42 protein-coding genes, 4 pseudogenes, 1 CRISPR repeat array and 1 riboswitch are annotated in these 48,818 nt (G+C 73.6%); of the genes and pseudogenes, 21 read left to right on the top strand and 25 right to left on the bottom strand.

All coding sequences use genetic code 11. The annotated features are described in order from the left end of the window. The coding region (locus tag ABD317_RS05680; RefSeq protein ID WP_344288451.1) for a beta-N-acetylhexosaminidase at positions 1-1,402 on the top strand (1,402 nt) is incomplete at its 5' end. A 132-nt stretch (positions 1,403-1,534) separates the two neighbouring features. On the opposite strand, the gene ABD317_RS05675 is transcribed toward ABD317_RS05680, so the two are convergent. Continuing rightward, positions 1,535-4,234 carry an N-acetylmuramoyl-L-alanine amidase gene (locus tag ABD317_RS05675; RefSeq protein WP_344288449.1) on the bottom strand — a complete coding sequence of 900 codons (2,700 nt, stop codon included), beginning with the start codon at positions 4,232-4,234 and terminating at the stop codon, positions 1,535-1,537. A 523-nt stretch (positions 4,235-4,757) separates the two neighbouring features. On the opposite strand from ABD317_RS05675, the gene ABD317_RS05670 reads away from it, so the two are divergent. The 3 genes from ABD317_RS05670 to ABD317_RS05660 all read left to right on the top strand — a co-directional run bounded on the left by ABD317_RS05670 (position 4,758) and on the right by ABD317_RS05660 (position 7,586). Continuing rightward, entirely contained in the window at positions 4,758-5,414 is a 657-nt protein-coding gene (locus tag ABD317_RS05670) for a sigma-70 family RNA polymerase sigma factor (protein ID WP_027756206.1), read from the top strand. After that, positions 5,414-6,565, top strand: coding sequence for a hypothetical protein (locus ABD317_RS05665; protein ID WP_344288446.1), 1,152 nt, complete (start codon positions 5,414-5,416; stop codon positions 6,563-6,565). Before ABD317_RS05670 ends, ABD317_RS05665 begins: the two co-directional genes overlap by 1 nt. A 277-nt stretch (positions 6,566-6,842) precedes the next feature. Beyond that, entirely contained in the window at positions 6,843-7,586 is a 744-nt protein-coding gene (locus ABD317_RS05660; RefSeq protein ID WP_425582280.1) for an RNA polymerase sigma factor, read from the top strand. Positions 7,587-7,891: 305 nt separating this feature from the next. Here the strand turns inward: ABD317_RS05660 and ABD317_RS05655 are convergent, their stop codons facing one another. Continuing rightward, positions 7,892-8,773, bottom strand: coding sequence for a L,D-transpeptidase family protein (locus ABD317_RS05655; RefSeq protein WP_344288442.1), 882 nt, complete (start codon positions 8,771-8,773; stop codon positions 7,892-7,894). A 248-nt stretch (positions 8,774-9,021) separates the two neighbouring features. Between ABD317_RS05655 and ABD317_RS05650 the strand changes: the two genes are divergently transcribed. Both ABD317_RS05650 and ABD317_RS05645 read left to right on the top strand, forming a co-directional pair. Next, a complete protein-coding gene (locus tag ABD317_RS05650) occupies positions 9,022-9,972 on the top strand; it encodes a sulfotransferase family protein (protein ID WP_344288457.1) in 951 nt (316 codons plus the stop codon). A gap of 90 nt (positions 9,973-10,062) precedes the next feature. Beyond that, complete coding sequence (locus tag ABD317_RS05645; RefSeq protein ID WP_344288440.1) at positions 10,063-11,643, top strand: acyl-CoA mutase large subunit family protein; 1,581 nt, start codon at positions 10,063-10,065, stop codon at positions 11,641-11,643. Positions 11,644-11,704: 61 nt separating this feature from the next. On the opposite strand, the gene ABD317_RS05640 is transcribed toward ABD317_RS05645, so the two are convergent. From ABD317_RS05640 to ABD317_RS05630, 3 genes are all read right to left on the bottom strand, one after another. Continuing rightward, the gene (locus ABD317_RS05640; RefSeq protein WP_344288438.1) at positions 11,705-12,166 is read right to left on the bottom strand and encodes a MarR family transcriptional regulator; all 462 of its coding nucleotides are present in this window, start codon (positions 12,164-12,166) and stop codon (positions 11,705-11,707) included. After that, a complete protein-coding gene (locus tag ABD317_RS05635; RefSeq protein WP_344288436.1) occupies positions 12,163-12,636 on the bottom strand; it encodes a MarR family winged helix-turn-helix transcriptional regulator in 474 nt (157 codons plus the stop codon). The genes ABD317_RS05640 and ABD317_RS05635 overlap by 4 nt, the downstream gene beginning before the upstream one ends. A 116-nt stretch (positions 12,637-12,752) precedes the next feature. Then, positions 12,753-13,406: a CatB-related O-acetyltransferase gene (locus ABD317_RS05630; protein WP_344288434.1), complete on the bottom strand. Its 654-nt coding sequence runs from the start codon at positions 13,404-13,406 to the stop codon at positions 12,753-12,755. Positions 13,407-13,660: 254 nt separating this feature from the next. Here ABD317_RS05630 and ABD317_RS05625 point away from each other — a divergent pair, with 254 nt between their 5' ends. Next, positions 13,661-14,206, top strand: coding sequence for a TetR/AcrR family transcriptional regulator (locus ABD317_RS05625; protein ID WP_344288455.1), 546 nt, complete (start codon positions 13,661-13,663; stop codon positions 14,204-14,206). Positions 14,207-14,371: 165 nt separating this feature from the next. Here ABD317_RS05625 and ABD317_RS05620 read toward each other — a convergent pair whose 3' ends face one another. Further along, positions 14,372-14,770, bottom strand: a complete 399-nt coding sequence (locus tag ABD317_RS05620; protein ID WP_425582279.1) for an ArsR/SmtB family transcription factor — start codon at positions 14,768-14,770, stop codon at positions 14,372-14,374. A 56-nt stretch (positions 14,771-14,826) separates the two neighbouring features. Here ABD317_RS05620 and ABD317_RS05615 point away from each other — a divergent pair, with 56 nt between their 5' ends. Continuing rightward, positions 14,827-15,591 (top strand): SDR family NAD(P)-dependent oxidoreductase, encoded by a 765-nt coding sequence (locus ABD317_RS05615; RefSeq protein ID WP_344288430.1) that lies wholly within the window; start codon positions 14,827-14,829, stop codon positions 15,589-15,591. Position 15,592: 1 nt separating this feature from the next. Further along, a CRISPR array of direct repeats spans positions 15,593-15,987; the repeat unit is 29 nt; unit sequence GGGTCCATCCCCGCGTGCGCGGGGAGCAG. A gap of 351 nt (positions 15,988-16,338) precedes the next feature. Here ABD317_RS05615 and ABD317_RS05610 read toward each other — a convergent pair. Further along, complete coding sequence (locus ABD317_RS05610) at positions 16,339-16,716, bottom strand: nuclear transport factor 2 family protein (RefSeq protein ID WP_344288428.1); 378 nt, start codon at positions 16,714-16,716, stop codon at positions 16,339-16,341. 272 nt (positions 16,717-16,988) lie between these two features. On the opposite strand from ABD317_RS05610, the gene ABD317_RS05605 reads away from it, so the two are divergent. The 8 genes and pseudogenes from ABD317_RS05605 to ABD317_RS05575 all read left to right on the top strand — a co-directional run bounded on the left by ABD317_RS05605 (position 16,989) and on the right by ABD317_RS05575 (position 23,478). Then, positions 16,989-17,507 (top strand): helix-turn-helix transcriptional regulator, encoded by a 519-nt coding sequence (locus ABD317_RS05605; RefSeq protein ID WP_344288426.1) that lies wholly within the window; start codon positions 16,989-16,991, stop codon positions 17,505-17,507. After that, a pseudogene (locus tag ABD317_RS05600) lies at positions 17,504-18,016 on the top strand (ABC transporter ATP-binding protein); the annotation flags it as partial. The gene ABD317_RS05605 and the pseudogene ABD317_RS05600, both read left to right, overlap by 4 nt. Before the next feature lie 72 nt (positions 18,017-18,088). Then, positions 18,089-18,286, top strand: a pseudogene (locus ABD317_RS37750) (ABC transporter permease); the annotation flags it as partial. 202 nt (positions 18,287-18,488) lie between these two features. Beyond that, complete coding sequence (locus ABD317_RS05595) at positions 18,489-18,983, top strand: ABC transporter permease (RefSeq protein ID WP_344288424.1); 495 nt, start codon at positions 18,489-18,491, stop codon at positions 18,981-18,983. 183 nt (positions 18,984-19,166) lie between these two features. Continuing rightward, positions 19,167-20,090 carry a sulfite exporter TauE/SafE family protein gene (locus tag ABD317_RS05590; protein ID WP_344288423.1) on the top strand — a complete coding sequence of 308 codons (924 nt, stop codon included), beginning with the start codon at positions 19,167-19,169 and terminating at the stop codon, positions 20,088-20,090. 134 nt (positions 20,091-20,224) lie between these two features. Continuing rightward, positions 20,225-20,419, top strand: coding sequence for a hypothetical protein (locus tag ABD317_RS05585; RefSeq protein ID WP_344288422.1), 195 nt, complete (start codon positions 20,225-20,227; stop codon positions 20,417-20,419). Further along, positions 20,416-21,621 (top strand): ATP-grasp peptide maturase system methyltransferase, encoded by a 1,206-nt coding sequence (gene tgmC / locus ABD317_RS05580; RefSeq protein WP_344288420.1) that lies wholly within the window; start codon positions 20,416-20,418, stop codon positions 21,619-21,621. The genes ABD317_RS05585 and tgmC overlap by 4 nt, the downstream gene beginning before the upstream one ends. A 216-nt stretch (positions 21,622-21,837) precedes the next feature. Further along, on the top strand, positions 21,838-23,478 hold the full coding sequence (locus ABD317_RS05575) for a serine/threonine-protein kinase (protein WP_344288418.1): 1,641 nt from the start codon (positions 21,838-21,840) through the stop codon (positions 23,476-23,478). Positions 23,479-23,522: 44 nt separating this feature from the next. Here ABD317_RS05575 and ABD317_RS05570 read toward each other — a convergent pair whose 3' ends face one another. From ABD317_RS05570 to ABD317_RS05540, 7 genes and pseudogenes are all read right to left on the bottom strand, one after another. After that, on the bottom strand, positions 23,523-23,771 hold the full coding sequence (locus ABD317_RS05570) for a DUF397 domain-containing protein (RefSeq protein WP_344288416.1): 249 nt from the start codon (positions 23,769-23,771) through the stop codon (positions 23,523-23,525). Between the two features lie 37 nt (positions 23,772-23,808). Then, a pseudogene (locus tag ABD317_RS05565) lies at positions 23,809-24,555 on the bottom strand (helix-turn-helix domain-containing protein); the annotation flags it as partial. A gap of 162 nt (positions 24,556-24,717) precedes the next feature. Next, complete coding sequence (locus ABD317_RS05560) at positions 24,718-25,953, bottom strand: amidohydrolase (protein WP_344288453.1); 1,236 nt, start codon at positions 25,951-25,953, stop codon at positions 24,718-24,720. A 115-nt stretch (positions 25,954-26,068) separates the two neighbouring features. Further along, positions 26,069-27,280: a hypothetical protein gene (locus ABD317_RS05555; protein ID WP_344288414.1), complete on the bottom strand. Its 1,212-nt coding sequence runs from the start codon at positions 27,278-27,280 to the stop codon at positions 26,069-26,071. Further along, positions 27,277-28,227 carry an N-acetylneuraminate synthase family protein gene (locus ABD317_RS05550; RefSeq protein ID WP_344288412.1) on the bottom strand — a complete coding sequence of 317 codons (951 nt, stop codon included), beginning with the start codon at positions 28,225-28,227 and terminating at the stop codon, positions 27,277-27,279. Before ABD317_RS05550 ends, ABD317_RS05555 begins: the two co-directional genes overlap by 4 nt. Positions 28,228-28,260: 33 nt before the next feature. Continuing rightward, positions 28,261-29,556 carry a cytidylyltransferase domain-containing protein gene (locus tag ABD317_RS05545; protein WP_344288410.1) on the bottom strand — a complete coding sequence of 432 codons (1,296 nt, stop codon included), beginning with the start codon at positions 29,554-29,556 and terminating at the stop codon, positions 28,261-28,263. A 179-nt stretch (positions 29,557-29,735) separates the two neighbouring features. After that, positions 29,736-31,088 carry a DUF6716 putative glycosyltransferase gene (locus ABD317_RS05540; RefSeq protein ID WP_344288408.1) on the bottom strand — a complete coding sequence of 451 codons (1,353 nt, stop codon included), beginning with the start codon at positions 31,086-31,088 and terminating at the stop codon, positions 29,736-29,738. Positions 31,089-31,275: 187 nt separating this feature from the next. On the opposite strand from ABD317_RS05540, the gene ABD317_RS05535 reads away from it, so the two are divergent. Both ABD317_RS05535 and ABD317_RS05530 read left to right on the top strand, forming a co-directional pair. Then, positions 31,276-32,256, top strand: coding sequence for a glycosyltransferase family 2 protein (locus tag ABD317_RS05535; protein ID WP_344288406.1), 981 nt, complete (start codon positions 31,276-31,278; stop codon positions 32,254-32,256). After that, positions 32,253-33,704, top strand: a complete 1,452-nt coding sequence (locus ABD317_RS05530; RefSeq protein WP_344288404.1) for a polysialyltransferase family glycosyltransferase — start codon at positions 32,253-32,255, stop codon at positions 33,702-33,704. The genes ABD317_RS05535 and ABD317_RS05530 overlap by 4 nt, the downstream gene beginning before the upstream one ends. A 176-nt stretch (positions 33,705-33,880) precedes the next feature. On the opposite strand, the gene ABD317_RS05525 is transcribed toward ABD317_RS05530, so the two are convergent. Continuing rightward, the gene (locus tag ABD317_RS05525) at positions 33,881-34,876 is read right to left on the bottom strand and encodes a helix-turn-helix transcriptional regulator (RefSeq protein WP_344288402.1); all 996 of its coding nucleotides are present in this window, start codon (positions 34,874-34,876) and stop codon (positions 33,881-33,883) included. A 62-nt stretch (positions 34,877-34,938) separates the two neighbouring features. On the opposite strand from ABD317_RS05525, the gene ABD317_RS05520 reads away from it, so the two are divergent. Both ABD317_RS05520 and ABD317_RS05515 read left to right on the top strand, forming a co-directional pair. After that, complete coding sequence (locus ABD317_RS05520) at positions 34,939-36,468, top strand: MFS transporter (RefSeq protein ID WP_344288400.1); 1,530 nt, start codon at positions 34,939-34,941, stop codon at positions 36,466-36,468. A 129-nt stretch (positions 36,469-36,597) separates the two neighbouring features. After that, positions 36,598-37,446, top strand: coding sequence for a methionyl-tRNA formyltransferase (locus ABD317_RS05515; RefSeq protein WP_344288398.1), 849 nt, complete (start codon positions 36,598-36,600; stop codon positions 37,444-37,446). Between the two features lie 21 nt (positions 37,447-37,467). Here ABD317_RS05515 and ABD317_RS05510 read toward each other — a convergent pair whose 3' ends face one another. The 8 genes from ABD317_RS05510 to rocD all read right to left on the bottom strand — a co-directional run bounded on the left by ABD317_RS05510 (position 37,468) and on the right by rocD (position 45,694). After that, complete coding sequence (locus tag ABD317_RS05510; RefSeq protein ID WP_344288396.1) at positions 37,468-39,882, bottom strand: ATP-binding protein; 2,415 nt, start codon at positions 39,880-39,882, stop codon at positions 37,468-37,470. A 2-nt stretch (positions 39,883-39,884) separates the two neighbouring features. Beyond that, positions 39,885-40,499 (bottom strand): DUF6879 family protein, encoded by a 615-nt coding sequence (locus tag ABD317_RS05505; RefSeq protein ID WP_344288394.1) that lies wholly within the window; start codon positions 40,497-40,499, stop codon positions 39,885-39,887. Beyond that, positions 40,492-40,761: a hypothetical protein gene (locus ABD317_RS05500; protein WP_344288392.1), complete on the bottom strand. Its 270-nt coding sequence runs from the start codon at positions 40,759-40,761 to the stop codon at positions 40,492-40,494. The genes ABD317_RS05505 and ABD317_RS05500 overlap by 8 nt, the downstream gene beginning before the upstream one ends. 209 nt (positions 40,762-40,970) lie before the next feature. After that, a complete protein-coding gene (locus tag ABD317_RS05495) occupies positions 40,971-42,431 on the bottom strand; it encodes a sensor histidine kinase (protein ID WP_344288389.1) in 1,461 nt (486 codons plus the stop codon). Further along, the gene (locus ABD317_RS05490) at positions 42,428-43,222 is read right to left on the bottom strand and encodes a response regulator transcription factor (RefSeq protein WP_344288387.1); all 795 of its coding nucleotides are present in this window, start codon (positions 43,220-43,222) and stop codon (positions 42,428-42,430) included. The genes ABD317_RS05495 and ABD317_RS05490 overlap by 4 nt, the downstream gene beginning before the upstream one ends. Positions 43,223-43,765: 543 nt before the next feature. Next, positions 43,766-43,891 carry a hypothetical protein gene (locus ABD317_RS05485; RefSeq protein WP_344288385.1) on the bottom strand — a complete coding sequence of 42 codons (126 nt, stop codon included), beginning with the start codon at positions 43,889-43,891 and terminating at the stop codon, positions 43,766-43,768. A gap of 19 nt (positions 43,892-43,910) precedes the next feature. Next, positions 43,911-44,042, bottom strand: a complete 132-nt coding sequence (locus ABD317_RS05480) for a hypothetical protein (RefSeq protein WP_344288384.1) — start codon at positions 44,040-44,042, stop codon at positions 43,911-43,913. A 446-nt stretch (positions 44,043-44,488) separates the two neighbouring features. Continuing rightward, a complete protein-coding gene (gene rocD, locus ABD317_RS05475) occupies positions 44,489-45,694 on the bottom strand; it encodes an ornithine--oxo-acid transaminase (protein WP_344288382.1) in 1,206 nt (401 codons plus the stop codon). A gap of 126 nt (positions 45,695-45,820) precedes the next feature. Beyond that, a riboswitch (ZMP/ZTP riboswitch) is annotated at positions 45,821-45,911 on the top strand. Between the two features lie 33 nt (positions 45,912-45,944). Between rocD and ABD317_RS05470 the strand changes: the two genes are divergently transcribed. After that, positions 45,945-47,219 (top strand): serine hydroxymethyltransferase, encoded by a 1,275-nt coding sequence (locus tag ABD317_RS05470; protein ID WP_344288380.1) that lies wholly within the window; start codon positions 45,945-45,947, stop codon positions 47,217-47,219. A gap of 304 nt (positions 47,220-47,523) precedes the next feature. Here ABD317_RS05470 and ABD317_RS05465 read toward each other — a convergent pair whose 3' ends face one another. Then, a complete protein-coding gene (locus ABD317_RS05465; protein WP_344288378.1) occupies positions 47,524-48,300 on the bottom strand; it encodes a hypothetical protein in 777 nt (258 codons plus the stop codon). Between the two features lie 146 nt (positions 48,301-48,446). Continuing rightward, positions 48,447-48,818, bottom strand: a pseudogene (locus ABD317_RS05460) (hypothetical protein); the annotation flags it as partial.

Genomic DNA, 48,818 nt, shown 5'->3' with positions numbered 1-48,818 from the left:
GCGCCTCGCCGGGGAACTGGGCATGCGCTACGCGGACGACGACAGCGGCGGCACCGGGGACGCAGGCGATGACGGCGACGGAAACAGCGGTGAGCACGACGGCGACGACGGCGACGACGGCGACCGCGCCACCGCCCTCGGCCACCGCGCCGGCGACGTCCGCCTCCGCCTGGCGCCCCACCGCGCCGGCGGCCCCGAGGCGTACCGCATCGACGTCGCCGACGGCCGCGCCACCGTCACCGCCGCCACCGACACCGGCGTCTTCTACGGCACCCGCACCCTCCTGCAGGCCGTACGCACCGGCGGCGGCGTTCCGCCCGGCCGCATCGACGACCGGCCCGACCGCCCGCAGCGCGGCTTCATGGTCGACATCGCCCGCAAGCACTTCAGCGCCGCCTGGCTGGCCGACCGCGTCCGGGAGATGGCCGACCTCAAGCTCAACCAGCTCCACCTCCACCTCTCCGACGACCAGGCGTTCCGCGTCGAGAGCGCCACCCACCCCGAGGTGGTCTCCGACCCGCACCTGACCAAGGCCGAGGTGACGGACATCGTCGAACTCGCCGCCGGCCTGCACATCACCGTCATCCCCGAGATCGACTCCCCCGGCCACCTCGGCGCCGTCCTCGACGCCCACCCGGGACTGCAGCTGAAGACCCCGGAGGGCCGCCCGGTCGAGGGCGCGATCGACATCTCCAAGCCCCGCGCCGCCCGGCTCGTGGACGACCTGCTGAAGGAGTACGCACCGCTCTTCCCCGGCCCGTACTGGCACCTCGGCGGCGACGAGTACGTCGCGCTGATGTCGAGCGACCCCGAGGCCCGCTACCCGCACCTGGCCGCCGCCGCCCGCGAGCGCCACGGCGCCGGCGCGGCCGTGGCCGACCTCACCGCCTCCTGGCTCAACGAGCGGGCGGACACGGTCAAGGAGTTCGGCAAGAGGGTCAAGGCGTGGAACGACGGCTTCGTCCCGGGCGCGAAGGTCGCTCCGGACCGGGACCGGGAGGTGGAGTACTGGACGGGCAAGGAGGCGTACGCCCGCGACCCGCAGGCGTTCCTGGAGGACGGCCGCCGGCTGGTCAACCTCAACGACGAGTATCTGTACTACGTCCTCGGCGAGCCCAACGACTTCACGTACCCGACCGGCGAGCGGATCTACGAGGAGTGGACTCCCGCGGTGCTGCGCGGCACCCGGCCGGTGCCGCGGCGGCTGGCGGGGCCGGAGAAGGTGCTCGGCGCCCGGCTCGCGCTGTGGTGCGACCTGGCCGGGGCGCAGACGCCGCGGCAGGTGGCGGAGGGCGTCAGGCTGCCGCTGGCGGCGCTGGCGCAGAAGGTGTGGGACCCGCGGAAGCCGGCGCTCGCGTGGCGGGAGTTCGCGGAGCTGGCGGGGACGGTGCGCGGCGGGTGAAGCGCAAGGCGAAACGGACGGCGAAGTGGAGGGCGAAGTGGAGGGCGAGAAGGTGACGTGAAGGGCGAAGGGGCCGCCCCGCCGGCTGCGGGACGGCCCCTCGCGGGAGATGCCGCGGGAGGCGTCAGTGCCTCACGGCGCCAGCTCTCCCCCCAGCCGGCCTTCGTACGGCGTGCCCAGCGCGGCCCTGTTGTAGTACACGGACCCCGACGGCGACACGCCCTGGCTGCCGGCGTCCAGCTGCAGCAGCGTGCCGTCGAAGGAGTTCTCGCCGAGCGCGCCGATGACCAGGTCCGTCCGCCCGTACCCGGACAGGTCCGCCAGCACCACCGACGAGCCGAGCCGGTCGCCGTTCTCGCTGACCCCGCCGATCCCGGGGGTGTCCTGGTGGTACATCCTCGGCGAGCCGGACGCGGTCGACAGGCCCGAGGAGGTGCCGTACAGCAGGATGGACGTGCCGGAGTCGCGGATGGTGGCGCCGTCGCGGACGCTGTCCTCGCGGTAGACGCCGACGAGGACGTCGGCGCGGCCGTTCAGGTCCACGTCGCCGACCGCGACGGAGTAGCCCATCGCGTCGCCGGCCTCGGACGCGCCCGGCACCGAGCCGCTGCTCTGGTGGACGATCTGCTTGCCGGTCGTCGTCAGCCCGTTCGTGCTGCCCTTGAGCAGGGTGATCTGGCCGCCGTTGTGCGCCGACGACTCGCCCACCCAGGGCTGGCCGACGACGAGGTCGGGGTAGCCGTCGCCGGTCACGTCCCCGGTGGCCACCGACCGGCCGCCCGGCACGCCGAGGCCCCCGGTGACATCCAGGCCGGCCGACGTGCCGCGGAGCACGTCGAGGTGCGCCTTGCCGTCCGGGTCGCGGTAGGTGAGCGCCGCGTCGTCGTAGCCGTCGAGGTTGAAGTCGCCGACCGCGGCGTCCGGGTAGTCCACCGTCTCGGACGCGAAGGAGCCCCCGCGGCGGTTGCCGTCGAGGTCGAGGACGGACCACTCCCGGGCGCCGACGCCGAGCACCTCGTCGCGGCCGTCGCCGTTGAAGTCGCCGGCGGCGACCGCCGAGCCGAACTTGGCGCCCGCCAGCGGGGAGTCGGCGCCGAGGGCGACGTTGGTGCCGGAGTCCAGCCCCGGCCCGTACAGGACGGTGACCACGCCGCTGTCGGCGTTGCCGGCGGCGTCGTCCTTGTTCGGGGCGCCGACGACGAGGTCGGCGATGCCGTCGTTGTTGAAGTCGCCCCACTCGGTGTCCGTGCCCCAGGCGTCGCCGGGCTGGGCCGTGCCGGGCACGCCGGCCCGGTTCTGGGTGAGGACGCGGGTGCCGCCGGCGACGGGGCCCTCCTCGCCGCCGGGGACGACGAACACCGCGCCGGAGCCGGTCTGCCCGCCGCCGTTGGCCCGCGGGATGCCGGCGACGAGGTCGCCGCGGCCGTCGGCGTTGTAGTCCCGGGTGGGCAGCGCGTGCGAGGCGCCGGGGGCGGCGGCCATCTTGCGGATCCGGCCCAGCCTGGAGTACAGCCGGTCGCCGGGGCAGGCGGTGACGTTGACGTCCGAGCCCGCGCCGTACGGGCGGAAGCGGCCGTCCTTGTGACCGGAGATGTTCCTGATCGTCTTGGGGTCGCCCGCGGCGACGAGTTCGTCGTTCTCGTCGTACTTCAACGGCGTCAGCGTCGTGCTGCCGGCGGGGTTCACCCCGTACTGGCCGAGCTTCCAGCCGGCGATGCGCGCGACGGCCTCCAGCGCGGCCGGGGAGGGGTAGCTGTGGGTGTGGTAGTCGCCGAGGATGGCGATGCCGGTGGAGTGGCTGTTGAAGTTGAGGGTGTGCGCGCCCATCACCGGCTGGTCGATGCCGCCGGCGCGGCCTTCGAAGATGCGGCCGCACTTGTCGACGACGAAGTTGTAGCCCATGTCGTTCCAGCCGTTGTCCTGCACGTGGTACAGGAAGTCGGCGCGCACCATGGCGGCGGACTGGGCGCACGTGTAGTTGACGGCCTCGGCGGTGTGGTGCACGAAGGCCGCCTTGATGCCGTCGGGGTTGTACGTCGGCGGGTCCTCGACCAGCGACTCGTCGGCGCCCCAGGCGGCGCGGGAGATCACCGGCGGCGCGGTGACGGGGGAGTCGGGCGCCGGGCCGGGGTCGGCCTGGGTGACCGCCGCGACGGGGACCATGCCGGCGTCCTCCGCGGACGCGGCGTACTCGGCGGACGCGCCGGACGCGCCGGACGCCGGGCCCGCCGCGTGCGCGGCCGGCTCCGTCTCCGTACCGGGCTCCGCACCGACCCCGGCGGCCTCCGCCTCCTCGGCCTCCTCCGGCGTGACGCCCGGGTCGACGAGCGCCACCTTCATGCCCCCGGGCAGCGGGGTGCTCGTGCCGTCCGCGCGTACGACGCGCGCCTCCACGCCGTCCGACGGCCCCACCCACAGCGGCTCGGTGCCGCCCCGCATGTCCGCCGTGAGGTCGTCGCTGGCGGCGTTGTCCTCGGTGTCCAGCGTGTGCCAGCCGCTCCACTCGCCGGTCTCGACCGAGCGCGTGCGCACCTGGGCCTCGCCGCCGAGGCCGCGCCGTTCGTTGCTCCAGGAGATGCCGACCGTCGAGAACTGCTCGGTCGAGGTCCGGTCCACCTTCTGCCGGGCTCCGTTGCCGGCCAGGTCCACCTTGTGGAGGGCCGGTTCCCGCGGCTCCAGGTCGGCCGCGGCCGGGCCGCCCGCGCCGGTGCCGGAGTCGGCCACGGCGACGGTGACGGCGCCCGTGCCGCCGAGCACGACGGCGCCCAGGGTCAGCCAGGCACGTCTGCGCAGACTCAGCGGCCGGTACGCATGCGATCTTCGCGGACTCAATTCCCGCCCCTTCGTTCACTCACGTATGACGTTCGTTCTCGCTTGACACATGTACAGCGCCGTCGGGGTCGAAAACGTGACAGGAGGGTCCTGAGCCGCACAAAGAAGACGGCCGGAGCCGCTACCCCCCACAGGAGCTGCTCCGGCCGTCGGCCTTGAGTGCGGGTGCCCGTTCGGGCCCGCTGTAATACTCAGCGCCAGCGGGCCCGGAAATGTCACAGCCCCCCTGCCGCGGGTGCCGGCGCACGGTGTTCCGGCCGCCGTCCGGCCCTCCGTCCGGCTGTCGTGCAGCCCCTCGTCCGGCCGGCGTCCGGCCCTCGCCGGGGCCTCCCCCGCTGGCGCGGACCCGTACCGGGTGTGTTGCGAAGGACACGCAGCCGCCGTAGCGTGCACCTCGCGCCGGACCTCGGCGCACAGGCATTCGTTTCGACTACTCGCTCGACGGTCCGCCCAGATCCGGGGGTGCTCCGCAGATGTGTCCGCGTGTACCGCGTCTCCTGGCGCCACGGACCGACTGACCACCGTGCAGGGGGAATACGCGGAAGACACCGCGCTGTCCGGCGCGGTGCACGCTGCCCAGCGTGGTGACGAGGCAGCCTTCCGCATCGTCTTCCGGACGGTGCACCCTCGGCTGCTCGGATACGTACGCAGCCTCGTGGGCGACGGCGACGCCGAGGACGTGACCTCCGAGGCGTGGCTGCAGATCGCCCGCGACCTGGGCTCGTTCAGCGGCGACGCGGACCGCTTCCGCGGCTGGGCGGCGCGGATAGCGCGCAACCGCGCGCTCGACCACGTGCGGATGCGCTCCCGGCGGCCCGTCTCCGGCGGTGACGAGACCCAGCTCGCCGACCGGCCGGCGGACTCGGACACCGCCGAGGAGGCGATCGAGGCGCTCGGCACGGGCCGCACGATGGCCTTCATCGCCCGGCTGCCCCGCGACTACGCCGAGGTCGTGGTGCTGCGCGTGATCATGGGACTGGACGCCAAGCGCACCGCCGAGGTCCTGGGCAGGAGCCCGGGCGCGGTGCGTACGGCGGCGCACCGCGGCCTCAAGCAGTTGACCGCGCTTATCGAGCGGCCGCAGGAAGAGCGGGAAGAAGAGGGGGACGTTCCGCCCGGGGAAGGGCAGCAGCCTGGCGGTGTGACGCAATCAGCCGCACGGACGCTTAAGGAAATGTGATGGTGGACGACCGGTACGGCTGGCTCGACGAGGACGTCGCGGAGCGGCTGCTTCGCGGCGAGCCGCTCGACTTCGCGGACGGCTCCGGCCGCCGTGGCCGCAAGCGCTGGTCGCCGGAGGACCGGGCGGCGGCCGAGCGGCTGGCGGCCGTGCTGGCCCGGGTGGCCGAGTCGGGCCGGCCGGGCGAGAACGGCCGGGTGCCCGGGGAGCAGGCCGCGCTGGCGGCGTTCCGGGCCGCGCGGGAGAGCGCCGGGCGGACGTCGGCCGCCGAGTTCGCCGCCGAGTCGCCGTTCGGCAGCCGCCGGGAGCGGCAGCGGCGCCGTTCGGGCGTCGTGCGACGGCTGCGGTCGCTGCGGCTGAGCGTGGTGGGCGCGGTGGCGGCCTGCGCGGTCGGCGGGGTCGCGGTGGCCTCCACCACGGGGGTGCTGCCCTCGCCGTCGTTCATCCAGGACACCGGCGGCAAGCGCTCACCGAGCGTCGGCGCCACGTCCTCGGCGCAGACCCCCGGCGGCGGCAAGGACGAGGACGGCGCCGCGAAGGGCGGCAAGAAGTCGGGCCGGCCCGGCGCGGGCGAGGGCGGCGGCGAGAACGGCAAGGACCCCAAGGGCGCGGGCGGCAGCATCGGCACGAACCCCGACCTGCCCGGCCGCGGGGTCGTCGGCGACATCAACGGCGTGCAGCCGCCGAACGGCGCGGACGCGGAGGCCGTGCTCGACGGGCTGTGCCGCGACTTCCTGGCCGCCCGGGCCGGTACGGGCCCGATGCCGGGCCAGGGCCGCATGCAGGTGCTGGAGCAGGCGGCCGGCGGCGCGGAGGCGGTACCGGGGTTCTGCTCGAACCGGCTGGGCACGAACGCCGGCACCCCCGGCGGCACGACCGGAGGCGGTACGGGCGGCAGCACGGGCGGCAGCACGGGCGGCAGCACCGGCGGCGACCAGGGGGAGACGACCGGCCCGAGCCCGACGACCCCGACGTCCCCCGGCACGGACGGGGGCGGTTCGAGCGGCCCGGGCGGGGACAGCGGCGGGAACACCGGCGGCGGCGAGGACTCGGAGGGCGGCGACCCCTCGCAGAGCCCCACCGTCGGCATCTCGGAGTCCCCGAGCGTCCCGTCCCCGACGAAGACCACGGGCGCCCCGTCCCCCACGTAGCCGGGGCCGCCGCGGGCCCGGCACCGATCTACGCCCGTAACCACCCGCCTTTGCGGGGCTTTTGACCTGTCGTGCCCGTTTTGGACGGCAAGTTGTCCGGCCGTCGCATGGCTGTATCGGACAAATGTGGGGGTGCCCACGTCAAACGTCCCTGTTGTCTGGCATTGTTGCACTGTTCTGTTCGATTCCGGGTGTGGCTGGGGCAGCGGCCTTACGGAGAGCGCGCGGGGGCGCGGGCACGGCGCGCAGTGCCGCAGCCGATCACGAGGCACACAAGGTGGGGGAAAACGAAGGACCGGCGGACGCGTGGGCGGCGCCGGGCGACAAAGGTGCGGACGAGGACTTGCAGCCGCTCGTCCACAGCGCACAGGCAGGGGACGAGGCGGCGTTCACCGTGCTGTACCGGCGGCTGCAACCGGTGCTGCTGGCGTATCTGCGCGGCGTCGTCGGCGACGACGCCGAGGACGTGGCGGCCGACGCCTGGCTGGTGATCGCCCGCGACCTGGGCCGGTTCCGCGGCGACGGCCCGTCGTTCCGCGGCTGGACGGTCACGGTCGCCCGGCGCCGCGCGCTCGACCTGCTGCGCCGGGAACGGCGCCGCCCGCAGGGCGTCCTGCTCGACGAGCGCGTTCACGACCTGCCCGCGGAGCGCGCGGCCGAGGACCACGCGCTGGAGTCCCTGGGCACCCGGCAGGCGCTGCAGCTCATCTCCGCGCTGCCCCGCGACCAGGCGGAGGCGGTGCTGCTGCGCACCGTGGCGGGGATGCGCGCCACCGACGCCGGGGAGGTGCTGGGCAAGCGGCCGGGCGCGGTGCGTACCGCCGCGCACCGCGGGCTGCGGCAGCTCGCCGAGCTGGTGTCGTCCGCGGCCTGGCGGGAGCGGAGCCTGGAGCGCGCGGCCGTCACGGCGACGGGCGCGGGCCGGCCGGCGGGGAACGAGGCGGACGACGTGGAGGGAGCGGAGAGAGCGGAGGGGGCGGCCGGTTCGGAGGAGCGGCTGAAGGTCCGCCTGGGCGCCTGAGAGGTACGGTACGCACGCTGCCGTACACGTGTCGGCGTACCGGAATCGGCACGGACGGCACGCACCGGAGGGCTGCCGAAGAGGGAGGGAGTGGCGCGGGCGGTGCTGGGGGAACGCAACCCGCCCGCGCCATATGCGCTGACCGCAGGTACGGGGGGAACCCCGGCCTAGCGCTGGGCCGATGACCAGTCGGCACATCACTTACAGCGTCGGCGGCGGAGAAAGTGTCACAACCACAGCTCAGCGCTGCGTATGCCGTACAAGGCACCGCGGCCCCGGCGCTTACGCCGTACCGCGGTGCCCGCTCAGCTGTAGACGACCACCTTGTCGCCGACCCGGACGTCCCCGAAGAGGTCGGCGATCTTCGCCTCGTCGCGTACGTTCACGCAGCCGTGCGAGGCGCCGGCGTAGCCGTTCGCGGCGAAGTCGGCGGAGTAGTGCACGGCCTGGCCGCCGCTGAAGAACATCGCGTACGGCATGGGGGTGTCGTAGAGCGTCGAGACGTGGTGCCGGCTCTTAAGGAAGACCTCGAACACGCCCTCGCGGGTCGGCGTGTACTGCGACCCGAAGCGCACGTCCATCGCCGCGAGCACCTCGCCGTCCTTCATCCAGCGCAGGGTGTCGCTGCGCTTGCTCACGCACAGCACCCGCCCCTCGGTACAGCGCGGGTCGGGCTCCTCCATGGTCTGCGAGGTCGGCGGATACAGCTCGTTCCGCGTAGGTTCGTCCGTACGGGCCAGCAGCCGTTCCCACGTGACGACGTCGGTCTCGCCGGTGCGCGGCAGGCCGCGGTCCTTCTGGAACGCGGAGACGGCGGCCGCGGTGACCGGGCCGTAGTACGCGGTGGGGCCGCGGTCGAAGACGCCCTCCGCGCGCAGCCGGGCCTGCAACTCCCGCACCTGCTCGCTCTCGTCGCCCTCGGCCATCAGCACCTCGGGCCCCTCCGGCGTCGGCTCCGCGGTCGCGGTCGCGGCCCCGGCCGGGGACGACTCGGACTCCGGCTTCTCCGCCGGCTTCTTCCGGGACGGCGAGGCGGACGTCTCGGCGGGCTTCGCGGACTCCGCGGGCGACGACGACGGCGCCGACGGCGACGCCGACCCGCTCCCCGCCGCGTCCGCCGAGGCCGAACACCCCGCCGCCGCCGCGAGGGCGGCCCCCGCCGCCGCGAGCGCGACGGCCCCGCGCATCGAACGCACTCTCCGGTGAATGCTCACATGTGCTGGACGCAATTCGTCCACCCCCCCGGTTCCCTGCAACAAGACGTCGAACAATACTCTCCCCCGTCACGCCCCTTCCGGAACCCAGTAGCGTTCTGTTGCCTGCCGGACACTTTGTGTTTGCCGCGATCCCCTGAAATGGCCCGCCGGCCCGGCGGGCGCCGTTCCGGACGCCGCCGGGCCGCCCGTGGTCGCCGCTAGGAGGGTTGGGTGTGCGTATGAGCGCCGTCGGCAAGGGACTCAGGCGGCGCGGCAGGCTGATGGCGCAGGCGCTCGGCCCGCCGCAGCGCGCCGCCCGGACCTTCGCCGCGCCTCCGCGTGTTGCCGCGCGCGGGGGCACGGGAGCGCGGGTGGGGGCGGGGACCGACGCGGAAGCGGGGGCGCACGCCGGTGGGGCGCGGGAGCCGTACGTCGCGCCCCGCGCCACACGGCTCGTCACGTCGCCGGTCTTCGTGCTGTCCTCCGTACGCTCCGGCTCCACCCTGCTGCGCGTCCTCCTCAACAGCCACCCCGAGATCCGCGCCCCGCACGAGATGCACCTGCGCACGCTGCACGTCCGGCTCACCCGCCCGTACAGCGCCAAGGCCATGGAGGGCCTGGAACTCGACCGGCGCGAGCTGGAACACCTGCTGTGGGACCGGGTGCTGTACGTGGAGCTGGAGCGCAGCGGCAAGCGGGTCATCGTCGACAAGACGCCCGCCAACGCCCTCATCCGCGACCGGCTCGCCGACTGCTGGCCCGAGGCCCGCTTCCTCGTCCTGCTGCGCCACCCCGGGGCCGTCGTCTCCTCCCTCGTCAACCGCCGCAGGGACCCGGACCTCGACGCCATCCACACCGAGGTCCTCGACTACGCCGAGGCCCTGGAGACCGCCCGCACGCAACTGGGCCCGGCGGGGCACGTGCTGCGCTACGAGGACCTGACCGCCGAGCCGGCCGGGACGACGCGCGGCATCTGCGAGTTCCTCGGCGTCGAGTGGACGCCGGAGATGCTCGACTACGGCGAGCACGACCACGGCACCTTCCGCCCGCACCTGGGCGACTGGAGCAACAACATCAAGTCCGGCCGCATCCAGCCCGCCCGCGCGGGCGACCACGGCGCGGGGCTCCCGGACCGGCTCGCGGAGATCGCCGGGCTGTGGGGGTACGGGCGCGCGGCGCGGTCCGGGTGAGCAGGTCCCGGCCCGTTGTCACCTCCGGACCGTAGGCTGGTCGCTACAGTCCGTGCAGGAGCGGAGAGGACGGCGGAAAGGCTGGGAGCAATGGCACGCCGATCGGAGTCCGGTCTGCCCATCGAGCCGGTGTACGGCCCCGAGGCCCTGGCGGGGTGGGATCCCGTGGTACGCCTCGGCGCGCCCGGGGCGTACCCGTACACCCGCGGCGTCTACCCGACGATGTACACCGGCCGGCCCTGGACGATGCGCCAGTACGCGGGCTTCGGCACCGCCGCCGAGTCCAACGCCCGCTACCGCGACCTCATCGCCCACGGCACCACCGGCCTGTCCGTCGCCTTCGACCTGCCGACGCAGATGGGCCACGACTCCGACGCGGCCCTCGCGCACGGCGAGGTCGGCAAGGTCGGCGTCGCCGTCGACTCGGTCGACGACATGCGGGTGCTCCTCGCCGGCATCCCGCTGGACCAGGTGTCCACGTCGATGACGATCAACGCCCCGGCGGCGCTGCTGCTCCTGCTCTACCAACTCGTCGCCGAGGAGCAGGGCGTGCCGGCGGACAGGCTCACCGGCACCATCCAGAACGACGTGCTGAAGGAGTACATCGCCCGCGGCACGTACATCTTCCCGCCGAAGCCGTCGCTGCGGCTGGTCGCCGACGTCTTCCGGTACTGCCGCGCGGAGATCCCGAGGTGGAACACCATCTCGATCTCCGGCTACCACATGGCGGAGGCGGGCGCCTCGCCCGCGCAGGAGGTCGCGTTCACGCTGGCCGACGGCATCGCGTACGTGCGCACCGCCGTCGCCGCCGGCATGGACGTGGACGACTTCGCGCCCCGGCTGTCGTTCTTCTTCGTCTCACGGACCACGCTCCTGGAGGAGGTCGCCAAGTTCCGCGCCGCGCGGCGCGTCTGGGCGCGGTTGATGCGCGAGGAGTTCGGCGCCCGCAACCCCAGGTCGCTGATGCTGCGCTTCCACACCCAGACCGCCGGCGTGCAGCTCACCGCGCAGCAGCCCGAGGTGAACCTCGCCCGCGTCACGGTCCAGGCCCTGGCCGCCGCCCTCGGCGGCACGCAGTCGCTGCACACCAACGCGTTCGACGAGGCCATCGCGCTGCCGACGGACAGGTCGGCGCGGCTCGCGCTGCGCACGCAGCAGGTGCTGGCGTACGAGACGGACGTGACCGCGACCGTCGACCCCTTCGCCGGGTCGTACGTGGTCGAGTCGATGACGGACGAGTTGGAGGCGGCGGCGGTCGAGCTGATGCGGCGGGTGGAGGACCAGGGCGGCGCGGTCAGCGCGATCGAGAACGGCTTCCAGAAGGCCGAGATCGAGCGCAACGCGTACCGGATCACGCAGGAGACGGAGGCGGGCGAACGGGTGGTGGTGGGCGTCAACCGCTACCGGCTGGACGAGGAGGAGCCGTACGAACCGCTGCGCGTCGACCCGGCGATCGAGGCGCGGCAGGTGGAGCGGCTGGCCCGGCTGCGCGCGGAACGCGACGGGGGCGCGGTGGACGCGGCGCTGGCGGAGCTGCGGACGGCGGCGGAGGGGACGGAGAACGTGCTGTACCCGATGAAGCGCGCGCTCGCGGCGCGGGCGACGGTCGGTGAGGTGTGCGATGCGCTGCGGGGGGTGTGGGGGGCGTATGTGCCGGTGGAGGCGTGGTGAGGGGGCGAGCGTGCTGGTCGGGGGCGACCAGCACGCTCCGGTCGGCCGGTACGGCCGGGGGTCAGCCGGTCAGCGCCGCGAGTTCCGCGTCGGCGCGCTCGTTGACCTGGGCGAGGACGCGGCCGGCGGCGGCCAGGTCCTCGGCGGGTATCCCGCTCCAGATGCGCGCGGAGACGGGGGCGACCTCCGCCGCCACCGCCGCGAGCAGCTCGCGCCCCGCGTCCGTGGGGTGCAGGTGGGCGCCGTCCGTGCCGAGCAGCTGCCTGGCCAGCAGCTCGTCGAGGGTGGCGCGGACGTCGGCCGGATCGGCCTTGAGGTAGCCCTCGATCCGGGCGGCGAGCGCGTCCGGGGTCTGCGGGGAGTCGGCGGTGGCGGCGGTGGCGGCGGTGGCGGCGGTGCGCAGGGCGACCTGCTGCTGGAACGTGATGCCGTGGCGGTCGAGGATGCGCTCCAGGACCCCGCGGGCGGCGTAGTGCGCCAGGGCGAGGGTGCGGGCGTCGGCGGCGGGTGCGGTGGTGGTCACGGGGATGCCTCCCGGGTCGTGGCAAGCGGTACATCGAGCAGAGTCAGCAGCTCGTCGGTGAACGCACGCGTCCGCGGGCTGTCGAGGCCGCCGAGCGGCTCCAGGAGCTGCTGCAGCAGTTCCTGGACCACGACGATGGCCTCCCGCGCGACGGCCTCCCCCCGCTCGGTGAGGGCGAGCCGCATGGCGCGCGGGTCGCGGGGGTCCCGGGTGCGTTCGACCAGCCCGTCCGACTCCAGGGCGCGGGCCAGCTTCGAGACGTACAGCGCCTCCATGCCGGTGTGGTCGGCGAGTTGCCGCTGGCTGGGCTGCTCGCCGGCGCGCCGCATGCCGTACAGCGAGGCGACGAGCGCGTACTTCGCGTGGGTGAGGTCCAGCGGGGCCAGCGCGCGGTCGACGGCGACGCGCCACTTGTTGGCGAGCCGCCACACGTAGAAGCCGGGCGTGGGACCGGGGGAACTCTCACTCATGACGAATACTGTACATGACTACTATGTCCATGGCTATTATCCGGGGAGCGGACGGACCCCGCACGGCGGTGGCGGGCGGGGCGCGCCGGGCCGCTTCCGGCGTGGGAGGGCGGGCGTCAGGGCCGCCCGGGCGGCGGGGCGGCCGCTTCCAGTTCGGCGACGGTCCCCGACATGATCGTCCGCACGTGCTCGGTGAGGTGCTGGACGGGCCAGTCCCACCACGCCGCGGCGAGGAGCCGGGCGACGTCCTCCGCGTCGTAGCGCGTACGGATGAGGCGCGCCGGGTTGCCGCCGACGATGCCGTAGTCGGGTACGTCCCCGGTGACCACCGCACCGGCGGCGACGACCGCGCCGTGGCCGATCCGCACGCCGGGCATCACGGTGGCGCCGTGCCCGAACCAGACGTCGTTGCCGACGACGGTGTCACCCCGGCCGGGCAGGCCGGTGATCAGGTCGAAGTGCTCGGCCCAGGAGCCGCCCATGGTGGGGAAGGGGAACGTGGACGGGCCGTCCATGCGGTGGTTGGCGCCGTTCATGAGGAACCGCGTGCCCGTGCCCAGCGCGCAGAACTTGCCGATGACGAGCCGCTCGGGCCCGTAGTGGTACAGCACGTTGCGCGTCTCGAACGCGGTCGGGTCGTCGGGGTCGTCGTAGTAGGAGTAGTCGCCGACCTCGATCAGGGGCGAGGTGAGCAGGGGTTTGAGGAGGACGACGCGGGGGTGTTCGGGCATCGGGTGGAGCACGGTGGGGTCGGCGGGTACGAGCGGCATGGGCGAGGGGCGTCCTCTCGGGCCGGCGGGGCACTAGTGCGACGAGTGTAGCGTTAAGCTGCGGGGGCGCCCGGACACGTCGACAACCGGATAGTGGAACCGAGATGACAGACCCCGAAGGCACGCCAGCCCCCGCAGACATGTCAGCCGCCAGTGCGCCGGACGCCTCCGGCGTCACGGACCCGGCGACCGCGAAGCCGGACCGCCGCCCGGGGGGCCGCACCGCCCGTATCCGCGCCCAGGTCCTCGCCGCGGTGCGCGCCGAACTCGCCGAGAACGGCCACGAGGGACTCACCATGGAGGGCGTCGCGACGCGCGCGGGCGTGCACCGCGCCACGGTTTACCGCCGCTGGCGCGACGTGGGCGGCCTCCTCGTCGACGTGATCGACGCCGCCGGCGAGATCGACTGGCAACCGCCGGACACCGGCTCCCTGCACGGCGACCTGACGGCGCTCAACGAGGAGATCCAGGAGTCCCTGACCGTAGAGCCGTCCTTCGCCGTCGCCCTGATGGCCGCCTCGTTCCACTCCGAACGGGCCGCGCGGGCCCAGACGCGGCTGTGGGAGGACCGGTACGCCCAGTGCGCGATCCTCGTCGAGCGCGCGGCCGAACGCGGCGAACTCCCGCCGGGGCAGACGGACGCACGCCGCCTGCTACTGGCCGCCACCGCCCCGGTCTACCACCACCTGGTACTCCTCCGCGCCGCCCCCGACCCCCGGCTCCCAGAGCAGGCCGCGACGGCGGCGGTGCTGGCGTCGGCGGGGGGCGCGTTCACGGCGCGAGGGGAGGGGAGTCCGTGAAGGGCGGGGCGGCGTAGCGGTCGGTGGCCCTTGGCGCCTCTCCGGGAGGCCATGGTCCCGTAGTGGCGGTCGTGCGTTGTGTGGGTCGGATGCCGGGGCGCCTGGGCACGCCCGGGATCGGTGCCGGCGGCCGTTGGGATCTCCCACGTACGGCCATCGCCCCCGTCACCGTCCGTCGATGTGCTGCGTGCTCGGGTGGCATGCTTCAGGTCCGGCCGCGGGCGCGTCGTCGGCAAGGCCGACGTGGGCGCCGGTGTCGTCGCTGCCTGCCGCGGCGAGGACGGCATCCAGCAGGCCGGGGAAGCGGGCATCGAGGTCGTCGCGGCGCAGTTCGACGAAGCAGCGGGTGCCCTCCTGCCGGGTGCGGGTGACGCCCGCGTCGCGCAGCACGCGCAGGTGGTGGCTGAGGGTGGACTTGGCTACCGGGGCGCGCAGTTCACCCCATCCGCGTTCCCGGCCGTCGGCCAGGACGCGCACCAGTCCGATGCGGATCGGATCGCAGAACGCCCCCACCACCGCGATGAAGGTGATCTCGTCGCGTTCAGGATGCCGCGCCTGCTTCATGGCGGCCATGCTACGTTAACGTTCGTTGTTCTACGAACATCGAACATGGAGGGTTCATGACCGCCCCGCGTTCCGCAGACCAGACCGGCAAGGTCGTCGTCGTCACCGGCGCCGGCTCCGGCATCGGCCGCGCCACCGCACGCGCCTTCGCCGACGCCGGAGCCCATGTGCTGGGCGTCGGGCGCCGCGGCGACGCCCTGGAGGAGACCGCCGCCGGGTATCCCGGCATCGCCGCTCATCCGGCCGACCTGCGCGCACCGGACACCGCCCATCGGGTGATCGGTGCCGCGGTCGAACGGTGGGGCCGGCTGGACGTGCTCGTCAACAACGCCGGCGCCACGAAGATGATGCCGCTGGCCGAGACCACCGCCGCGGGCATCACCGCACTGTTCGACCTCAACGTCACCGCACCGAGTCTGCTGGCCCAAGCAGCCCTGCCGCACCTGCGCCGCAGCCGCGGTTCGATCGTGAACATCTCCAGCACCTACGGCCACCGGCCCCTGCCCGGCGCCGCCCACTACGCAGCCTCCAAGGCCGCCCTTGAACAGCTCACCCGTACATGGGCCGTGGAACTCGCCGCCGACGGCATCCGCGTCAACGCCGTGGCCCCCGGGCCGACCGAGAGCCAGGCCCTGGCCGCCGCCGGGCTGCCCGAGGCGACCATCGAACACATCAAGCAGCAGGAGACCAGCCGCATCCCCCTCGGCCGCCGCGGCGAGCCACACGAGGTCGCCACCTGGATCCTGCGCCTGGCCGACCCGGCCACCACCTGGCTCACCGGCCAGGTCCTCACCCTCGACGGCGGCCTGGAACTCACGTAGCCGGTCCATCCCCGCGTGCGCGGGGAGCAGAACAGCGAGTGGACGCAGTACGTCACGACCCGGGGTCCATCCCCGCGTGCGCGGGGAGCAGCAGCCGCCAGGCTGGTCGTGCGCAGTCCGCCGGGGTCCATCCCCGCGTGCGCGGGGAGCAGTTCATGCCCGCGCCCGGGGCGCCGGTGTGCGGGGGTCCATCCCCGCGTGCGCGGGGAGCAGAGCTTCACCTTCATCCTGCACGTCCCGGTGCAGGGTCCATCCCCGCGTGCGCGGGGAGCAGAAGGTGCCGAAGGGCGGGGCGCGGGCCGCGGCGGGTCCATCCCCGCGTGCGCGGGGAGCAGCGGGCCCCTGGAGACCTTGGCCGCCCCCTTGGGGGTCCATCCCCGCGTGCGCGGGGAGCAGGGCTCGCTGACCTGGGTGTTTATCGAAGGAAGACACCGTCCCGAGCAACAAATGAAGATTCGGACATTTCCACCAACGAGCTAGGGGCCTGTGTACACCCCGGTGTACGAGGTCCAACTCTCCACGCCATGCTACGAGTTCAGCTTCAACCGAGTGGGCCGGACCACACACCGAACTCAAGCTGCCAGGGCGGCGACCACCAGGCCGCACGACGGTACAGGGCGCCCACCGTCCGTACGACCGCGCCCGCGGCGCTGATCGCGTACACGGCGCGGTGGTCCCGACGGCGACCTGCGGACTCGTCCTGTTCCTCGTGGCACACCCGTCGCGGCGGAAGACGGGCGCCGGGGATCACGAGACCGGCAGAACGTAGCTGCGGACCTCGGCGATCTTCGCCGTCTTCGCCGTTCCCGGGAAGCGGATCACATGGCAGAAGGCATACCGCGTACCGTCAGCCGCCTCGATCGTGCCGTCAACGCCCGCCTCCCGGCCGTGAGTGAGCAGGGAACCGAAAGCGACCTCCTTGGCTTCCGGCAGGTCGGCCACCCAGGCGCGCACGGCTTCACGCCCACGGAGGACGGCCTCGCCCACCAGGCTCCACGCCACGTCCTCACCGACCAGCGCGGCCACGGTCGCGCCGTCTCCCTCGGCAAGGGCGACCACGAGGTCACGCAGCACCTCTTTACGCGGCGCGTTACCGCAGTCCGCCGCAGACCGGATCGTCACCATGCGGCGAGTCTACGACCGACCGGTGACACAGACCGCGCCCGCGAACCCCCACGACCGGGCCGGTCAGGGCCGTGGTCCACGCGGACACGCGCATGTGCCCCGGGGAACCGGGTCGGGTACGACCTCGGGCTGTCACGGAGTCGACCGGACGCCCTCCCCCGGCGGAGGACCAGCGGGGGCGTGTCCGCAAGGGGCGGCCGCGCGGCCGGCTCTCGTCGCCCGCGAGCGGCTCGGCTCGACTTCGCTTCTGCCTAACCGCTATCCATTCCCCCATGCAGGACGTGGTGCTGGCGCTGCTGGCCAAGGAGCCGTCGCACGGGTACGACCTGCGCGCGCGGCTGCTCGCCGCGCTCGGGCCGCTGGGCGAGACGCTGAACGCGGGACAGATCTACGTGACCCTCACCCGGCTCGAAAAGGCGGGCCTGGTCGTCCAGGAGCGTGAGGACGCGCCGGTACGCGGCCCGCGGCGCGAGGTGTACGCGCTGACCGCGGCCGGCCGGGAGCAGGTTGCCGCGTGGCTGGCCGAGGGCCTCGGGCCGCGGGCGGACGTGACGGAGTTCCACCTGCAGCTGGTGGCCGCCGCGGAGTCGGGCATGGCCTCGCCGCTCGCGCTCGTCGAGGCCCGGCGCCGCGAGCTGAGGCGCAGCCTCGCCGAGGCCCAGGGGGCCGTCCTCACCCACGACAGAGACTCGGAGGCCGGGCGGCTGCACGCGGATCTGCGCTGGCTGGAGGCGTGCGAGCGTACCTGGTCCACCTCCACGCCGCACACGGAAGGCGGAGGGAACGGATGACGACACGAGGCGGCCGGAGGCGCGGTGCGCGGCTGCGGCGCAGCGAACCCGAGGGCCGACCCGCAGGCCCGGTGCTGCGCGCCGTGGGCCTGTCGCGGTGCTACGGGCAGGGCGCGAGCACGGTCGTCGCCGTCGACCGGGTCGACCTTGACGTACCCGCCGGGCAGACGCTCGCCGTGACCGGTCCCAGCGGCTGCGGCAAGTCGACGCTGCTGCACCTGCTCGGCGGCCTCGACCGGGCCCGCCACATGCCGTCCGAGCTGTCCGGCGGGCATCGGCAGCGAGTCGCCGTCGCCCGCGCCCTGGACAACGAGCCGCTCGTGGTCCTCGCCGACGAGCCCACCGGGAACCTCGACACCGCCGCGACCCACGACGTCCTCCGCCTCTTCGCCGACCTGCACGCCGGCGGCCAGACCTTCGTGCTCGTCACCCACGACGGACGGGGCGCCGCCACCGCGGACCGGATCGCCTCCCTCCGGGACGGGGCGTCCGCCGACGACACCCCGCTCGCCGCGGCGGCGCTCGTTCCCCTCGCCTCGCTCGCTGCCGTACGCGCCCCGCGGGACCAGCGGCGTGCGGGTCTGTTCAAGGCGGTCGGCGCCACGCCCGGCACGGTGGCCGCACTGCTGCTCACGCAGCACCTGCTCCTCACCGCGGCGGCCACCGCCACCGGCGTTACCGTGGAATGCCTGACAGCACCCGCGCTCGCCGACCCCAGTGCCGGGCTGCTCAACACCGCCGGCCCGCCGACCACCGGCATCGTCGCGGCCGCCGCCCTGCTCTCGGTCGTGGTGGCCCTGGCCGGCACGTTCGGCCCCGTCGTGCGTGCGGTACGCTCCAGCACGGTCGGCGCCCTGGCCGATCCGGCCCACCTGACGGAGTACCGCCCCCGGCTGCCCGCCGTGACCGCCTACCTGCCCACGCCGCTGCTGATCGGGGTACGGCTGATCGGCCGCCGCCCCGGCCGCGCGGCTGAGCGCGGTGGGGACGGCGGCGACGACGGTCATGGTGACCGCGGCCCTCACGTGGCGGGTGTCGCTCGACGCGGAGGCCGCCCGCGGCACGTCCACATTCGAGGACATCCGGAACGACGTGACGGCCCACGTGATGCTCGGTGTCACAGTCGCTCTGCTGGCGCTGTCCGTGCTCAACACCGTCTTCGTCAGCTGGAGCACGGCGGTACAGGCCCGGCGCGCCCTCGCCGTCACCCGCACCCTCGGGGCCACCCCGGGCGAGGTCGTCGCCGCGCTCTGCACCGCGCAATTGCTACCCGCCGTGGGCGCGATCGCGGTGGGGATTCCGATCGGTTTCGGCCTGTTCTCGTTGTTCAGCGACGTCGTCGTGATCCCCCCGGGCGCCTGGCTGGCGGTCGCGGCCCCGGCCGTGCTCCTGACGGTCACGGCGCTGGCCGCCCTGCCCGCCTGGCTCCACACCCGCAAGGCGGCGGGGTGTGCTCTGAACGCCGAGCCCGTCTGACGGAACTGATCGCGTGGCGGCAGCCGCGGGATCGGCGCCGGGCTCCGGGCGCACGGCATCCAAACAGCAGCGTCAACCGGGATCAGGAATCCAGCATGTGAACACCCCTGGTGACAGGCACGTCCCCATGGCAGGATTCCCTATTATTCCACTAGGAATACTAGGGAAATATGTGAGGTGGCCGTGAGAACGCTGATCCTGCTCGCCCTCGCCGGGCTCGGTGCTCAACTGGTGGACGGCAGCCTGGGCATGGCCTACGGCGTGACCTCCACCACCCTGCTGCTGGCCATCGGCACCAGCCCCGCGGCGGCATCGGCCACCATCCATCTCGCGGAGATCGGCACCACCCTGGCATCGGGCGCCGCCCACTGGCGCTTCGGCAACGTCGACTGGCGCGTCGTGGCGAAGATCGGCATACCCGGCGCCCTGGGCGCATTCGCGGGCGCCACCTTCCTCTCCCACCTCTCCGTCGACCTCGCCAAACCGGTCATGGCGCTGATCCTGCTGAGCCTCGGCACCTACGTGCTGGCCCGGTTCACCTTCCTCGACCTGCCCAAGGGAAACCTCGGCAAGCCGCTGCGCAAGCGGTTCCTGTCCCCGCTCGGCGTCGTGGCCGGGTTCCTCGACGCCACCGGCGGGGGCGGCTGGGGCCCGGTCGGCACCCCGGCCATCCTCGCCAGCGGCCGCCTGGAACCGCGCAAGGTGATCGGCTCCATCGACACCAGCGAGTTCCTCGTCGCCGTCGCCGCCAGCCTCGGCTTCCTCGTCGGCCTGGGCTCCGAAGGCGTCAACCTCGCCTGGGCCGGCGCCCTGCTGGCCGGGGGCCTGATCGCCGCACCCATCGCCGCATGGCTGGTCCGCCACATGCCCCCGCGCATCCTCGGCTCGGCAGTGGGCGGCCTGATCATCCTCACCAACACCCGCACCCTGCTGCGCAGTGAATGGGTCACGGTCGGCGACGCCGTGCAGTGGGCCGTTTACGCCGTCCTCTACGCCCTCTGGGGCGCCGCCGTCACCTACTCCCTCAAGGAGCACCGCCGCCAGTCGGCAGCAGCATCACACCCGGCCGCCGACAGCCGCACCACGGAGTCCGCGACCACGAGCTGAGCCCCACCGGGCCTGCCCTCCCCCATCGGACCCGGCTTCACCGCACCATCCACGCGGACTCCGCGCGGGGCCTGGTCGACTGGCGGGCAGACTACGACGCACTATCTTATGAGGAGATAGAACTGCCCGCGGCGGTGAACAGGAGCCTGGTCAACCTCCACGCCCGCCTCGGCCTCATCTACGGAGCCTGCGACCTGATCGTCACCCCTACGGGAGAGGTCGTGTTCCTGGAGGTCAACCAAGCTGGCGAGTGGGGATGGCTGGCCGCCGAATGCGACCTGCCCATCGCCGCCGCGCTCGCCGACGTCCTGCAAGCGGGTTATGTATGAGCGTGCACGATGAGGACGTTCCCTGGCGGCAGCGCGCAGCCGCGCTCGCGCAGGCACTCGCAGACGCCGGTGACCTCAACGATCCCTCGTGGCGGGAGGTCATCTCACGGGTGCCGCGCCATGTCTTCGTCCCACACTTCGCCCGCACCCGGGCCACGCGCAAAGGCACCCGCTACGACCTCGTCACCGGTGCTGATCCCGCGCAGCGCGAGGAGTGGCTGAACGGCGTGTACTCGGACACCACGCTGCTCACCCAGGTGGACGGGCAAGCTGTGGAAGAGCTCTTCGCCACCGGCTCAGGTTACGGACGGCATTCCAGTTCCTCGACGGCACCGCGCCTGATGGTCTGGATGCTGGAATCCCTCGGCCTGACCGACGGGGACGACGTACTGGAAATCGGTACAGGCACCGGCTACAACGCCGCCCTCCTGGCCGAACGGCTGGGCGAGGAGCACGTCACGACGGTGGACATCGACGGCCATCTCGTCCAGTCCGCCCAGCGTCGTCTCGCCCAAGGCGGGTACCACCCCACCCTGGTGACGGGAGACGGGCGCCTTGGACACCACGAACACGCCCCCTACGACCACGTGATCTCCACCTGCGGTCTGCCCTACGTGCCCCCGGCCTGGATTGCGCAGACCCGGCCGGGAGGTCGCATCCTCACGAACGTAACCGGCCTGATCGGCGGCGCTGTGCTGCTCGCCGACGTACACGAAGACGGCCGGGCGACCGGGCGGTTCCTGCCCCGGTGGGCCGGCTTCATGCCCTCGCGTCACGCCGACTCCCCGCTCGCCCCGTACGCCCGCGAGTACACCACCGGGCAAACAGCCCTGGATCCCGCCGTCCTGGACGACCACGCCTTCGCCTTCCTCACCCAACTGCACCTGCCCGGCGCCCGCCGCTACGCGGCCACCCGTGACGACGGCCGGGAGTTGTTCGGGCTACGGACCGCTGACGGTTCGTGGGCCGAGGTGTACGCGCCCGACGACGCGGGCCACCGCTACCTGGAACAGGGCGGCCCCCACCGGCTCTGGGACGCCGTCGAAGAAGCCAACCGGGTGTGGCTCGCACACCGCCAGCCCGACTGGACGCGCTTCACCTTCGCGGCAGAGCCAGGAAGCCAGGTCGTGGCCCTGCGCGAGGGTAACGGGTCGGAGGCAGGCGCCTGGGAGCTGCCCGTGGAGGCGCTGCCGGACGGGTAGGGCGTGACGGTCAGGGGGTGGGGAACTCCGCGTGCTTGACGGCGGTGACGAACGCCGTCCAGACGGCGGGGTGAAGGTGAGCTGCGGCGCCCGGCGCTCCGTGGGCTACGCCACCACAAGGGCACGGTCGGCAGGTGCCTGGCAACCCCGGTCTTTTCCGCCGACAATGGTCCGGCGGTCGCGCACAGCGCACCGCGCCGCGTGGGAGGGGGCGACATGCGGGGGGCGTTACTGGGCGACCGCTACCAGCTGCGGGAGCCGCTCGGCGCGGGCGGCATGGGAACAGTGTGGAAGGCCACCGACCGCCTGCGCCAGCGCAGCGTCGCCGTGAAGACGCTGACGGGTTTCGACGGAGCGGACTCCTCCGAGCTGGCCCGCAGGTTCCAGCGGGAGATCCGGGCGGCCTCGCTGCTGCGCGACCCGCACATCGTGGAGGTCCACGACTCCGGGGAGTGCGAGGTCGACGGACGTCCCGTGCTGTACCTGGTGATGGAGGAGGTAGCCGGTGAGCCGTTGAACCGGCTGCTCGGTGACCGCGACCGTCCCCGGACGCTCACGGAGATCTCCCGCTGGGGCGACGGAATCTGCGCGGCGTTAGAGGTCATGCACCGGGCCGGGATCGTGCACCGTGACCTGAAACCCGCGAACGTGATGATCGGCCCCGACGGGCACGCCACGGTCCTGGACTTCGGAATCGCCCGCCTGGACAGCGAGGGGGTCGACCTGTCCACCCTGACCCACACCGGCCATGTGGTGGGCACGTTCGCGTACATGTCTCCCGAGCAGGCCCAGGGCACGACGGCACTCGACGGCCGTAGCGATCTCTACTCCCTGGGCTGCCTGCTGTACGCGGCCCTGACCGGTAGACCGCCTTTCACGGGGAGTTGGCAGGAGGTTCTGAGCCAGCTCAGCAGCGACGAACTGCCCTCGCCTCCCAGCACGCGCAGGGACGGAATCCCGGCCGCATGGGACGACCTGGTGCGGGACCTCCTCGCCAAGGAGCCGGCGGACCGGCCTCCAGACGCGACCACGGTACGGGAGCGGATCGCGGCGCTTCCCGTAGCTCAGATCGCGCCGCCCCCGCCGGGGACGCCCCCTACCGGTACAGTGATCGACCCGGACGCGATCACCGCGGACGCCGCGGACGTCCGTACGGATCCGAACGGCCCGGCTGCCCCCGGCCAGAGCGGGACGACGACGCCCGCACACCCCAGCGACGGGGCGGACCCGCCCACGGAGCCGCCCGTCGCCCCCACCAGACCTCTCCCCGCATCCCCCTTCCCCCCACCGCGGTTCCCGCCCGGCGACGAAGTGGTCGCGCGGAGCCTGACCGGATCCTGGCTTCTGACCTTCGCTACGTTGGCGCTGATGACGCTCACCGGGCTGACGGCGGTCGTCCTGGTCGTCTCGGGAAACGAGGCCGACTCATCGCTGATGATGTCCGCACTCGGCATCGGAGTGGTGCTGTTCGGGGGGCTCGCGATCACCCTCGGCAGTTCCCTCAGTTCGGGGTCGGCCGCGACCAGAAACCGGCGCACTGCCCGCGAGAACGCCCGTTCCCGACAGGACCACGGACCGGACGAGACGTACGCGGCGGACGAGCAACGGGAAGCCGCACGCGGCGCCGGGAGTCCCGCCCAGCGCGACGCCCTCGCGGCCGTCACCCGGGCCATGCGGCACCACCAAGCGCTGTGGTTGGCCTACGAGTTCGAGGGCGCCATCTGGTGGATCCGCCTCTACCCGCTTCGCTTCGAGCACGGCATCCTCGTCGGGCTCACCGTCCAGTCGCGGGAGACATACCGCATCGCCGACTACCGGCTACGCGGGACGTCCGCCATCCGGCCGCCCGGCGTGTAGCCATCGGGGCGGCTGCGGGCGGCGCGGGCTGGGTCGGTGCGCGGTCAGGCGGCGAGTTCGCCAACCTTGACGGCGGTGACGAACGCCGTCCAGGCGGCGGGGGTGAAGGCGAGCTGCGGACCCTCGGGGTCCTTGGAGTCACGCACCGGGATCGCGGTCGGGGTCCTCTTCACCTCGACGCAGTCGCCGCCGTTGGATTCGCTGTAGCTGCTCTTGCGCCATTCCGCGGCCACTTCGATGCAGTTGCCGCCGTTGGACTCGCTGTAACTGCTCTTCCGCCAGGTGATGGCCATGCTGCCGGTATCCCTTCATGAACTCGCCGATCAGCTCGGCGGATTCGTATGCTGACAGAGCGTCGGCCCTGAGCACATCATAGGTCTGCGCCTGGCGTGCGAAGACCGCTGGAGCGTCGGTCAGATGTCCACGGTCCAGCGACTCCCAATAGATCCAGTCATACCCCTCGGGCATGGTGATGAGAGACAGGGGGATCGTAGGGCGGAAGATGCCCGGTCTCGCTGCCTGGACGATCTGGATGCGGATGTTGTCCCGCTCGCCCGCCGCGAGCAGGTGCGCGCATTGCTCACGCATGACCTCGGCCCCGCCGATCACCGTCCGCAGGCAGCTCTCCTCCAGCAGTCCTACGTACAAAGGCGGTTGGCTGGGTGAGAAGAAGCGTTGCTGGCGGCTGAGCCTGGCGCGCACGCGGTCTTCGATCTCGTCCTTGTCCGGCTCGGTGGCGAACAGGGCGCGGGCGTAATTCTCCGTCTGCAGGAGGCCGGGAATCACGTGCCGCTGATACTCCCTCAGCGCCACGCACTCCGCGTCCATCTGCGCCCGGTGCTCGAACCAGTTCGGATGCCCCACATCCGGGTACCAGTCCACCTTTCCCCACAGCTCCAGCAGCAGCCCACCCGTGTCCAGCACCTCGTCACACTTCGACACGAACGCATCCGATGGAACCCCCAACCCCGTCTCGACCCTCGCCACCTGCGATCTGTCGCACGGAACCTGCCGCGCCAACTCCGCCTGCCTCAGCCCCGTCCGCTCGCGGAAGTGCTTCAGCACACCCCCGAACATCATGGCGGTCGTGACCGCGCCGCCTTCCGGTGCGTTGCGTCGGCTCACCGCTACCCCCTACGGTCCGAACTCGATCCACTACACACAGTAGCCGATCGGTCTGACAATAGCGACGCGAGTTCTCAACCGACCACCTGTGAGACCCGCGTGCGGCGTGTGACGCTACTCGGCCGCCCCCGCGTCCAGCAGCACCGCTGCTGTGAAAAGTTCAACTCCCACACGGATCGCACCCTCGTCCACGTCGAAGTCCCCCTGGTGCAGGTCCCGCGGCAGGCCGGTGTCCCCCACCGCCCGCACGCCCAGCCGGGCCAGCGCGCCCGGGATCTGCTCCAGGTACCAGGAGAAGTCCTCCCCGCCGAGGCTCTGTTCCGTCGTCTGCACGGACGACGCGCCCCGCCGCGACACCATCGCGTCCGTCAGCAGCTCCGTCGTCACCGGCTCGTTGACCACCGGAGGGACGCCGCGGACGTACGTGATGGCGGACTTCGCGCGGTGCATGGCGGCGACCTCGTCGACGGCCGCGTGCACCAGGTCGGGGGCGCGGCGCCAGGTGTCCAGGTCCAGGCAGCGGACGGTGCCGGAGAGTTCCGCGTGCTGGGGGACGACGTTGCAGGCGTGGCCGGCGTGGAGGCGGCCGAAGGTGACGGCGAGGCCGGCGCGGGTGTCGACGCGGCGGGCGAGGAGGGCCGGGACGTCGGTGGCGACGCGGGCGGCGGCGGTGACCAGGTCGGTGGTGAGGTGGGGGCGGGCGGTGTGGCCGCCGGGGCCGTCGAGGGAGATTTCGAGGCGGTCGCAGGCGGACGTGATGGCGCCCTGGCGCAGGCCGATGCGGCCGACGTCCACGCGCGGGTCGCAGTGCACGCCGATGATCCGGCCCACGCCGTCGAGGACGCCGGCCTCGATCGCGTCGGTGGCACCGCCGGGCAGCACTTCCTCCGCCGGCTGGAAGATCAGCCGTACGGGCCGCGGCAGCAGGCCCTCGCGGGCCAGCCCGGCGAGGACGACGCCGGCTCCGAGGACGACGGCCGTGTGCACGTCGTGGCCGCAGGCGTGGGCGCGGTCGGGCACGGTGGACCGGTAGGGCACGGTCTTGGTGTCCGGGATCGGCAGGGCGTCGATGTCGGCGCGCAGCGCGAGCATCGGGCCGGGCGGCGGCCCGTCCGGGTCCACGCCGATGTCGCAGATCAGCCCGGTGCCCGCCGGCAGTACACGCGGCGCGAGGCCCTCCCGCTCCAGCCGCTCCTTGAGCGCGGCGGTGGTACGGAACTCCTGGTTGCCCAACTCCGGGTGCATGTGCAGGTCCCGCCGGAACGCGATGAGTTCGGCTTCGAGCGCGGCCGGGAGCGTCCCGGGCAGCGGCGCGTCGGGGCCGGACTCGGGCTCGGCGTTGCGGGACATCAGTTGGTTCACACTGTGCAGGGTACGGGGATCACCGGGGCTACCGAGAAGGGATCAACAAAATTTCAGTCCTGCGGGTGCATGACCAACGTGCGCGGTGGGTAAACTCCGCGCCTCACACGGACGCCGCCGGCGCCCCCGCCCCCGACCACCCCGTCGTCGTCGCCGGCCCCACGGGCAGCCCGTCGACCCCGCGCCGCTCGCGGGCCGCGCCCGCCACCGACGACAGGAAGCCCTGCGCCCGCGGCGACGCCGTGTCCGTCAGCCAGCCCGGGTCGATCTCGCAGACGGCCACCTTCACGCCCGTGCCCGCCAGGGCCAGCGGCAGGGTGTGCACGACCGTCGACGGGAAGCTGACGATCGTGCGGCCGATGGGGCCGCGGCGGGCGATGATCTCCAGCGGGAGGTCGGGCCGTACGATCTCCAGGCCGGTGTGCAGGTGGAGCTGGTGGAGCTTGTCCGACCGTTCCCTGCGGTGCGCGAAGTAGCGGGTGGCGCCGTACGTCCTGGTGAGCGACGCCACCGCCTCCAGGTACCGCTCGTGGTCCACGACGCCGGTCTCCACCAGCGACGTACCGACGAGGTCCGTGGCCGTGCCGACGGTCGGCGGGCCGAAGCGGGAGCGGGTCCAGGCGAACTCGTTGGCCGTCACCTGCAGCCCGGGCGGCGGGTCCTCCACCGGCATCGAGGTGAAGACCTCCACCTGCCTGCCCGGCACGCCCGCACCGCCCGGCACGCCCTCCGTGCCCGGCGCACCGTCCGAACCGTCCGAGCCGTCCCCACCGGACGCACCCTCGCCGCCCGGCGCACCCGCCGCCGGATCCGGCGTCAGCCGCCGCCGCGCCGCGCTCGCGACCGGCGCGAACAGCATCCCCCGCGCCCCGCCGCCGCGCCCGCTGCGGTGCCAGCGGACGAACCGCTCCCCCCGCGCCAGCTGCGCCGTGAACTCCATCGTCGCCGTGCCGTCGTCGACGACGACGACCTCCCGCGCCCTGACGACGGTCAGCAGCGTCTGCACGTACCGCGAGAACGGGTCGCCCAGCACCACCCGGCGGGCCCGCCGCAGCGGGCGGGCCAGGCTCGCCAGCGTGCGCAGCGGGCCGGCGCCGCCGCGCGCCTCCTGCCAGCGGACCTCCAGGCCGTCGTCCCTCGCCAGCTCCGCCATCCGGCGCAGCTGGCCGCGGGACAGCGGCTCGGTGGGGGGCAGCACGACCACCGTCAACGGGATGACGGTGCCGCCCTGGTACGCCCACTCCAGCACGTTGAGCAGCTGGACCGGGCTCTCCACCAGGGCGACGCTCGCGCCGCCGGCGCCGTCTTCGGTCATACCCCGACCGGCTCCTTCTCCGCCCCTGCACCGTCCGCGGCATCCGCGGCCTCGGCGACGACCCCCTTGACCCGGCGCAGCTTCTTCATCGGCGCCAGCTCGCTGTCGTAGACCTTCTTCACGCCGTCGCCGAGGGAGTCCTCGACCACGCGGATGTCGCGCACCAGCCGGGCCAGGCCCTGCGGCTCGACCGAGGCGGCCTGGTCCGAGCCCCACATCGCGCGGTCCAGCGTGATGTGCCGCTCGACGAAGACGGCGCCGAGGGCGACCGCGGCGAGCGAGGTCTGCAGGCCGGTCTCGTGGCCGGAGTAGCCGATGGGCACGTTCGGGAACTCGGCCTGCAGCGTGTGGATCATGCGCAGGTTCAGCTCCTCGGCCTTCGCCGGGTACGTGCTGGTGGCGTGGCAGAGCAGGATGTTGTCACTGCCCAGCACCTCCACCGCGTGCCGGATCTGCTTCGGCGTCGACATGCCGGTGGACAGCACGACGGTGCGGCCGGTGGCGCGCATGGCGCGCAGCAGTTCGTCGTCGGTCAGCGAGGCGGAGGCGACCTTGTGGGCCGGGACGTCGAACTTCTCCAGGAAGGCGACGGCCTCGGTGTCCCACGGGGAGGCGAACCAGTGGATGCCGCGCTCCTTGCAGTGCGCGTCGATCGACCGGTACTCCTCCTCGCCGAACTCGACGCGGTGCCGGTAGTCGATGTACGTCATCCGGCCCCAGGGCGTGTCGCGCTCGACGTCCCACTGGTCACGCGGGGTGCAGATCTCGGGCGTGCGCTTCTGGAACTTCACCGCGTCGCAGCCCGCCTCGACGGCGGCGTCGATCAGCGCGATCGCGTTGTCGAGTTCGCCGTTGTGGTTGATGCCGATCTCACCCGTGACGTACACCGGCCGGCCGGGGCCGACGACGCGGTCGCCAAAGGTGCGGAAACGCTGGGTGGAGCTCATGCAGATCTGTTCCTTACTCTCCAGGGAGATTCACTACAGGGAGGGACCGAGGATCCAGGAGGCGATCTCGCGGATCGCCCCGTCGCCTCCGGGTGTGGACGTCACCGCACGCGCCGCGTCCCGCACGATCGCGTGTGCGCCGGCCACCGCCACGGGCCAGCCGACGAGGCCGAAGCACGGCAGGTCGTTCACGTCGTTGCCGACGTAGAGCACGCGCTCGGGCGCGATGCCCTCCTCCTCGCACCACTGCTTCAGTGCGATGTCCTTACGGTCGACCCCGTGCAGAACAGGAAGGTGAAGTTTGCGTGCCCGGGCGGCGACGACCGGGTTCTGTTCGGTGGACAGGATGAGCAGCTTCAGCTCGGCGCGGCGCAGGGCGGCGATGCCGAGGCCGTCGCCGCGGTGGACGGCGACCAGTTCGCGGCCGTCGGCGTCGATGTAGACGCGGTCGTCGGTCTGGGTGCCGTCGAAGTCGAGGACGATCGCGTCGACGTCGCCGCGGGTGGGCAGGGAGCCGGGGCCGGGCACGTCGAGGAGGGGGGCGAGGGCGCGGGCGCGGGTCAGGTCGTCCGGCTCGTCGACCTCCAGGATGCGGGCCGCGTCGGTGCGTACGGGCGCGGTGCGGCCGAAGAAGCGGTGGCGGTGCTCGCGGAAACCGGGGGTGCGCATGGCGTACGCGGCGCCGGTCTCCAGCAGGTCCTGCGGGCGGTCCTGACGGCGCGGGCGGTACGACTTGTCGTGGTTGACGCCGTACCCCTGGGCGGGGGCGGCCTCCACGGCGGGGGCCACCTTCGTCGGCGCGGCACCCGCGGCGGCCGCCTCGGCGACGGCGGCTTCCCCGGCGACGGCGCTGGTCTCCGCCTCGTCCGCTTCGTCCCGCCAGAGGAACCCGTGGAAGGGGGCCACGGTCAGCGCGCTGTCCGCGCCCTCGGCGAGCACCGCCGCCGTGACGCCGTCGATGTCGGCGCCGGTCAGGAACGGGCTCGTGCACTGCACCAGCAGCACCGCGGCCATGGGCTGGCCGCACCGCTCCTCGTGGGTGTCCAGCGCGTGCAGCACCGCCGCCTCGCTGGAGGCGGTGTCGCCGGCGATCTCGGCGGGGCGGCGGACGACCTCGGCGCCGGCCTCGCGGGCGACGGCGGCGATGGTGTCGTCGTCGGTGGAGACCACGACGTCGGTGACCAGCTGCGCCGCGAGGCACTGCCGTACCGCGCGGGCCACCAGCGGCACGCCGCCGACGCGGGCGAGGTTCTTGCCGGGCACGCCCTTGGACCCCCCGCGGGCGGGGATGACCGCGAGCACGCGGGCGGCGGACGCGGGCTGGGACATGGAGGCTCCTTGCTGATGCGGTGCGGGGCGGGAGGCCGCCGCGGCGTCGGCGGCGCCCGCGGCGGCGGCGCTCACAGCGTCGGCGGCGCTCACAGCGTCGTCCGGTTCGCTTCTCCGCCCGCGCGGCGGAACTGCGGTCGCGCTGTCGGGCGGCGGATTCGCCGCCGCGCGTGCGTCGCTCACAGCGCCCCCATGCGGCGGATGACGGGCGCGATGCGCTGGACGCCGCCCCGGTACGCGGCGCGCGCGGCCTTGCGCAGCAGCGTGCGCGCCCACCGGCGCACCGGGCCGGGCTCGGCGGCGACCGCGGCCTGCGGCAGCGCCTCGCGGGTGGGGGCCAGGCCGTGCCGGGCGAGGATCCGCGGCAGGTAGCCGCCGGCGGTCTGCGGGGTGTAGTACGGCGCCAGCGGCGGCAGCTGCGGGTCGGCGACCAGCGTGGTCAGCCGGGCCCGGGCGCGGTCGAAGGCGGCGTCGTACGGCTCGGCGGAGTCCGCGCCGGGGACGCCCTGGCGGGACAGCCACACGGGGTCGGGCTTGGGCAGGTGGCCGACGTCCAGCTCGTCCCAGGAGGCGAGGCAGCCGGAGCCGAGGAAGTGATGGTTGCCCAGCGGCTCGCGTACGCCCAGGTCGGTGAGGACGGCGGTCGGGATGCCGCGGTGCAGCGACTCCAGCGCGGCGGTGGAGCTGACGGTGACGAGCAGGTCGGTGCGGTCGAGGACCTCGCCCATGTTCCCGTAGACGAGGCGGCAGTTCCCGGGCAGTCCGCCGGGGAGCTTCGCGGCGAGCTTCTGGTACGGGGCCTCTTCGATGTGCGTCGTGTGCTCGCCCGGCCGGCTGCGCAGCTTGACGAGCACCTCCCGCTCCGGGTGCCGCTCGGCGTGGCGGGCGGCGCGGCGCAGGAGGTACAGGCGGTCCTCGCGGTTGTCCGGCACGGAGGGCTGGACGGCGAAGACGACGGTGTACGGGCGGCCGCCCGTACCGTCCCCGCCCGCCGCGTCGTAGGGCTCGTACGGCTCGCCGTCGAGGAAGGGCAGCGCGCACTCCACGACGCTGGCCGGCGAGGCGCCCACGCCCTCGTAGACCGTGCGGAAGCGCTCGGCGTCCTGGCGGCTGTTGGCCAGCACGATGTCGGCGCCGTGGCGCAGCAGGAGGCCGTCGGAGAGTTTCTCGTACACCACACCGACGTAGCCGGTGATCACCGCGGGGCGGCGTTCCGCGCCCTGCCAGGCGCGGGCCAGGCCGTGCAGCATGGCCTGCACGGTGCCGCCGACGCAGGACAGGAGCACGACGTCGTAGCGGTCGGGGTCGGCGGCGGCGAGGAACTCGACGGCCGTGACCTCCCGCATCGCGTCGGCGGCGACGCCGACCTCCGCGAGCTGGCGGGCGGTCGGGGTGGCCCGGCCGTGCAGCAGATACCCGTCGAGCACCGCCTCCGGGGCCATGCGGCGCGCGGTGAGCGCGCCCCATTTCCAGCGGGTGTCCGAATCGGCGAGAACAGCCGTGCGCAGCTGTGACGGGGGGTCGTTGAGCACGTCGCCGACGGTAGGGAGGCATTCCGCTCGGCAGCCCAACAGCGGCCGTACAGATGGTTAACAACACGCCGCCGAACGGCTAACCCGCTCGCCTGAGAAAGGCGTTCACCATTCCGTCTCCCGGCGTTCATGCCGGCGTCGGGGCGGGGTAAGCCCCGGGCGCGGGCCGCCCTCTAGCATCGCCCGAGTGCTTCAACTCTCCGTGATCGTTCCCTTCTACAACGTGCAGGACTTCGCGCCCGAAGCGCTGGCCGGCCTGCGGGCCAACGCCGCGCCGGACACCGAGTTCATCCTGATCGACGACTGCTCGACGGACCGCACCGGCGACCTGCTGGAGCAGGCCGCGCGCGACCTGCCGGGCGCCGTGCACGTGCGCCACGCGAAGAACGGCGGCCTCGCCACCGCCCGCAACACCGGGCTCGACCGGGCCCGCGGCCGGTACGTCACCTTCCTCGACGGCGACGACTGGCTCGCCCCGGGCCACTACCGCCGGCTGCTGGCGGCCATCGCCGAGCTGGACTGCGACTTCGTCCGCACCGACCACGTGCAGTGCGCCGGCCGGGCCCGCACCGTCCACCGCGTCCCCCACGGCCGCCGCGGCGTCGTCCAGGACCCGCGGTCGGCGATCCTGCCGGCGGCGTACGCCACCTCGGTGGACTACGCCTACGCCTGGGCCGGCGTCTACCACCGCCGGCTCCTGGACGACGGCCTGCTGCACTTCCCCGACGGGCTGCGCACCGCCGAGGACCGCCCGTGGATCTGGCGGCTGCACCGCGAGGCCCGCACCTTCGCCGTCGTCGGGCTGCTCGGCGTCTTCTATCGACGCGGCGTCGCAAACTCCCTCACCCAGATCGGTGACGTACGCCAGCTCGACTTCCTCCGCGCCTTCGACCAGGTCGTGGCGGAGACGGCCGCGGACCGCGACGCGGAGCTGCTGCTGCCGAAGGCGGTGCGCAACTTCTGCGCGATCATCGCGCACCATCTGAAGAACAGCGAGCGGTTCGAGAAGCCCGTGGCCCGCAGGCTGCGCGAGATGAGCGCGGAGGCGCTGCGGCGCATGCCCCAGCACGTCCTCGCCGAGGCCCTCGACACCATGGACGCGGACCGCTCCGAACTGCTGCGCCGGCTGCACCGGCGGGGCGCGCCGGCGGAGGTGGCAGCCCGATGAACGACCCGTCCCCCGCGTCCGTCCCCCCGTCCCTCTCCTCGTCCCTCCCGGCGGCCCTCCCCCCGTCCGACCCGCCGGAGGTCCGCTACGCCCCCGGGCGGCACACGCAGATCTTCGTGGCCTCCACCCTCTACGGCACCGCGACCCTCGCCGCCGCCCTGGACGCCGGCCTCTTCCCCGCCGCGGACCGCCGCATCCTGCTGCTCACCAACAACGCCGCCAACCCCGAGGCCACCCCCGCGGTCGACGCCATGGCCGGCTTCGCGCGGCTGCGCTCCCGCTTCGACGACGTACGCGACTGGAACCACGCCATCCGCCCGCTGCACCCCGCCGCGTGGGAGCCGCGCGTCGAGGACGTGCCGCTGTGGGAGCGGCACCTGCGGCTGCTGTGGGGCCTCGGCGCCGACCGGCTCACGCTCGTCGTGGAGTCGATCCAGGTCAGCCCCTCGCGGGCGCTCGCCCAGCTCTTCCCCGACGCGTCGCTGCACGTCTACGCCGACGGCCTGATGAGCTACGGCCCCACCCGCAACAAGCTCCCCTCGCTCATCGGCAGCCGCGTCGAACGCCTGCTCCACCCCGACCTGCTGCCGGGCGTGCGGCCGATGCTGCTGACCGAGTTCGGCGTGCCGCCGGAGGTCGTGCCGGCGGAGGAGCTGAAGAAGGTGCTGGCCGAACTGGCCGCCGACGTCACTGATCTGGGCGACGCCGAGGAAGAGTCCTCGCCCGCGCTTCTCCTGGGCCAGTACCTCTCCGCGCTCAACATCCTCACGGTGGAGGAAGAGGAGCAGCTGCACGTGCGCATGCTGCGCGGCGCGGCCGGACTGGGCCACCGCACCGTGGTGTTCAAGCCGCACCCGATGGCGCCGCCCCGCGTGTCGCGGCTGCTGGAGGACGAGGCGGGCGTCCTCGGTGTGCGCCTCACGGTGCTCGACACCCCGGTGCTGGCGGAGGTGCTGTACGAGCGGCTGCGCCCGGCGCTGGTGGCCGGCGCGTTCTCCACCGCCCTGATGACGGCGTCCACGCTGTACGGCCTGCCCGTCGCCAGCATCGGCACCGAAACGCTGCTGGAGCGGCTGACCCCGTACGAGAACAGCAACCGGATCCCGGTCACGATCGCCGACGCCCTGCTGCCGTCCCTGGAGGACCCGGAGGCGGTGCGCGGCTGGCGGGCGCCGACCGAGGAGGAGGCGCGGGCGCGGCTGGGCGGACTGCTGACCGCGGTGGGCTTCACGATGCAGCCGCGGATCCACGCCCGGCTGCGGCCGGACGTCGAGCGGTGGCTGGCGGCCGAGCTGGACGCGCGCACCTGGCGGTACTTCAAGCGGCGCCGGCTGACGGTCGAAGGGCTGCCGGGCGGGGTGCCGAAGCGGCTGGCGTTCGTGCCGCGCAGCCCGGCGGTCCGCCGGGTCGCGCGCCGGGCGCGGGCGGTGCGGCGGCGGCTGCGGTGAGGCCTGCGGCCGGCACGGCGGTGCCGCAGGGGCAGCCGGCGCTGTAGGGCGGCGTTGCCGTGCGGCCGACCGGGCATCGGGCAGCCTGCCGTGGGCCGCTTGGCCGCTACCGGGCGCGCAGCCGCGCGTACCGGCGCGCGGCCCTGCCCTCGTCCTGCCTCCCTCCCCCTGTCCCCCTACTCCGCCGCACCCGCCGCACCCGCCGCATCCGCGGCATCCGCCGCCCGCGCCGCCCGGCCCGCCAGGTCCCGGAGGATCTCCGCCAGCTCCGGCGGCTCGTGCACCTCGAACTCGCAGCCCAGCGACGCCAGCCGCAGCGCGAGCCACTCCAGCTGGTCCGCCTCCGTGACGAACGCGCACCTGTCCTCGGCCACCCGCTCCAGCCCCGCCGCCGCGTCGCCGAGGCGGCGGACCAGCTCCTTGTACGGCGCGTACAGCGTCGCCCGGGCGCGGTAGCGGGGGCGGTCCCCGCCCATCCGGGCGACGACGAACTCCGCCGCGTCCGCCGCCGGCAGCTCGCGGCGCGGCGGGCGGACGCCGGTGGCGAAGGGGCGGGTGATCCGGTCGACGCGGAACAGCCGCCAGTCGTCGCGGTCGTTGTCGTACGCGACGAAGTACCAGCGCCGGCCCGCCGAGACCAGCCCGGCCGGCTCCACGAGCCGCTTGGTCTCGGTGCCGTCCGCCGCCCGGTAGCCGAAGCGCAGCCGCTCGCCGCCCGTCGCGCCGGCGGCCAGCACCGTCAGCACCTCGGGGTCGATCTGCGGGCCCTGCCAGCGGGTCAGCGGGGTGGTGGCGGTGCCGAGTGAGGTGACGCGGCGGCGCAGCCGCGACGGCAGCACCTGCTCCAGCTTCGCCAGCGCCCGTACGGACGCCTCCGCCAGCCCCGCGACCGTATGGCCGGCGGAGCTGCGCAAGCCGACGGCGATCGCGACGGCCTCGTCGTCCTCCAGCAGCAGCGGGGGCATGGCCTTTCCGGCGACGAGGCGGTAGCCGCCGAAGGTGCCGCGGGTGGACTCGACCGGGTAGCCGAGGTCGCGGAGCCGCTCGACGTCGCGGCGGACGGTGCGGTCGGTGACGCCCAGGCGTTCGGCCAGCTCGCTGCCGGGCCATTCGCGGGGCGTCTGGAGCAGGGAGAGCAGCTGCAGGAGCCGCTTCGGGGTGTCGGTCGTCATGTTCTCCAGACTGCCTTCTCTTTAGGACACGACCTGTCCTATACCCTTCCTAGATTACCGGCATGACCTTCCAGAACGCCTCTGTGGCAGGACCGGACCGCCGCCGCTGGATCGCGCTCGCCGTGGTGCTGACGGCCTCGTTCATGGACCTCGTCGACGCGACGATCGTCAACATCGCCATCCCGAGCATCCAGCGGGACACCGGCGCCTCCTTCGGCGCGGTCCAGTGGATCACCGCGGGCTACGCGCTCGCCTTCGCCATCGGCCTCATCACCGGCGGCAGGCTCGGCGACATCTACGGCCGCAAGCGGGTCTTCCTGCTCGGCGTCGGCGGCTTCACCGCCGCGTCGCTGCTGTGCGGCGTCGCCGCCGACCCGGCGATGCTCGTCGGCTCCCGGGTGCTGCAGGGCGCGATGGCCGCGCTGATGGTGCCTCAGGTGCTGAGCATCATCCACGTCACGTTCCCCGCGGAGGAACGCGGCAAGGTCTTCGGGATGTTCGGCGCCGTCGCCGGCCTCGGCGCCGTGTCCGGCCCGATGATCGGCGCGCTGCTCACCGAGTGGGACCTCCTCGGCCTCTCCTGGCGGCCCATCTTCCTCATCAACCTGCCCGTCGGCATCGCCGGCCTCGTCCTGGGCCGCCGCTACATCACCGAGTCCACCGCCCCCGACGCGCTCCGGCTCGACCTGCGCGGCGTGCTGCTGGCCACCGCGGCGCTGCTGATGCTGCTGTACCCGATCACGATGGGCCACGAGAACGACTGGCCGGCGTGGGGCTTCGTGTCGATGGCCGCGAGCCTGCCGGTGTTCGCCGCCTTCGTCGCGTACCAGAAGCGCAAGCAGCGCGCGGACGGCGCGCCGCTGGTCGAGCTGTCGCTGTTCCGGGTCAAGAGCTTCGCCGCGGGCATCGGGGTGCAGCTGGCCTTCAGCACCTCGCTGGGGATCTTCTTCCTGGTGTGGACGCTGTACATGCAGCTCGGGCTGGGCTGGAGCGCGCTGCACGCGGGCCTGACGGGACTGCCGTTCACGCTCGCCTGCTCGGCGGCCGCGGGGATGTCGGTGCAGAAGCTGACGCCCCGGTTCGGCAGGAAGGTGCTGCACGCGGGTGCGGTGACCATGGCCGCGGGGGCGCTGCTGTACCTGACGGCGGCCGGACGGTACGGCACGGAGATCGCGACCTGGCAGATGGCGCTGCCGCTGACCCTGCTGGGCGGCGGCATGGGCCTGATCTTCGCGCCGCTGACGGACACGGTGCTCAGCGGCGTACCGCGGGAGCACGCGGGCTCGGCGTCGGGGCTGATCAACACGACGAACCAGCTGGGCATGGCGCTCGGGTTGGGGCTGGTGTCGGTGGTGTTCTTCGGCGCGATGGGCGAGCCGGCGGGGCCGCGGGAGGTGGGTCCGGCGTTCGCGGGGGCGTTCGAGAACGCGATGTGGTGGGTGATCGCGATTCTGGCGGTGGTGTATGCGCTGGTGTTCGCGTTGCCGAAGCGGTCCGCTCAGGCCGCGGGGGCCGAGGCGGGTGCGGGGCCGGCGGCGGAGGTGGCGGCGGGGCCGAAGGATGGGCAGAAGGGGAAGTTGGTAGGGGTCTGAGGCGGTCGACGGTACGGGGAACGGGGTGCGGCCCAACGCGGGCGGCACCCCGTTCCGCCGGGAAGGGGGCCCCGGTCGGCGCTCCCCGGACCCAAGTCCCGGCCAGGTGGCCGTCGCTACGCTGCCCCGGTGACGGTTGCGATGCGTATCGGCTTGCTCTCCTTCGGTGTTCAGGAGTTCGCCGCCCTGCACGAGGTCTGCGTGGAATCCGGCCACACCCCCGTGCTCTACGCCTACTCCCGCTCCATGCGCCCGAGATCGGCGACCGACCCGGCCGCCGCCGCTGCCGCGGGCCGGATCGCGGCCGCGCTGCCGGCGGGGGTGGACCTGCTCCTACCGGGCAGCTCCGAGGGGCTGGGTGCGGCGCTGGGCGGATTCGCTCTCGACCTCGTCGTCTGCTTCGGCTTCTCGTGGCGGCTGCCCCCGGCCGTTCTCGCGATCCCGCGGTACGGCGTCGTCAATGTCCACTGCTCGATGTTGCCCGAGTACCGCGGTCCCGCGCCGGTGCTCTGGGCGATCCGCAACGGCGACCGGAGCCTCGGCGTCACGGCCCACCGTATGAACGAGGAGTTCGACGCCGGTCCCGTCCTCGCCCAGGAGCGCACGGTCCCCCTTCCGGATGACGTGACGCCCGGGACGCTGTGGCCCGGACTGTCGGCGTCGCTGCGCCGCGTCCTGACCACCGCCCTGAGCCGTGCGGCGGACCCGTCCGCCGGTGAACGCCAGCCGGCCGGCGGAGCGACGTACGCGGGGCTCATGGAGGAGGCGTTCTCCGTCGTCGACACCGCACACACCCGTCGTGAGGTGCACAACCAGGTTCGGACGCACAGGTACATCGGCCCGGGCCGAGGGCCGGTCGCGGTCGTCGCGGGGCGGCGCGTGAAGGTCCTGCGGACCAGCCTCACCCCCGTCGACGGCCCCCGTCTGGACTGCGCGGACGGCCCTCTGTGGATCGCCGAGTCCGCACCGGCGGACTAGGGCACAGGGCCTGGGGACTCCTCACGAGGCCCCGAGTTGTGCGGCCACGCGCTGCGCGAGGGCGACGGCCCGTGGGTCGTCGAACTGCTCCAGCCCGTGTGCCGCCTCCTCCCGGGCGGCCCGGGCCGACTCCCCCGCGCCCAGCCGGCCGAGTACGTCGGCCAGGTTCACCAGGGCGTTCGCGAGCTGCCAGCGGGCGTCGGTCTCGCGGTTGGCCGCGACGGCGCCGCGGAGCAGGTCCGCGGCCTCGTCGAGCCGGCCGAGGGCGCGGCAGGCCACGCCGGCGAGGTCCAGGGCGACGGCTTCCCGGGCGGTGTCGCCGAGGCGGTGCTGGACGGCTGCCGACTCGCGGGCCAGCCGCAGGGCATCCGCCGGGCGGCCGCCGGCGAGTTGGACGCGCGCCGCCTCCGCCAGCCAGTGCCCCCGCCAGAGCTGGTTGTCCGCCGTGACGGCCAGGGCCAGCGCCTCGGCGACCGCCCGCCCGGCCGCCTCGGTTTCGCCCGATTCCCGCCGGGCCCGGCTCAGCAGCCACAACGCGTTGCCCACGCCGAAGTGGTCGTCGAGTTCGCGGAAGTCGGCCAGCACCTGCTCGACGAGGCCGCGGGCCTCGTCGGCGCGGCCGACCTCGCACAGGGTCTCGGCGAGGTTGGTCCGCATGAGGGCCGTCCAGCGGCGTTCACCGAGGGCGGCGAACATCTGAGCGGCTTCGGTGAAACGGAGTTCGGCTGCGCCGAAGCGGCGGCGACGGAGCGCGAGGAGGCCGAGGGCGTTGGTGGACACCGCGACGCCGCGCGTGTCGCCGATGCGCCGCCGGACGGCGAGCGCGCCCCGGTGGCACTCCTCGGCCTCCTCCAGCCGCAGCCCCTGGAATGCGGCCTTGCCCAGGCTCTCCAGCGCCTCGCTCTCCCCCCTCTCCTCGCCCGACGCCCGGGCCGCGTCGACAGCGATGCGCGCGGTGGTCCGCCACTCGTCGAAGGCGTTCTGATGCATGTAGATCGCCCGCAGCACCACGGCCAGGCGCCAGGCGATCCCGAAGAAGCCGGCGTCGGCGGCCGAGCGGGTCGCGCTGACCAGGTTGGCGGACTCCGCCCGGTACCAGCGGAAGGCGGACTCGTAGTCGTCGAAGGCCAGCGTGGGAGCCGGAGCCGGGACATGGTCGTCGAGGGGCCACCGGTCGTAGGGCGAGATGGCGCGCTGCGCCGCGTCCGCGGTGTGAAGGTACCAGGCGACACAGCGCCTGCGGGCCGCCGTCCGGTCGTCCTCGTTCTCCTCCCGGCGCACCAGTTCGGTCGCGTAGGCGCGCACCAGTTCGTGGAACTCGTAGCGCCCGCCGGGGCGTTGCTGCAGCAGATGGGCGCGGGTGAGGACCTCCATCTGAGGTTGTACGCTTGCGGGCTCCCGGCCCACCAGGCTGGCCGCGGCCGGCAGCCCGAACTCTCCGCCCGGATGCAGGCCGAGCAGCCGGAACAGCCGGGCCGCGGATTCGGGCAGGGCCCGGTAAGACCACTCGAACACGCTGCGCATGGCGTCGGTTCCCTCCTCATTCCCCTCGCCGGGACGCCCTTCGCCGGGGTCGGCGGTGAGCACCGTCCAGCGCGCCGATTCGTCGCGCAACTCGTCGATCAGCTCACGCAGCGGGATCGCCGGCCGGCCCGCCGCCCGTTCGGCGGCGATGCGTATCGCCAGCGGAAGACCCCCGCACATGCGGGCCAGCTCCCGGAGATCGGCGCCGGGGTCGCCGGTCCGCTCGTCGGCCGTGGTGATCCGCAGCAGTGTGACGGCGTCGTCCGCCGGGAACATCGGCACCCGTATGCGTACGGCATCACTCTGGGTCACCAGGCCGGTGAGGTCATCCCGGCTGGTGACGAGCACAAGGGACGCGGAGGTGCCGGGCAGCAGGGGCCGCACCTGGGCGCTGTGAGCGGCGTTGTCGAGGAAGACGAGCATGCGGCGGTCCGCCACCAGCGAGCGGAACAGCGTCTCGCGCCGCTCGCGTGCGGCGGGCACCTGCGCGGTGGGGATGCCCAGGTCCTCAAGGAAGTGACCGAGAACCTGCTCCGGGGGCGCGGGAGAGTCGGCGGCGTAGCCGCACAGGTTGGCGTACAACTCCCCGCCGGGGAACCGGCCCTGTGCGGCGTGCGCCCAGTGCAGCGCGAGCGAGGTCTTGCCCACGCCGCCGGTGCCGATGATGGCCGCCACGCGCGACGTACGCGGCCGCGCTGCGTCGTCTGCAAGGAGGGCGTCCAGCCGGGCCAGTTCCCGGGACCGGTTGACGAAGTGCCCGATGCCTCCGCGCAGTTGGTGCGGGACGATCGCCGACGCCACCCGGTCGGGCTGGTGGAGGTGCAGGCCGCCGCGCACGTCCCGGGCCTGGACGACCGTGTGGGCGGCCGTCTCGCCCTCGACCCGGTTGACGTGCTCGGCCCCCTCGTCCATGGCTAGGTTCGGGCAAGCGGAGGCGGCAGGTGCGCGACGTGCTCTTCAAACCAGTCGAGCAAGGGCTCCCCGGCCTGGTACAGCTCCTGGATGAAGCTCTGGCAGCGCAGGATCACGTCACGATCGACGTACTTCCGTGCGGCTTCCAGGATGCCTTGCTCGTCGTACACCGCTTCGTACATCACCTGAGAGCCGAGGGTGTAGATCTCCGGCAGCGGACCGTCGGACTCGTACGTGACGACCTTGTCCGCGTCGATGACGTGGATCGGCCCCCCGGATTCCGCGCGGACCCGCAGGGCGTGCAGTTCCCACTGCATGTACGGGGTGAGCGGTTCTTCCACCACCCGGATGCGCCGGGGCATGAAACCGTGCTGCCGCGCCTTCCGGTGACGCTGTGTCAACTCTTCCCGGCCCGCTTCCAACAGCCGCAGGGATTCCGCCCAGTCACCGCGGGCGAACGCCTCCCAGCTGTCGTAGCCCGGCTCCTGGAACGTCTGCTGCCGCTCCAGCTTCCAGAACCCGAGGTCGGCGCTGTGCCAGTAGTGCGTCTCGAAGTCGGCGTAGTACGGGGCGAGGGGCATGCGCTCGCTCTCCGCGCCGTCCAGCAGGCTACTCATCCGGGATATCCGTCTTCGCCGCAATGACCGTCGCCCGCGGGATGACGACCAGACGCTCACCGGGGTCGACGCTCACCCCTGCGGGGAGCCGTCCCTGGTAGTCGGCGGTCAGATCGCTGCCGATGACCGCGACGTCCCCGTTCTCCAGCTCCCACACGTCCGGGCAGCTGGCGTTGCCAGAGGTCTGTCCGAGTTCGTGCGACGACTTCCCTAACCGCCGTGCGAACGCTGCCGCCGGGTCGGCTTCCCACTTCGTGTCCATGTCCCCTCCATGTATGAAACGAACGTGGGAAGCGTACACCGACCGCCCACGCACCGCTACTCTCCGTTACATTTCGGCGGGCCTGCCGGGCTGTTTCTCGCCACGTGCCGTCGCCTGCTCCTGCGGGCGCCCCGGCTGCTCCACCGACCCGGCGGGGTCGTCGTCGCGGACCGGAGCGTACGTCGTCCCTCAGGGGTCGCGCAGGGTCTTCACAGCGAACTCTCCAGCCGGGACGCGGCGCGGGGGAGCCGGATGGTGACCGCCATGCCCGCCGCCGGCGCGGTGTCGAGCGCCACCTCCCCGTCGTGCGCCTCGACCACGGCTCGCACGATGGACATGCCCAGCCCGCTGCCGCCCGCGACCCGGGCCCGGCCGGGGTCGGCGCGGAAGAACCGGTCGAAGATCCGCGCCGCGTCCTCCGGCCGCATGCCGGGCCCGGTGTCGGCGATCCGCAGCACGGCGACGCCGTTCGAGGCGGCGGCGGAGAGGGTGCAGGCGGCGTCCTCGGGGGTGTGGGTGCGTACGTTGGCGAGGAGGTTGCCGACGACCTGGCGCAGCTGGGCCTCGTCGCCGACGACGACCGCGGGCGCCGGGGCGTCGGCCGTCACGGGGCGCTGCGGCTGCTGCGCGCGCAGGTCGGCGGCGGCGTCGCGGACGAGGACGGCGAGGTCGACGGGGGCGCGGTCGCGGGCGGGGTGCTGGTCGAGGCGGGCGAGGACGAGGAGTTCGTCGACGAGGCGGCTCATGCGCTCGGCCTCCGCGGCGACGCGGGTCAGGGCGCGGTCGGCCTCGTCGGCCTCGAGGATGCCCTTGTCGTAGAGCTGGAGGTAGCCGAGCACGGTCGCCAGCGGGGTGCGCAACTCGTGCGAGGCGTCGGCGAGGAACTGGCGCTGCCGCGCGGCGGCCTCCTCGCGGCTGGCCATGGCGCCCTCGACCTGGTGCAGCATGGCGTTGAGCGCGTCGCGCAGCTGCTCCACCTCGCTGCCGCCGGGCGGCGCGGTGCCGACGCGGCGCGACAGGTCGCCCTCGGATATCGCGGACGCGGTCTCCACCATGTCCTCCAGGGGACGCAGCCGGCGCCGGGCGGCGTGCGAGGAGACGACGGCGAGGAGCAGCAGGAGCAGGGCGCCGAAGAGGGCCTCCGTGACGAAGAGCTTGCGGACGGCGTTGCGCACGCCGTCGTAGCGGGTGGTGGCGATGGCGTACGAGCCGTCGTCGAGGCGGGCGGCGGCGGCGCGGTAGTGGTGGCCGCCGGCTTCGACGCTGGTGATGCCGCCGGAGTCGGCGAGGGCGGCGGGGTCGTCGACGGCGGCGGCGATACGGCGGGCGAGCCGCGGGTCGCCGCCGTCGAAGAGCGGGCAGGTGGGCCGGAGTTCGCCGGCGGCGTCGAGGAGGACGAACGACTCGTCCCTGGTGGCGCGGGCGAAGCTCCCGTCCCGGGAGACGCCGAGGGACTCCGCGAGCCGGCACACCCCCTCCAGGCCGGTGACGCTGAGCGGGCTGGCGGCGAGGGTGTCCCGGTCCTGGCGGACGGTGGCGTCGACCTCGCCGACGAGGATGGCGTGCGTACCGAAGAGGCTGCCGCAGGCGGCGGCGATGAGGCCGACGGCGAGGATGACGACGTTGGTGACGGAGAGCCGGCCGCTGAGCGAACGCGGAAACCGCTTCACGAGGACGGGCCGGCGGGTTCGGCGGATCCGGTGAGTCCGGCGGGGCCGGCGGGGCCGGGGGATCCGGCGGGCGCTGCGGCTTCCGCTTCCGTGGCCGGGCCGATGGGGCGCAGGCCGTAGCCGACGCCGCGGCGGGTCTCGATGAGCGGCGGACCGAGCGGGTCGAGCTTGCGCCGCAGATAACTGATGTACGTCTCCACGACGGTGGACTCCACCGCGGTGTCGAACTGCCAGACGTGGCGCAGCAGCTGCTCCTTGGTGAGGATGCGGCCGGCGTTGCGCATGAGGTGCCGCAGCAGGTTGTACTCGGTCGGCGTCAGCTCCACCGGCGCGCCCCCGCGCCGCACCGTGAACGTCGCCTCGTCCAGCTCCACGTCCCCGTGCCGCAGCACCCCGGCCGCGGGCGCCCGCCCGCGCGTCCGCCGCAGCACGGCGCGTACGCGGGCGACGACCTCGTCGACGTTGAACGGCTTGGTGATGTAGTCGTCCCCGCCGAGCGCGAGCCCGCCCAGCACGTCGGCGGGCGCGTCGCGGGCGGTCAGGAAGATCACCGCGGGCTCGTCGTCCGCGTACTCCCGCAGCGCCCGCAGCTCCCGGCAGACCTGCCACCCGCTGCCGTCGGGGAGCATGACGTCGAGGAGGACGAGGTCGGGCGCGTGGGCACGGGCGAGTTCGAGGGCCCGCCGGGCGGTGGGCGCGGCGTGCACGGCGAAGCCGTGGAAGCGCAGGGTGATCTGCAGGATGTCGGCAATCCCGGGATCGTCCTCGACCACGAGAACGGACTCGTTCATGGCCCCAGTATCGCTGCGGCCGAACGGGACGCCGCCGGGGCGACGTTGCGAGTTCCCTGTGAGTGGCGACGCCGCGTGATCTGGTTCTGCTCCGTTACCCGTTCGGGCAGCGGTACTCCGGACGGAAGCGGTGCGGGGAGCAGCCGATCAGGCAGACGGAGAGGAAGCGCCCACCGGCCAGCCACCACCCGCCGGCGACGTCTTCGCCGCCCGCAACCGCCCGCAACCGCCCGCGCCGCCGACTCGGCGCGGGCGGGCACGTGCTCGCTGTCGTGCGGAAGCAGCGCGCCGGCGTGTGCACGTACCTGGTCGCCCCACGTACCCGCCACGAAGGTGGCCGGCTTCAGGAGCCAGTGCGCCAGCTCCAGCGGCGGTACGCGGCTGACGGTGAACTCCGGGTGCGCGGGACGCCGCGGGCCGTCCTTGGCCAAGTCGCGCCCGCCGCCGAGGCCAGAAGTAGCCGTGGTGGTGGTCGCTCACCGGGGTACCTCACCGCCGTACACGGGGTGAGGGACGGCGCAGCCGCCCCTCACCCGCCTTTCCTTACCGACGGCCGCAGCCGTCCCCGTCACCGCAGCCGCCGGCGGACTCGCCGTCGTCGTCTTCCGGCTCCGCCTTGACCTGGTCCAGCAGGTGCCGCATGGTGACCCCCTGTCGGGTCCGCGGCACGAGGCGTCTCCTCGCGCCGTCATGCCCGCGGAGTGCAGTCCCGCGCGAAGTAGCGCTGTACGGGCCCCCAGGTGCGGCCTCCGGTGCGGGAGACGCGGAGGGTCAGCAGCGGTCGGGCGGGTGGTTCGGGGGCGTCGGGCTGGGTCGCCATGAGGTCGACGCTAGGGAGGCGGTCGGGCGCCTGGCCAGCGATGTGCAAAACTCTGCGAACTGCATGTCAGAGCCAAAAGAGTGACTTGATTCGCCGACACGCACGCTTTCGATGGTGCGCCCGCTCACGCCCATCAGCAAGAACAGCCCGCCGACCACGATCAGGGTGGCGCTGCCCACCTCGTTCTCCGCAATGAAGACCGCCGCCACTCCGGCCCCCACGAGCACGGTCCCGGCCGCTCCGGCCACGGGCCGCTCCCACCTCTTCAGCGGGCCTAAGCGGACAGGCCGCGCGCCGCCTTGTGTCTCGTGCGTACCCCCGACTGCTCCCACCACACGGGGAGTTTATGGCCGGGTCCCCCGATCGGTCCGGCGTTCCTCCCCGGGCCGGGCATGATTCCGCGGGGCACGGCTCGCGCACGTGCTCGTGCCCCGCGGGCTGCCCGATCAGGCCGTCAGGGTCTCGCGGAGCTGGGTCAGGCCCCAGTTGAGGTCTTCCTTGGTGATCACCAGCGGCGGCGCGATGCGGATCGTCGAGCCGTGGGTGTCCTTCACCAGCACGCCCCGCGCCATCAGCTTCTCCGAGATCTGCCGCCCCGTGCCGTGCGCCGGGTCGATGTCCACGCCCGCCCACAGGCCCCGGCCGCGTACCTCGCGGACCGCGCCCGTGCCGGTCAGCAGGCCCAGCTCGTGGTGCAGGTGCTCGCCGAGTTCCGTGGCGCGCTGCTGGTACTCGCCCGTGCGGAGCATCGCGATGACCTCCAGGCCCACCGCGCACGCCAGCGGGTTGCCGCCGAACGTGGAGCCGTGTTCGCCGGGGTGGAAGACGCCGAGGACCTCGCGGCTCGCGACGACCGCGGAGACCGGGACCACGCCGCCGCCGAGCGCCTTGCCGAGGATGTAGACGTCCGGCACCACGTCCTCGTGCTCGCAGGCGAAGGTGCGGCCTGTGCGGCCCAGGCCGGACTGGATCTCGTCGGCCATGAAGAGGACGTTCCGGGCCGCGGTCAGCTCCCGTACGCCGGTCAGGTAGCCCGGCGGGGGCACCAGCACGCCCGCCTCGCCCTGGATCGGCTCCAGCAGCACGGCGACGGTGTCGTCGTCGACGGCCGCGGTCAGGGCGGCCAGGTCGCCGTACGGGACGATCTCGAAGCCGGGCGTGTACGGGCCGTAGTCGGCGCGGGCCTCGGGGTCGGTGGAGAAGGAGACGATGGTGGTCGTACGGCCGTGGAAGTTGTTCTCCGCCACGACGATCTTCGCGCGCCCCTCGGGCACGCCCTTGACGCGGTAGCCCCACTTCCGGGCGGTCTTCACCGCGGTCTCGACGGCCTCCGCGCCGGTGTTCATGGGCAGCACCATGTCCTTGCCGCACAGCTCGGCGAGCTGCGTGCAGAACTCCGCGAAGCGGTCGTGGTGGAAGGCGCGCGAGGTCAGCGTCACCCGGTCCAGCTGGGCGCGGGCGGCGTCACGGAGGCGGGGGTTGCCGTGGCCGAAGTTGAGGGCCGAGTAGCCGGCCAGCATGTCCAGGTAGCGGTTGCCCTCGACGTCGGTCATCCACGCGCCCTCGGCGGTGGCGACGACCACGGGCAGGGGGTGGTAGTTGTGCGCGCTGTGGGCGTCGGCTGCGGCGATGGCTGCTTCGGTTCGCGTCACGGGTTCTCCGTTCCGTTGCGCCGTGAAGGGCGGTGCCGGTGGGGCGGGGGTGGTGCCCCTGTTTCTATCTTCGCTCGATTGATGGACGAAGGATCCATCACGCGCCGCCGTGCCCGCTAGGGTGGAAGCGCGTGCGGCGACTGGCGAACGTGGAACGGACCACGGGGGAGCCGCGCGGCGCAGCAGCCGAGTGGTGCCGCCCGCCTGGGTGCCCCGGGTCCGACGCAGGCTCGACCCGGAGGGACACGCCATGACCCCCGCACACCCCGCCCTTGCGCAGACCGACCCCGAGCTGGCCGCCCTCGTCGCCGCCGAGGAGCAGCTGCAGGCCGACACGCTGCGGCTCATCCCCAGCGAGAACTACGTCTCCACCGCCGTGCTGGAAGCCACCGGCACCGTGCTGACGAACAAGTACAGCGAGGGCTACCCCGGCAAGCGGTACTACGAGGGCCAGCAGAACATCGACCCGATCGAGACCCTCGCCGCCGACCGCGCCAACGCCCTCTTCGGCACCGAGCACGCCAACGTGCAGCCGTACTCCGGCTCCCCCGCGAACCTCGCCGCCTACCTGGCCTTCGCCGAGCCCGGCGACACCGTCATGGGCATGTCCCTGCCGCACGGCGGTCACCTCACCCACGGGTGGAGCGTGTCCGCGACCGGCAAGTGGTTCCGCGGCGTGCAGTACAAGGTGCGGCGCGAGGACGGGCGCGTCGACTTCGACGAGGTGCGGGACCTGGCGCTCGCCGAGCGACCGAAGATCATCCTGTGCGGCGGCACCGCCATCCCGCGGACCATCGACTTCGCGGCCTTCGGCGAGATCGCCCGCGAGGTCGGCGCGGTGCTGGTCGCGGACGTGGCGCACATCGCCGGGCTCATCGCCGGCGGCGCGCACCCCTCGCCCGTACCGCACGCGGACGTCATCACGACCACCACGCACAAGACGCTGCGCGGGCCGCGCGGGGCGATGATCCTGACGCGCGCGGAGCACGCGCGCGCGATCGACCGCGCGGTCTTCCCCGGCCTGCAGGGCGGGCCGCACAACCACACCACGGCGGCCATCGCGGTGGCGCTGCACGAGGCGGCGCAGCCGTCGTTCCGGGAGTACGCGGCGGCGGTCGTCGCCAACGCGAAGGCGCTGGCCGCGCAGCTGGCGGAGCGCGGCTTCGAGCTGGTCTCGGGCGGTACGGACAACCACCTGATCCTCGTCGACCTCACGGGCCGGGAGGTCCCGGGGAAGGTGGCCGCGAAGGCGCTGGACCGGGCGGGGCTGGTGGTGAACTACAACACCGTCCCGTACGACCCGCGCAAGCCGTTCGACCCGTCGGGCATCCGCCTCGGGACGCCCTCGCTGACGTCGCGGGGGCTGGGGACGGAGCAGATGGCGCAGGTCGCGGAGTGGATCGACCGGGGGGTCGCGGCGGCGAAGGCCGGCGGGGCGGAGGAGGACGTGGCGCTGAAGGGGATCAGGGGCGAGGTGGCGGAGCTGATGGCGTCGTACCCGGCCCCGGGGCTTCCGGTGGGCTGAGGGGGAGGCCGGTGGCTCGGCGGGTCGGCGGGTCGCCTGGCGGCGGGCGGGCGGTACGGGCCAGGGGTGGCGGCGCCCGGCCGGGGCGGCGGCCGTACCCGGCCAGGGCGGCGGCCGTACCCGGCCAGGGTGGCGGCGTACCCGGCCGCCCTTCGCACCGGGCTGAGGGGCAGCGCGGGGCGTGCGCACCGCGGGCGGGGCGGCGCCGCGGCGCCTCGCCCGCGGTGCGGCACGGTGCGGTGTACGCGTACGTGGTCGGCGGGCTGCGGCCGTCCGGGGCCGGTGCGCTGCGGGCTCGGCGTCGTCAGTCGTCCCGGTCCACCCGCTCGTCTCGGTCCAGGAGTACGCGACGGGGGCCGGCTGCCGTCGCCCGGCGGCGCAGGCGGGGGGCCGCGATGGCCAGGAGGGCGCCGGCCGCCAGGCCCGGCAGCGTCCACCACCAGTTCTCCCCGGCGCCCGCTCCGGCCGCGGCCCGCTCGCGGGTGCCGGCGTCCCCGTCCGCCGCGGCGGTACCGGGCGCCGTCCCCGCGTCCGCGTCCGCCGCCGACCGGGGGTCCAGCTCGCCCGGGGCTGCCGTGCCGAACTGCGGCGGCACGTACCACCCGCGCTGCGCCTTCGGCCGCTCCGCGACACCCAGGCCGTCGAGCAGCGACCCCAGCCGCTCCGGGTGCTCCACCCGCTGCCACGTCTCCGCCGTCGCGTCCGCGCCGTCTGCCCTGGCCACCACCGGACCGCCCCGCGCGTCCGGGTACAGGCTGTCGACGCGCCACACGTGTACGTCGTGGCGCAGCCACGTCACGGTGATCCGCCGCGCGTCCGCGCCGCCGAGGTCCGCCTCGGTGAGCATCGGGTCGATCTGCTCGCCGGTGTCGCCGAGGGCCTTGTCGAGCGCGGCGTAGTCGGGGTCGGTGGCGTAGAGGGCGGCGGCGTCGCCGCTGCCGCCGTTGACGAGCAGCACGCTCGTCGGGCCGCCCGCGGCGGCCGGCCCGGCGAGGGCGAGCACGGCGGCGAACGCGACGGCGAGCGCCGCGCCGAGCGCGGCGGCGGCCGGGGCGGTGAGCCGGTGGGTGAGTGTGCGCATGGTGTCGTTGCTCCGTTCCGGCAGGCGTCCGAGAGTGTCCGATGGTGTCGGCGGTGATACGAACCGGGCCCTGCTCTCCGTACGAACCGGGCTCCGCCCTCCGTACACCGCCGCGGGGCACCGGGTTCCGCCCGCTCCGCCCCGCCTCAGTCGGCCGCGGAGTCCGCGGACTCCGCGACGCGCAGGGCGCGCCGCTTGTCCGGGACGCCTTCGAGCCGGAGGGTCAGCGAGCCGGGGCCCTGCCAGAGGAGGGTGGGCCCTGCGGTGCGGACGGTGCGTTCGTACGGGCGGCCGCCGTCCCCGGGCTCGTGGAGGAGCAGCTCCAGGCGGTGCGGCTCCGGGAACCACAGCGCGGTGCCGGTGCCGACCTGCTCCCACTGCGGCGGTACGGAGGACGTCTTGCCGACGAGGGGGTCGAGGGTCCCCCGGAACGCGTCCAGCCGCACGCCCCCGCCGGCGCCCGGTCCCGCGCCGCCCCCCGCCCAGCACAGCGACACCATCCGTCCGTCCGCCGACAC

The sequence above is a fragment of the Streptomyces synnematoformans genome (assembly GCF_039531005.1).
Taxonomy (GTDB): Bacteria; Actinomycetota; Actinomycetes; order Streptomycetales; family Streptomycetaceae; genus Streptomyces; species Streptomyces synnematoformans.
Note: the sequence above shows the minus strand (reverse complement) of the source record. Positions and strands in the feature narration are given on the sequence as shown.

Coding starts and splice junctions, on each gene's coding strand:
- ABD317_RS05665 (WP_344288446.1), top strand. CDS start 5,414: ATGGTGGACGACCGGTACGGCTGGCTCGACGAGGACGTCGCGGAGCGG.
- ABD317_RS05655 (WP_344288442.1), bottom strand. CDS start 8,773: ATGCGCGGGGCCGTCGCGCTCGCGGCGGCGGGGGCCGCCCTCGCGGCG.
- ABD317_RS05650 (WP_344288457.1), top strand. CDS start 9,022: ATGAGCGCCGTCGGCAAGGGACTCAGGCGGCGCGGCAGGCTGATGGCG.
- ABD317_RS05645 (WP_344288440.1), top strand. CDS start 10,063: ATGGCACGCCGATCGGAGTCCGGTCTGCCCATCGAGCCGGTGTACGGC.
- ABD317_RS05635 (WP_344288436.1), bottom strand. CDS start 12,636: ATGAGTGAGAGTTCCCCCGGTCCCACGCCCGGCTTCTACGTGTGGCGG.
- ABD317_RS05630 (WP_344288434.1), bottom strand. CDS start 13,406: ATGCCGCTCGTACCCGCCGACCCCACCGTGCTCCACCCGATGCCCGAA.
- ABD317_RS05620 (WP_425582279.1), bottom strand. CDS start 14,770: ATGAAGCAGGCGCGGCATCCTGAACGCGACGAGATCACCTTCATCGCG.
- ABD317_RS05615 (WP_344288430.1), top strand. CDS start 14,827: ATGACCGCCCCGCGTTCCGCAGACCAGACCGGCAAGGTCGTCGTCGTC.
- ABD317_RS05610 (WP_344288428.1), bottom strand. CDS start 16,716: ATGGTGACGATCCGGTCTGCGGCGGACTGCGGTAACGCGCCGCGTAAA.
- ABD317_RS05605 (WP_344288426.1), top strand. CDS start 16,989: ATGCAGGACGTGGTGCTGGCGCTGCTGGCCAAGGAGCCGTCGCACGGG.
- tgmC (WP_344288420.1), top strand. CDS start 20,416: ATGAGCGTGCACGATGAGGACGTTCCCTGGCGGCAGCGCGCAGCCGCG.
- ABD317_RS05575 (WP_344288418.1), top strand. CDS start 21,838: ATGCGGGGGGCGTTACTGGGCGACCGCTACCAGCTGCGGGAGCCGCTC.
- ABD317_RS05570 (WP_344288416.1), bottom strand. CDS start 23,771: ATGGCCATCACCTGGCGGAAGAGCAGTTACAGCGAGTCCAACGGCGGC.
- ABD317_RS05560 (WP_344288453.1), bottom strand. CDS start 25,953: ATGTCCCGCAACGCCGAGCCCGAGTCCGGCCCCGACGCGCCGCTGCCC.
- ABD317_RS05555 (WP_344288414.1), bottom strand. CDS start 27,280: ATGACCGAAGACGGCGCCGGCGGCGCGAGCGTCGCCCTGGTGGAGAGC.
- ABD317_RS05550 (WP_344288412.1), bottom strand. CDS start 28,227: ATGAGCTCCACCCAGCGTTTCCGCACCTTTGGCGACCGCGTCGTCGGC.
- ABD317_RS05545 (WP_344288410.1), bottom strand. CDS start 29,556: ATGTCCCAGCCCGCGTCCGCCGCCCGCGTGCTCGCGGTCATCCCCGCC.
- ABD317_RS05530 (WP_344288404.1), top strand. CDS start 32,253: ATGAACGACCCGTCCCCCGCGTCCGTCCCCCCGTCCCTCTCCTCGTCC.
- ABD317_RS05525 (WP_344288402.1), bottom strand. CDS start 34,876: ATGACGACCGACACCCCGAAGCGGCTCCTGCAGCTGCTCTCCCTGCTC.
- ABD317_RS05520 (WP_344288400.1), top strand. CDS start 34,939: ATGACCTTCCAGAACGCCTCTGTGGCAGGACCGGACCGCCGCCGCTGG.
- ABD317_RS05510 (WP_344288396.1), bottom strand. CDS start 39,882: ATGGACGAGGGGGCCGAGCACGTCAACCGGGTCGAGGGCGAGACGGCC.
- ABD317_RS05505 (WP_344288394.1), bottom strand. CDS start 40,499: ATGAGTAGCCTGCTGGACGGCGCGGAGAGCGAGCGCATGCCCCTCGCC.
- ABD317_RS05500 (WP_344288392.1), bottom strand. CDS start 40,761: ATGGACACGAAGTGGGAAGCCGACCCGGCGGCAGCGTTCGCACGGCGG.
- ABD317_RS05490 (WP_344288387.1), bottom strand. CDS start 43,222: ATGAACGAGTCCGTTCTCGTGGTCGAGGACGATCCCGGGATTGCCGAC.
- ABD317_RS05480 (WP_344288384.1), bottom strand. CDS start 44,042: ATGGCGACCCAGCCCGACGCCCCCGAACCACCCGCCCGACCGCTGCTG.
- ABD317_RS05470 (WP_344288380.1), top strand. CDS start 45,945: ATGACCCCCGCACACCCCGCCCTTGCGCAGACCGACCCCGAGCTGGCC.
- ABD317_RS05465 (WP_344288378.1), bottom strand. CDS start 48,300: ATGCGCACACTCACCCACCGGCTCACCGCCCCGGCCGCCGCCGCGCTC.